This is a genomic window from Mangrovicoccus algicola (assembly GCF_014903745.1).
GTDB classification, from domain to species: domain Bacteria; phylum Pseudomonadota; class Alphaproteobacteria; order Rhodobacterales; family Rhodobacteraceae; genus Mangrovicoccus; species Mangrovicoccus algicola.
Genome location: NZ_JACVXA010000037.1, coordinates 1 through 49,067 on the forward strand (window position 1 = coordinate 1; position 49,067 = coordinate 49,067).

The 49,067-nt window shown below is 66.7% G+C and carries 37 protein-coding genes and 2 pseudogenes; 15 read left to right on the top strand and 24 right to left on the bottom strand.

The features are described 5' to 3' along the window. Positions 1–77: 77 nt before the first annotated feature. A complete protein-coding gene (locus tag ICN82_RS12485) occupies positions 78–1,277 on the bottom strand; it encodes an MFS transporter (protein ID WP_193183257.1) in 1,200 nt (399 codons plus the stop codon). A gap of 91 nt (positions 1,278–1,368) precedes the next feature. On the opposite strand from ICN82_RS12485, the gene ICN82_RS12490 reads away from it, so the two are divergent. Then, positions 1,369–2,202: an AraC family transcriptional regulator gene (locus ICN82_RS12490; protein WP_193183259.1), complete on the top strand. Its 834-nt coding sequence runs from the start codon at positions 1,369–1,371 to the stop codon at positions 2,200–2,202. Here ICN82_RS12490 and ugpC read toward each other — a convergent pair. The 4 genes from ugpC to ICN82_RS12510 form a co-directional block, all read right to left on the bottom strand. Further along, the gene (gene ugpC / locus ICN82_RS12495; RefSeq protein WP_193183261.1) at positions 2,171–3,247 is read right to left on the bottom strand and encodes a sn-glycerol-3-phosphate ABC transporter ATP-binding protein UgpC; all 1,077 of its coding nucleotides are present in this window, start codon (positions 3,245–3,247) and stop codon (positions 2,171–2,173) included. The genes ICN82_RS12490 and ugpC overlap by 32 nt on opposite strands. Further along, complete coding sequence (ugpE, locus tag ICN82_RS12500) at positions 3,247–4,089, bottom strand: sn-glycerol-3-phosphate ABC transporter permease UgpE (protein WP_193183263.1); 843 nt, start codon at positions 4,087–4,089, stop codon at positions 3,247–3,249. Before ugpE ends, ugpC begins: the two co-directional genes overlap by 1 nt. 4 nt (positions 4,090–4,093) lie before the next feature. Next, on the bottom strand, positions 4,094–5,062 hold the full coding sequence (locus tag ICN82_RS12505) for an ABC transporter permease subunit (RefSeq protein ID WP_407943761.1): 969 nt from the start codon (positions 5,060–5,062) through the stop codon (positions 4,094–4,096). 88 nt (positions 5,063–5,150) lie between these two features. Continuing rightward, entirely contained in the window at positions 5,151–6,446 is a 1,296-nt protein-coding gene (locus ICN82_RS12510; RefSeq protein ID WP_193183265.1) for an extracellular solute-binding protein, read from the bottom strand. A 364-nt stretch (positions 6,447–6,810) separates the two neighbouring features. Here ICN82_RS12510 and ICN82_RS21525 point away from each other — a divergent pair, with 364 nt between their 5' ends. Beyond that, positions 6,811–11,301 carry a M10 family metallopeptidase C-terminal domain-containing protein gene (locus tag ICN82_RS21525; protein ID WP_193183267.1) on the top strand — a complete coding sequence of 1,497 codons (4,491 nt, stop codon included), beginning with the start codon at positions 6,811–6,813 and terminating at the stop codon, positions 11,299–11,301. Between the two features lie 24 nt (positions 11,302–11,325). On the opposite strand, the gene ICN82_RS12520 is transcribed toward ICN82_RS21525, so the two are convergent. Beyond that, positions 11,326–11,928 (bottom strand): TetR/AcrR family transcriptional regulator, encoded by a 603-nt coding sequence (locus tag ICN82_RS12520; RefSeq protein WP_193183269.1) that lies wholly within the window; start codon positions 11,926–11,928, stop codon positions 11,326–11,328. Positions 11,929–12,211: 283 nt separating this feature from the next. Between ICN82_RS12520 and ICN82_RS12525 the strand changes: the two genes are divergently transcribed. From ICN82_RS12525 to ICN82_RS12560, 8 genes are all read left to right on the top strand, one after another. After that, complete coding sequence (locus ICN82_RS12525; RefSeq protein ID WP_193183271.1) at positions 12,212–13,399, top strand: efflux RND transporter periplasmic adaptor subunit; 1,188 nt, start codon at positions 12,212–12,214, stop codon at positions 13,397–13,399. 47 nt (positions 13,400–13,446) lie between these two features. After that, positions 13,447–16,557 carry an efflux RND transporter permease subunit gene (locus tag ICN82_RS12530; RefSeq protein WP_193183273.1) on the top strand — a complete coding sequence of 1,037 codons (3,111 nt, stop codon included), beginning with the start codon at positions 13,447–13,449 and terminating at the stop codon, positions 16,555–16,557. A 118-nt stretch (positions 16,558–16,675) separates the two neighbouring features. After that, the gene (locus tag ICN82_RS12535) at positions 16,676–17,698 is read left to right on the top strand and encodes a hypothetical protein (RefSeq protein WP_193183275.1); all 1,023 of its coding nucleotides are present in this window, start codon (positions 16,676–16,678) and stop codon (positions 17,696–17,698) included. A 97-nt stretch (positions 17,699–17,795) separates the two neighbouring features. After that, positions 17,796–18,287 (top strand): flagellar basal body-associated FliL family protein, encoded by a 492-nt coding sequence (locus ICN82_RS12540; protein WP_193183277.1) that lies wholly within the window; start codon positions 17,796–17,798, stop codon positions 18,285–18,287. A 5-nt stretch (positions 18,288–18,292) separates the two neighbouring features. After that, the gene (locus tag ICN82_RS12545; RefSeq protein WP_193183279.1) at positions 18,293–18,691 is read left to right on the top strand and encodes a hypothetical protein; all 399 of its coding nucleotides are present in this window, start codon (positions 18,293–18,295) and stop codon (positions 18,689–18,691) included. Continuing rightward, entirely contained in the window at positions 18,678–19,232 is a 555-nt protein-coding gene (locus tag ICN82_RS12550) for a MotE family protein (RefSeq protein ID WP_193183281.1), read from the top strand. The genes ICN82_RS12545 and ICN82_RS12550 overlap by 14 nt, the downstream gene beginning before the upstream one ends. Before the next feature lie 9 nt (positions 19,233–19,241). Then, on the top strand, positions 19,242–20,111 hold the full coding sequence (motA, locus tag ICN82_RS12555; RefSeq protein WP_193183283.1) for a flagellar motor stator protein MotA: 870 nt from the start codon (positions 19,242–19,244) through the stop codon (positions 20,109–20,111). Continuing rightward, on the top strand, positions 20,108–21,934 hold the full coding sequence (locus ICN82_RS12560; protein WP_193183285.1) for a hypothetical protein: 1,827 nt from the start codon (positions 20,108–20,110) through the stop codon (positions 21,932–21,934). Before motA ends, ICN82_RS12560 begins: the two co-directional genes overlap by 4 nt. A gap of 33 nt (positions 21,935–21,967) precedes the next feature. Here ICN82_RS12560 and ICN82_RS21325 read toward each other — a convergent pair. The 9 genes and pseudogenes from ICN82_RS21325 to ICN82_RS12600 form a co-directional block, all read right to left on the bottom strand. Continuing rightward, positions 21,968–22,629 (bottom strand): annotated as a pseudogene (locus ICN82_RS21325) (IS5 family transposase); the annotation flags it as partial. A 101-nt stretch (positions 22,630–22,730) separates the two neighbouring features. Then, positions 22,731–23,320: pseudogene (locus ICN82_RS21720) on the bottom strand (transposase); the annotation flags it as partial. Next, positions 23,290–23,637, bottom strand: coding sequence for a hypothetical protein (locus ICN82_RS21725; protein WP_407943762.1), 348 nt, complete (start codon positions 23,635–23,637; stop codon positions 23,290–23,292). The gene ICN82_RS21725 and the pseudogene ICN82_RS21720, both read right to left, overlap by 31 nt. Further along, the gene (locus ICN82_RS21730) at positions 23,634–23,867 is read right to left on the bottom strand and encodes a hypothetical protein (protein ID WP_407943763.1); all 234 of its coding nucleotides are present in this window, start codon (positions 23,865–23,867) and stop codon (positions 23,634–23,636) included. Before ICN82_RS21730 ends, ICN82_RS21725 begins: the two co-directional genes overlap by 4 nt. Positions 23,868–24,170: 303 nt before the next feature. Next, entirely contained in the window at positions 24,171–25,520 is a 1,350-nt protein-coding gene (locus ICN82_RS12580) for a TrkH family potassium uptake protein (RefSeq protein WP_193183291.1), read from the bottom strand. Further along, entirely contained in the window at positions 25,511–26,200 is a 690-nt protein-coding gene (locus tag ICN82_RS12585; protein ID WP_193183293.1) for a potassium channel family protein, read from the bottom strand. The genes ICN82_RS12580 and ICN82_RS12585 overlap by 10 nt, the downstream gene beginning before the upstream one ends. A gap of 79 nt (positions 26,201–26,279) precedes the next feature. Next, the gene (locus tag ICN82_RS12590) at positions 26,280–27,632 is read right to left on the bottom strand and encodes an efflux transporter outer membrane subunit (protein WP_193183295.1); all 1,353 of its coding nucleotides are present in this window, start codon (positions 27,630–27,632) and stop codon (positions 26,280–26,282) included. Next, positions 27,629–30,739 (bottom strand): multidrug efflux RND transporter permease subunit, encoded by a 3,111-nt coding sequence (locus ICN82_RS12595; RefSeq protein WP_193183297.1) that lies wholly within the window; start codon positions 30,737–30,739, stop codon positions 27,629–27,631. The genes ICN82_RS12590 and ICN82_RS12595 overlap by 4 nt, the downstream gene beginning before the upstream one ends. 3 nt (positions 30,740–30,742) lie before the next feature. After that, the gene (locus ICN82_RS12600) at positions 30,743–31,939 is read right to left on the bottom strand and encodes an efflux RND transporter periplasmic adaptor subunit (protein WP_226898464.1); all 1,197 of its coding nucleotides are present in this window, start codon (positions 31,937–31,939) and stop codon (positions 30,743–30,745) included. 84 nt (positions 31,940–32,023) lie between these two features. Here ICN82_RS12600 and ICN82_RS12605 point away from each other — a divergent pair, with 84 nt between their 5' ends. The 5 genes from ICN82_RS12605 (at position 32,024) to ICN82_RS12625 (ending at position 38,624) form a co-directional block, all read left to right on the top strand. Continuing rightward, the gene (locus tag ICN82_RS12605) at positions 32,024–32,605 is read left to right on the top strand and encodes a TetR/AcrR family transcriptional regulator (protein ID WP_193183301.1); all 582 of its coding nucleotides are present in this window, start codon (positions 32,024–32,026) and stop codon (positions 32,603–32,605) included. A gap of 261 nt (positions 32,606–32,866) precedes the next feature. Next, positions 32,867–33,229, top strand: a complete 363-nt coding sequence (locus tag ICN82_RS12610; RefSeq protein WP_193183303.1) for a hypothetical protein — start codon at positions 32,867–32,869, stop codon at positions 33,227–33,229. Positions 33,230–33,233: 4 nt separating this feature from the next. Further along, entirely contained in the window at positions 33,234–35,786 is a 2,553-nt protein-coding gene (locus tag ICN82_RS12615) for a rhamnan synthesis F family protein (RefSeq protein WP_193183305.1), read from the top strand. 5 nt (positions 35,787–35,791) lie between these two features. Next, positions 35,792–36,817: a polysaccharide biosynthesis protein gene (locus ICN82_RS12620; RefSeq protein ID WP_193183307.1), complete on the top strand. Its 1,026-nt coding sequence runs from the start codon at positions 35,792–35,794 to the stop codon at positions 36,815–36,817. Positions 36,818–36,827: 10 nt separating this feature from the next. Beyond that, a complete protein-coding gene (locus tag ICN82_RS12625; RefSeq protein ID WP_193183308.1) occupies positions 36,828–38,624 on the top strand; it encodes a hypothetical protein in 1,797 nt (598 codons plus the stop codon). Positions 38,625–38,824: 200 nt separating this feature from the next. On the opposite strand, the gene ICN82_RS12630 is transcribed toward ICN82_RS12625, so the two are convergent. From ICN82_RS12630 to icmH, 9 genes are all read right to left on the bottom strand, one after another. Further along, entirely contained in the window at positions 38,825–39,514 is a 690-nt protein-coding gene (locus ICN82_RS12630; RefSeq protein WP_193183309.1) for an aspartate/glutamate racemase family protein, read from the bottom strand. A 133-nt stretch (positions 39,515–39,647) separates the two neighbouring features. Next, complete coding sequence (gene flbT / locus ICN82_RS12635; RefSeq protein ID WP_193183310.1) at positions 39,648–40,049, bottom strand: flagellar biosynthesis repressor FlbT; 402 nt, start codon at positions 40,047–40,049, stop codon at positions 39,648–39,650. Next, positions 40,046–40,429: a flagellar biosynthesis regulator FlaF gene (flaF, locus tag ICN82_RS12640; RefSeq protein ID WP_330999002.1), complete on the bottom strand. Its 384-nt coding sequence runs from the start codon at positions 40,427–40,429 to the stop codon at positions 40,046–40,048. Before flaF ends, flbT begins: the two co-directional genes overlap by 4 nt. A 74-nt stretch (positions 40,430–40,503) precedes the next feature. Then, complete coding sequence (locus ICN82_RS12645) at positions 40,504–41,718, bottom strand: flagellin (protein WP_193183312.1); 1,215 nt, start codon at positions 41,716–41,718, stop codon at positions 40,504–40,506. 204 nt (positions 41,719–41,922) lie between these two features. After that, positions 41,923–42,780, bottom strand: coding sequence for a M15 family metallopeptidase (locus ICN82_RS12650; protein WP_193183313.1), 858 nt, complete (start codon positions 42,778–42,780; stop codon positions 41,923–41,925). A 3-nt stretch (positions 42,781–42,783) separates the two neighbouring features. After that, a complete protein-coding gene (locus ICN82_RS12655) occupies positions 42,784–43,500 on the bottom strand; it encodes a PP2C family protein-serine/threonine phosphatase (RefSeq protein WP_193183314.1) in 717 nt (238 codons plus the stop codon). Beyond that, a complete protein-coding gene (tagF, locus tag ICN82_RS12660; protein WP_193183316.1) occupies positions 43,481–44,188 on the bottom strand; it encodes a type VI secretion system-associated protein TagF in 708 nt (235 codons plus the stop codon). The genes ICN82_RS12655 and tagF overlap by 20 nt, the downstream gene beginning before the upstream one ends. Then, positions 44,188–47,841: a type VI secretion system membrane subunit TssM gene (tssM, locus tag ICN82_RS12665; RefSeq protein WP_193183327.1), complete on the bottom strand. Its 3,654-nt coding sequence runs from the start codon at positions 47,839–47,841 to the stop codon at positions 44,188–44,190. The genes tagF and tssM overlap by 1 nt, the downstream gene beginning before the upstream one ends. After that, positions 47,838–49,067, bottom strand: a 1,230-nt coding sequence (gene icmH, locus ICN82_RS12670; protein ID WP_193183329.1) for a type IVB secretion system protein IcmH/DotU, incomplete at its 5' end; no start/stop codon positions are given. The genes icmH and tssM, both read right to left, overlap by 4 nt.

Below are 49,067 nucleotides of genomic sequence, written 5' to 3' on the forward strand. Positions count from 1 at the left end.
CGGGCAGGCAGGATGGCCCGACGCCGCGCGGCCTGGGCCTCCGGGCGCGGCCGCGGCCGGGTCGGGCCCGCCCCGCCTCAGCCCATCTCCGCCCGTCCCGGCAGCAGCACGGTCAGCACGCCCAGAAAGGGCAGCGCCGCGCAGAGATGGAACACGAAGCCGATCCCCCGCGCATCCGCCATCAGCCCCAGCGCGGCCGCCGCGATCCCGGCCACGCCGAAAGCCGCGCCATAGAACAGCCCCGCCGCCAGCCCCACCCGGTGGGGCAGAAGCTCCTGCGCGAAGACGATGATCGCGGGCAGGGCCGAGGCCAGAACCACGCCGATCACCACCGAGGCAACCCCCGTCCAGAAAAGCGGCAGCCAGGGCAGGACCAGCGTGACCGGCAGCACGCCCAGGATCGAGATCCAGATCACCGTGCGCCGCCCGATCCGGTCGCCCACCGGCCCGCCGATCACCGTGCCGAAGGCCACGGCAGCCAGGAACAGGAACAGCATCCGCTGCGCCGCGCCGGTCTCCAGCCCGAAGCGGTCGATCAGGAAGAAGGTGTAATAGCTCGACATGGAGGCCATGTAGACCTGCTTGGAGAACAGCAGCACCAAGAGCACCCCCAGCGCCAGGCGCAGCCGTCCGCGCGGCAGGGCCGACCCCCGTGCCGCGGGCCGCCCCCGCGCCGCCAGACGCTCGCGCGCATGCCAGGCGCTGACCCGGCCCAGCACCGCCATCGCCGCCAGCGCCGCCAGCGCGAACCAGGCGACGGAGGACCGCCCCAGGGGCAGCACCACCGCCGCCGCCAGCAGCGGCCCCAGCGCCGTGCCGAAATTTCCGCCCACCTGGAAGACCGACTGCGCCAGGCCGAAGCGGCGCCCGGCTGCGGCGCGCGCGACGCGCGAGGCCTCGGGATGGAAGACCGAGGACCCGATGCCGATCATCCCCGCCCCCATGACCAGAAGCCCGTAGCGCGGCGCGAAGGCCAGCACCAGAAGCCCCGCCATGGTGGCAGCCATCGCCAGCGGCAGGGCGCGCGGGAACGGCCTGCGATCCGTGACCGCGCCCACCACCGGCTGCAACAGCGAGGCGGTCACCTGGAAGACGAAGGTCAGAAGCCCGATCTGCCAGAAATCCAGCGCGAATTCGGCCTTCAGCATCGGGTAGAGCGCCGCCAGCAGCGACTGCATCATGTCATTGAGCAGGTGGCTCGCCGCGATCGCGGCGAGGATCGCATAGGTGGTGCGCGCCGGATCGGCGGCGCGGGCATCGAGCGTGGCATCGGTCATCTGGGTCATCCTTCCGTCGGCCCCCTGACTATTGCGCTTGCCACCTGCCGTCCTTCGTGGTTCGGTCAAAGAGTTTCGCGACCGGGCCAGAATGCGCAGACAGATCCCCGCCCAATCCCTGCTGAACGACCGCATCGCGCTGGTCGAACAGGCCGCCGCGCCGCTGGTGGCGCTGGCCTCGGACTACGCGGCCGGGTCCAGCGTGGCGCCGCACAGCCATCCGCGCGACCAGCTGATGCATGCCGTCTCGGGCGTGCTGCATGTGCGCACGGCGCAGGGCAGCTGGGTGGTGCCGCCCGATTGCGCGCTGTGGATCCCGGCGGGCTGCGTGCATGCGGTGGAGATGGCCGGGCCGGTCAGCATGCGCTCGAGCTATCTGCGCCCGGGCGCCACCGGGCTGGCCGCCGACCGGCCGCGGGTCCTGGCGATGAGCGCGCTGGCCCGCGCGCTGACCGTCGAGGCCGGGCATGTCGCCGATATCGACCGCCCCGACCGCCGCGAAAGCCTGGTGATGGAGCTGCTGATCGCCGAGATCCCGCGCCTGCCGGAACAGCCGCTGGCGCTGCCCCTGCCCGCCGATCCGCGGCTGCTGCGGCTCTGCCGCGCCTTCCTGGAGACGCCCTCGGCACGCATTTCCCTGCAGGACTGGGCGGATCGCGCGGCGATGAGCCGCCGCAGCCTGACCCGGCATTTCCGCGCCGAGACCGGGCTCTCGCCCGAGCGCTGGCGCCAGCAGGCCTGCGTGCTCTGGGCGCTGCCGCGGCTGCTGGCGGGGCGGGGCGTGACCGCCATCGCGCTGGAGCTGGGCTATGACAGCCCGGCCGCCTTCGCCACGATGTTCCGCCGCCTCCTGGGGATCAGTCCGCGCGACTGGCGCGCGGGCCGGGATCCTCTCAGACCGGAAGCGGCGCCTGCGCCGCGGTGAGCCGCAACTCGCTGCGCCGCCCCGTCGCCGTATCGAAAAGATTCAGCCGCGCGGGGTCGACCGAGACCAGAACCGTCTCCGACAGGGGCGCCCCGCTGCCATCGGCGACCGAGAGCCGCTGCGCGCCGATCATGCCATGGACGATGCGCTGCGCGCCCAGCTCCTCGACATGCTCGACCCTCATCGGGATGCCCGCCGGGCCGATGCGCAGCTCCTCGGCGCGCAGCCCCAGCGTGACCGGCCCGGGGGCATTGCCGACATGGGCCAGCAGGTAGCGCTCCAGCAACAGCTGCCCGTTCTCGATCTGGGCATCCACCAGGCTCATGGCCGGGGCGCCGATGAAGGAGGCGACGAAGGTGGAGGCGGGGCGGCGATAGACCTCCAGCGGCGCGCCGATCTGTTCGATCCGCCCGCCGTTCAGCACCACCAGCCGGTCGGCCAGGGTCATGGCCTCCAGCTGGTCATGGGTGACATAGACCGAGGTCGTGCCCAGGCGTTTCTGCAGCCTGCGGATCTCCATGCGCATGGTCACGCGCAGCCGCGCGTCGAGATTGGACAGCGGTTCGTCGAAGAGGAAGGCGGCGGGCTGGCGGACGATGGCGCGGCCCATGGCGACGCGCTGGCGCTGGCCGCCCGACAGGGCGCGCGGCTTGCGGTCGAGATAGGGGCCCAGTTCCAGCATCCGGGCGGCCTCCTCCACCCGCTGGGCGATCTCGGCCTTCGGCGTCCGGCGGTTCTTCAGCCCGTAGGCCATGTTGTCGCGCACGCTCATATGCGGGTAGAGCGCGTAGTTCTGGAACACCATGGCGATGTCGCGCTCGGCCGGGTCCAGCCGGTTGACCACCCGCCCGCCGATCGCCACCTCGCCCGTGCTGATCGTCTCCAGCCCCGCGATCATCCGCAGCAGCGAGGACTTGCCGCAGCCCGAGGGGCCCACCAGCACGATGAATTCGCCATCGGCGATGTCCAGGTCGATGCCGGTCACGGCCGCCTGCTGGGCGCCGCCATAGGTCTTGCCGACGCCCTTGAGGGAAAGGTTTGCCATCACTTGTCGCTTTCGGTCAGGCCCTTGATGAACATGCGCTGGAAGATCACCACCACCGCGACGGGGGGGATCATGGCCAGCACCGCAAGGGCGAAGGCTTCGTTGTAATCGGGGATCTGGCTGCCGACCCAGACCTGCAGGATCGACTTGATCCCCCGCATGAGCGTGTAGAAACTTTCATCCGTGGTCATCAGCAGCGGCCACAGATACTGGTTCCAGCCATAGATGAACATGATGATGAAGATCGCCGCCATCATCGTCCGCGACAGCGGCACCAGCACGTCGAGGAAGAACTTCACCGGTCCCGCCCCGTCGATCCGCGCCGCCTCCAGCAATTCGTCGGGCACCGAGCGGAAGAACTGGCGGAAGAAGAACGTGCCGGTGGCCGAGGCCAGGAGCGGCAGGATCAGCCCGGTATAGGTGTTCAGCAGGTGCAGGTCCGCCATCACCTGGTAGGAGGGCATGATCCGCACTTCCAGCGGCAAGAGCAGCGTGAAGAAGATCATCCAGAACAGGATCGTGGCGAAGCGGAAGCGGAAATAGACCAGCGCATAGGCGGCCATCATCGACAGGACGATCTTGCCCACGGCGAATCCCAGCCCCATGACCAGCGAATTGCCCAGCATCAGCAACCCGGTGACATCGCCGGTGAAGCCGCCGCGATGGGTCAGCACCTTCTTGTAGGTCTCCCAGCCTTCGGTGCCGGGGGTCAGGTAGAGCCCGTTGGAATGGATGTCGACGGCGCCATGGGTCGAGGACATCAGCGCCAGCACCACCGGCAGGCACAGGAACAGCGATCCCAGGATCAGGACCAGGTGGTCGAACGGCTTGATCTTCTGCATGGGACTATCCGTAATGCACGCGGCGTTCGAGGAAGCGGAACTGCACGATCGTCAGCGCCGCGACCACCACCATCAGGATCACCGACTGCGCCGAGGATCCGCCGATGTCATTGCCTTTGAACCCGTCGAGATAGACCTTGTAGACCAGCGTCATCGGGTTGTTGGCGGGCTTGTCCTTCACGATCACGTCGATGATCGGGAAGGTGTCGAACATCGTGTAGGTGATGTTGATGACCAGCAGGAAGAAGGCCGTCGGCGCCAGGAGCGGCAGGATGATGTCGCGGAACCGGCGCCATTCCGATTTCGCGTCGATCAGCGCCGCCTCGCGCACAGAGGCGGGGACCGATTGCAGCCCCGACAGGAAGAAGATGAAATTGTATGGGATCTGTTTCCACACCGAGATGGTGATCAGCGCCACCGCCGTGTCCCAGTAGTCGATCCCCACCTTCAGGTCATAGCCGAACCAGGCCGCGACCTGCGTCAGCGGCCCCATGTGCATGTCGAAGATCATCATGCCGATCAGCCCTGCCACCGGCGGCGCGATCGCATAGACGGAAATCAGCAGGGTCCGGTAGCTTTCCGCGCCGCGGATCACCTTGTCGGCCTTCACCGCCAGCAGCAGCCCCAGCCCCAGCGACAGCGCCGTGACCACCGCGCAGAAGAAGGCGGTGAAGAGGGCGGTGTTGCGGTACTCGGTGCTGGCCAGCGCGTCGCGGTAATTCTCCGTCCCCACGAAGGTCGACCCGAAACCGAACGGGTCCTCGATATAGAAGGACGAGGTCACCGCCTGCACGGACGGCCAGTAGAAGAAGATCACCACGACCGCGATCTGCGGCAGCACGAAGAGCCACGGCGTCAGCGGCCGGTCGAACTGCACGCGCTTGGCGGGGCTGGCGGGCTCGGCGCGCCACCAGGCGGCGAGGCGTCCGGCCAGGCGGCGGTCCCTGGTGGCGGCGAGGGGAATGTCGGTCACGGGTCATGTCCTGCGGGGCAGCGCGCGGGGGCGCAAGGCAAGGGGTCCGGGCCGCGGCCCGGACCCCCGATGGTCAGAACGGATCGCCTCAGTTGGCGGTCTTGGCAAAGCGCGCCAGCAGCGCGTTGCCCTCGTCCTGGATCGTGTCGAACGCGTCCTTCACCGTCACCTCGTCGGAGAAGATGCGGTTGAACTCGCGCTCCATCACCGAGCGGATCTGCGGGTAGAAGCCCAGGCGGTAGCCCTTGGACCAGTCGCCGCCCGGCAGCATCAGCTGCTGGATGCCGACCTCGGCCACCGGCTGCTCGTCGTAATAGCCCTGCGACTTGGCCAGGTCATAGGCGGCCGTGGTGATCGGCACGTAGCCGGTATTCTGGTGATAGTAGACCTGGGTTTCCGGCGAGGTCAGGAAGGTGAAGAACTTTGCCGTGCAGGCATTCTCCGCCTCGGGCTTGCCCGCCAGCGCGAACAGCGCCGCGCCGCCGATGAAGCTTTGCGTGCCCGCGCCCTCGATCGCGTCCCAATAGGGCATGTAGACCGCGCCGAAATCGAAATCGGCCGATTTCTGCAGGCCGCCGAAGCTGCCCGAGGAGCCGATCCAGAACGCCGCCTGGCCTTCCTCGAAGGGCTTGAGGTTGTCGGCCCAGCCCGCGCCGTAGAAACCGTAATAGCCGTCATCGGCCCAGGCTTTCAGCTTGTCGAACATCATGACGGTGTTGTCGTCATTGACGATCAGCTCGGTGCCGTCGACGCCGTCATAGCCGTTGTTGTTGGTGGCGAATTGCTGGTTGTTGCGCGACTTGAAGTTCTCGACCATCATCCAGGTCAGCTGGCTGGCGGTCATCGGGATGTAGCCCGCTTCCTTCAGCTTGGGCGCGATCGCCTCGAACTCTTCCCAGGTCTCGGGCGGCTCGACCCCGGCCTCTTCCAGCGCGGCGGTGTTGTAATACATGATCGGCGCCGAGGAATTGAACGGCATGCCGATGAACTTGCCCTCGGAATCGGCGTAGAAGTTGCGCACGCCCGGGATGAAGGCATCGCGGTCGAAGGCCTCGCCCGCGCCCAGGATCAGATCCTCCGCGGCGACGGTCGCGCCCTTGGCGGCGATGATCGTGGCGGCGCCGGCATCGAAGACCTGCAGGATGTTGGGCTGCTCGCCCGCGCGGAAGGCGGCGATGCCCGAGGACAGGGCTTCCTCGTAGGTGCCCTTGGAGATCGGGGTCAGCTTGCACTCGGCCTGCGCGTCGTTGAACTGCTGGGAGATCTCGTTGATCACCTCGCCGTTGCGGCCGCCCATCCCGTGCCACCAGGTGATGTCGGTCGCGGCAAGCGCGGTGGAGGCGGTCAGCGCGAAGGCGAGCGTCGCGGTTGCGGTCTTCATCATGTCCCACGTCCTTTCAGGAACTAGCTTTGCAGGCTCCGCTACGCCTGGAGCGTGACAGTTTCATGTCCCGCTCTTGACGCTTTGGTAACTCTTTGCCCGCGCGCGCCATGGCGGCGGGTCCGCAAGGAAAGGCGCCCGCATGGCGAAAACATGGCGGCAGAATCGAATGCCGCGGCGGGAATGCGGCGGTTTCGCGGCAGGATGAATCCGGGCCTGCGGCGGCGCTCCGGCAGGGTCGGGAAAACCGTGACCGGGCGGAGCCTTCGCAATCCTAGACAGCATCGCGTTGGTTAAGCGGCGCCGCTTTCCTAGCCTGCATCGCGAACCGGACCGGCCCTCGGCCCGGAAGAAGGAGGCCCCCGCCATGTGCGATATCTGCAGTTCCGTGCGCGTCTTCACCGGCGAGTGCAGCCTCGGGGCCTCCGCGGGAAGCGGCGGCGGCGGGTCGGTCTCGGCGGGCCTGTCCGTCTATGCCCCCGCGCAGGTGGCCGACTATCTGCAAGACGGCTATTGGCAGGATAACGGCCATATCGCGCATCGCTTCGACGTCGCGGCGGGGGGCAGCCTGACGGTCAAGCTCACAGGGCTCAGCGCCAAGTACAAGGCCTTCGCCCGCGACGCGCTGGAGGCCTGGAGCGAGGTGTCCGGCATCACCTTCCTGGAAACCAGCTCGGCCTCCGCCAGCATCGTCATGGACGACGCCGTCGCCGGAAGCGCCTATGCCTCGGGCAGCTGGAGCGGCCAGGGCATCATCACGCAGATGAGCATCAATATCGGCGCCGACTGGGACGACCTGTGCGGCGACGAATACACCTATCAGACCTTCCTGCACGAGATCGGCCATGCGCTGGGGCTGGGCCATGCCGGGCGCTACAACGGGTCCGCCCAGCTGAGCGACCGGGTCTTCGCCAATGACAGCTGGCAGATGTCGGTCATGTCCTATTTCGACCAGGCGCAGAACCCGGCGGTGGATGCCGACCGCGCCTATGCCTGGACGCTGAATGCCGCCGACATCATCGCGATCCGCAACATCTATGGCGGCAATGTCGGGGTGAACGAGGGCGATTCCGTCTATGGCGCGGGCACCAACGTGACCGGAACGCTGGCGCAGCTCTCGGCGCGGCTGGCTTCGGGCTGGATGGCGACGATCTACGACACGGCCGGGACCGACACGCTGGACTTCTCCGACCTTTCCGCGGCGGCCCGGATCAACCTGATGCGCGGCGGCATTTCCGATATCGGCGGGCGCAGGGGCAACCTGGTGATCGACACCTTCTCCGATATCGAGAACGTGACCCTGGGCGCGGGCGACGACACCGTCACCGGCAACGCGCTGGACAACCTGATCCGCAGCGGCGCGGGCCATGACCTGATCCGGGCCGGGGACGGGGCGGACACGCTGATCGGCGGGGCGGGCGACGACACGCTAGAAGGCGGCGCCGGGCAGGACGTGATCCGCATCGCGCTGTCCTCGGGCAGCGCGGGCACCGACACGGTCATCGATTTCTCCGAAGGCGACCTGATCGAGGTGCTGACCGGCGGCGCCGGCGCGGCGGACTGCTTTGCCGGGCATCGCCAGGTCGGGGCCGACCTGTATCTCGATTTCCTGTCGCCGGGCGGCGCGGCGGCGTCGGTCTGCCTGACCGGCATCCAGTGGGACGCGGCGGCGCTGAGCCTCGCGGGGGACCGCATCCTCTACGGCGCGCAGGCCCCCGATCCCGACCCTGATCCGGCCCCCGACCCCGATCCGGCCCCCGACCCCGAACCCGATCCCGGGCCCGCGCCGGTGGCGGGGATCACCCTGACCGGAACGGCGCAAGGCGATACGCTGACCGGGACGGCCGGAGACGACACCATCACCGGCGGGGCGGGCGACGACATCCTCAGCGGGGCGGGCGGCAATGACCTGTTCCTGTTCGACCTGCCCGCCCCGCTGGGCGGCGGCGGTTCCACCGCCCTGCCCCAGGCGGGAACCTTCTTTGCCGACCCGGCGCAGGCCTATCTGAATTTCGAGCGCGGCCGCGGCTATGATCCGGTGGACCGCGTCTACGAACCGCGCGCGGGCCGCAGCCAGCAGGTGCTCAATATCGGCTCCACCGCCTCCACCGTGGTGGTCGATGACAGCATCGACAGCCTGCGCATTGCCGGCAGGCTGACCGACCTGCGCGACCTGTCGGAGACCGGGTTTCACGCCGCGTCCCCGGGCCAGAACATCCTCGACGGGCTTGGCCTTCACCTGGCGGCCTTCGCCGATCGCGACTCGGGCGCGCGCGACAAGGGCAGCGCCATCGCGCTCCTGGACGGCAGCGGCGCGCTTTCCGAGGGGATGAAGGTGCTGCTGTCGATCGCCGCGGGCGGCGGCGCGGTGGGCAGCGCGACGGATTACGGGCTGCGGCTGGGCAGCTTCGACATGACCGGCGCGGGGCTGCTGGAGGTGCTGGTCGACGGCCGCAACCAGACCGACATCCTGCGCTTCGAGGGCAATATCGCGCGGCTGGCCTTCGACCATGTCCGGATCGCCAATACCGGGGCCGACACGACCTTCGCCACCTATCAGGACCAGATCGACCGCATCGCCAGGCTGGTGCAGAATTTCGCCCCCGCCACGCAGTCGGACCCGTTCCGCAACGCCCTGTCGGTGACGCGCGACTATGCGGTGCTGGGGCTGAACGACGCCGCGCGTTCGATGGAGATCGACGAAACGGTCACCAGCCTGCGCCTGACCGGAAGCCTGCGCGACCTCGCGCCCGGGGCGTCCGAGGCGGCACCGGGCGCGATGATCGAGGCGGGGCTGGGCCTGCAGCTGGCCGCCGGCCTTTCCGATCGGGACGGGCCGCGCGGGGGGCAGATCCTGGAGATCCGCGCGGCGGATGGCAGCCTGTCCGAGGAGTTCCGCGCCGTGCTGTCCATCGCCGATGCCGGAGGGGCCGTGAACGGCGCGGCCGATCTCAATCTCCGGCTGGGCGCCTGGCAGCCCGGCGACAGCCGCCTGTCGGTCTATGTCGATGGCAGGACGACCACCGACATCGTGACGCTGACCGGCGGGCTGGCCGCCGAGGCGCTGGCCTATCTGGGCTCGGCCGCCAATGACCTGGAGGCCCTGTTTCCGGATCCGGACGCGGCCCCCGGCGCCCCGGCCTCGCCCGAGGCGGCGCTCTACAAGAATTACGATCTCGGCCGCGGCTATGACCCGACCCTGCGCGTTGTGGACTCCGGCCGCCCGCAGCAGAGCCTGAACCTTGCGGCTCAGGCGACGACGGTGGTGCTGGGCGAGGAGGTGACCAAGCTGCGTCTCGCGGGGCGGCTGACCGATACCGCCGATCCGGAGGGATTTGCCGGGCGCAGCCTGGCGGAGAACATCGCCGAAGGCTTCGGCATCCATGTCGCCGCGATGGCGGACATGACCAGCGGCGCGCGCGACAAGGCCCGCGCCCTGCGGGTGACCGAGGCCGATGGCAGCCTGACGACCGAGATGAAGGCGCTTCTGGCCATCGCCCGAGACGGCGGCGAGATCGGCAGCGTCACCGATACCGGCCTGCGGCTGGGTGCCTCGGACCTGTCGGGGACCGGATGGCTGGAGATCCTGGTCGACGGCACGCGGCAGACGGATGTGCTGCGCCTGGAAGGCGCGCTCGCACGGCAGGCGGCGGAGGTCCTGTCGGGGGATACCGCCGCAATCCTGGAGGAGCTGCAGGCGGAACACGACGCGCTGGCGGCAGTTTTCCGCGACTTTGCCCCCGGCGGGCTGACCGATCCGTTCCGCCAGCGCCAGGAGATCACCCGCGAAACCGTCTCTGTGTCGCTCGCGGACGCGGCGCGGACCTACATCTTCGGCGACAGCGTCCAGAAGATCGTGCTGCGCGGCCAGCTGACCGATCTGCGCGACACCTCCGCCGGGGGTTTCGCCGGGCAGGACCTGGCGGCGAATATCGAGGATGGCTGGGGGCTGCACGCGGTCGCGCGGCTGCTGGACCCGGTGCGGCGGGCCAGCGAACTCAACGAAATCGCCATACGCGACGACAGCGGTGCTCTGTCCATCGAGTTGAAGGCGCTCTTGGCGATCGCGAAGGCCGGGGGCGACAGGGGCGGCGACGCGGATTACGGGCTGCGCCTGCAGGTCCCCGAGGACGAGCCCGGCACCCTGTGGCTGATGATCGACGGCACCCGGGCGACCGACCTGCTGAAGCTGACCGGCGGGCTGGGGGCGGCGGCGCTGGATTTCGTGGCCTCGGCGGAATGCACGCCGGAGGCCGTGCTGGGCGTCACCCCCGGGCTGCAGGACGGCACGGGCGCCCTGCCCGACCCCGCGCGGCTGCTGGATCCGGTCACCGGCCATGACGTGGACGGGCTGCAACCCGGTTTCGGCCGCGACCAGATCCGCGATTTCGGCGCCGGGGACCGCATCGAGGTGACGACCTCCGACGGCGAGGCCACCCCGCTGGAGATCGTCCATTCGGAGCGGGACACGATCCTGAAATTCGGCCTCGCGCGCAACAGCGAGATCACCCTGAAGGGCTATGCGCTGGACCCCTCGGAGATTTCCTGGGACGGCACGACCTGCATCATCGCCGCTGCACCGGCTGCCCCCGAGGGCGCCGCGGCGGATGTCTTCGACTTCGCAACCGGCAGCACCGGCTTCGGGCGCCAGCACCTGTCCCACCTGGCGCAGGGCGACATCATCACCGTGGCCGCGGAGGAAACCGAGTTCCTGGGCCTGCGCCTGTCCGGGGGCAACTCCGTCCTGCGCTTCGCCGAGGAAACGGGCGCGTGGAAATCGGAACTGGTGCTGTGGCGCACGGAGCTGCGGGAGGACCAGCTGAGCTGGGGCGAGGAGGGGCTGGGCGTGGTGATCTGACCGGACCCGCGGGGCCGCGGCCGGTCAGGAGACCGCGTCGGCCTGCCTGCGCCGGGCGCCGGTGCGGCCGAGCCCTCCGAGCGCGATATCCAGCGCGGCATGGAACCGGCGGCGACGATCCTCCAGCGACTGCTCCGCCCCGGGCTCCATGAGCTGCACCACGAGGTTCTGGTGAATCATGTCCAGCAGGATCGCCGCCGCCAGCCCGGTATCCACCTGCCGGATCTCGCCGTCGCGGATGGCGCGGTCCATCTCCGTCTGGACGATCCCCATCGCGCGCTGGCGCAGTTTCTGCATGAACTCGCGGGCCATTTCCGGCCGGGCCGGCGCCTCGGCGATGATGCAGCGGAAAATCTCGAGCGGCAGCGCGGTCGGGCATTCCTCCCGCGGCTCCAGGATCAGCGTCATGCGCTCGGCGAAGGGCAGCCGGACGGCCTCGGGCGGAAGGTCGCGGATGAACTGGCACCCGACCTTGTCGAAATAGGCGGCGAACAGGGCGCCGCGATCGGCGAAAATCTCGTAGAGGGTGCGCTTGGACATGCCCGCCCGGCGCGCCACCGCCGCCATGGTCAGGCTGGCGGCGCCGCCCTCCCGATAGGCCAGGTCGAGCGCCTCCAGGACAAGCATGCGCCGCGCCTCATGGTCCAGCGCCGCAGGCCGACCCCGCCGCCTCATCCCGCATTTCGCCTCTCCCACCGGCATCCGATCCCCTCCGTCACGCAATCACATGCGCCTCCGCGTTGCTTCACCCTGCCCGTTTCATCGCCCTCACGACAACGTGACACGCCCCCGGACCGTTTCCGGGCCCGTGCCGGGCTTGCCAAGCGGCAATCTTCACATTTATGAAACCCCGTAGTTTCGTAATTCAAGTCCCGGAGCCGCGCAAGGTTCCCCACGCGGAGTGACGTCAATGTGTTCCACCCGAATTTTCCGCGGGCTGTCTGCCCTTGCGCTTGCCCTGGGCGCGCTGGCCCAGCCGGTCGCGGCGCAGCAGGGCGAGCAGCCGCCGAGTCCCGTGACCGTGGTCACGCTGGAGCCGCAGACCGTCACGCTGACCTCCACCCTGCCCGGGCGCGTGGTGGCCTCGGCCATCGCCGAGGTGCGCCCGCAGGTCGCCGGGATCATCACCGAACGGCATTTCGCCGAAGGCAGCCATGTCGAGCAGGGCGACCTGCTCTACAGCATCGACCCGGCGACTTACGAGGCGGCGGTCAAGCAGGCGCGGGCCTCGGTCGCGGCGGCGGAGGCCTCGCTGAACGCCACCAAGCGCGACGAGGCGCGGGTCAGCGAGCTTCTCGACCGCCGCGTCGGCACGCAGCAATCGGTGGATGACGCGCGCACCGCCCGCGAACAGGCGGAGGCGCAGCTTCTCGTGGCGCAGGCACAGCTGGCCTCGGCCCAGATCGAACTTGACCGCACCTCCATCCATGCAAGGCTCTCGGGCGAGATCGGCCGGTCCGAGGTCTCTTCCGGCGCGCTGGTGACGACCGGGCAGACCACCGCGCTGGCCGTGATCCGCCAGATCGACACGGTTTATGTCGACGTGACCCAGTCGGCCGCGGATGTCCTGCGCTGGCGCCGTCGCGGCGATGCCACCCTGCCCGGCGTCGCCGACCAGACCGTCCAGCTGCGCCTCGCCGACGGCACGGTCTACGAACAGACCGGCACGCTGACCGCGGCGGAGCCCCATGTCGACGAACAGACCGGCGTCGTCGTGCTGCGCCTGACATTCGACAACCCCGACATGCTGCTGCTGCCGGGGATGTACGTGCAGGTGGAAATGCCGACCGCGACCGTGCCCGACGTGTTCCTGGTGCCGCAGGAAGGCGTGTCGCGCGACCGCCGCGGCCGCCCCATGGCCATGGTCGTGACGGCCGAGAATGTCGTGGAAACGCGCGAACTGGAGATCCTGCAGGATCGCGGCAACAGCTGGATCGTCGAGACCGGGCTGGAAGCCGGGGACCGGGTGATCGTCGCCGGGCTGCAGAAAGCCACCCCCGGCGCCACCGTCGCCCCGCAGGAACGCGAGGCAGAGGCAGAGGCCGGGGCAGAAACCGATGCAGAGGCAGGGGCCCCCGCAGGGGCGGCCGCCGAGTGAGCCGGGCGATCCGCCCGTCCTGATCCCCAGTTTCCCGGAGTACCTCCATGGCCCGCTTCTTCATCGATCGCCCGATCTTCGCCTGGGTGATCTCGATCATCATCATGGGGATCGGCTTTCTGTCGATCGTGACCCTCCCCATTTCGCAATATCCGCAGATCGCGCCGCCTTCGGTCCAGATCAACGCCACCTATCCCGGCGCCTCGGCCGAGACCGTCGCCAATACCGTCACCCAGGTCATCGAGCAGCAGATGACCGGGCTGGACGGCATGCGCTACATGGCCTCCTCCTCCACCTCGGCGGGCAGCGCGCAGCTGACGCTGACCTTCGAGACCGGCACCGATCCGGACATCGCGCAGGTGCAGGTGCAGAACAAGCTCAGCCAGGCGACGTCGCTGCTGCCCGAGGCCGTGCAGCGCCAGGGCGTGACGGTGGAGAAAAGCTCGGCGGGGTTCCTGATGGTGGTGGGCCTCGTCTCGCCCGACGGCACCTTCGAGCAGGCCGACCTGTCGGATTACCTCGTCTCCAACCTGCTCGATGATCTCAGCCGGGTCGAGGGCGTGGGTAATGTCCAGGTCTTCGGCGGGCAATACGCGATGCGCATCTGGCTGGATCCGGCCAAACTGGCCGCCTATGAGCTGACCCCCTCGGACGTGGTCGCGGCCGTGTCGGAGGAGAATGCCCAGATCTCGGCCGGGGCCTTCGGCACCCGCCCCGCCCCCGACGGCCAGATGCTGAATGCCACGATCACGGCGCAGTCGCTGCTGTCGACGCCGGAGGATTTCCGCCAGATCGTGCTGCGCGCCGAAACCGATGGCGGGCTGGTGCTGCTGGACGATGTCGCGACGGTGGAGATCGGCGCGGAAAGCTACGCCACCATCGCGCGCTACAACCGCGGCCCCGCTTCCGGCCTCGCCGTCAGCCTTGCCCCCGGCGCCAACGCGCTGGACACCGCGACGCTGGTGAAGGAGCGCGTCGAGGAATTCGCCCGCTTCTTCCCCGAGGGGATGGAATACGTCATCCCCTACGACACCACGCCCTTCGTGAAGATCTCGATCAAGGAGGTGGTCAAGACGCTGATCGAGGCGATCGCCCTGGTGTTCTTCGTGATGCTGCTGTTCCTGCAGAACCTGCGCGCGACGATCATCCCGACGCTGGCGGTGCCGGTCGTTCTTCTGGGCACGTTCGGGGTGATGGCGGCTCTGGGATTCTCGATCAACACGCTGACCATGCTGGCCATGGTGCTGGCGATCGGCCTCTTGGTCGATGACGCGATCGTCGTCGTAGAGAATGTCGAACGCATCATGCATGAGGAGGGGCTGCCGCCCAAGGAGGCGACGCGCAAGTCGATGGACCAGATCACCGGCGCGCTGATCGGCATCGCCATGGTGCTGTCGGCGGTGTTCGTGCCGATGGCCTTCTTCGGCGGATCGACCGGCGTCATCTACCAGCAGTTCTCGGTCACGATCGTGTCGGCCATGGCGCTGTCGGTGCTGGTCGCGCTGACCCTGACGCCCGCGCTCTGCGCCACCATCCTGAAGAACACCCCCCACAAGAAGCGCGGCTTCTTCGGGCTGTTCAACCGCAACTTCGACCGCCTGAACCACGGCTACGGCAATTTCGTCGGCTATCTGGTGCGCGGCATCTGGCGCGTGATGATCGTCTATGCGCTGATCGGCGCGGCCGTGGTGGTGATGTATCAGCGCACGCCCACGGCCTTCCTTCCCGACGAGGACCAGGGCCTGATGTTCGCGCTGGTCCAGGCACCGACCGGCGCCACCGCCGAGCGCACGCTCGACGTGATCGAGCAGGTGGAAACCTATTTCCTCGAGCGCGAATCCGAGAATGTGGAGGCGGTGTTCGGCGTCGTCGGCTTCTCCTTCATGGGATCGGGGCAGAACATGGGCCTGGCCTTCATCCGCCTGAAGGACTGGGAGGAACGGACGCGTCCGGACCAGAGCGTCCAGGCGATTGCCGGGCGCGCCTTCCCGGCCATGATGGGCCTTCAGGACGCCATGGTCTTCCCGGTCGTGCCGCCCTCGGTGATCGAGCTGGGCAATGCCACGGGCTTCGACTTCTACCTGCAGGCGCGCGGCGGGCAGACGCATGAGCAGCTCCTGGAGGCGCGCAACCAGCTTCTCGGCATGGCCGCGCAGAGCCCGATCCTGACGCAGGTCCGGCCCTCGGGCCTGGAGGACGCGGCGCAGTTCAACCTGGATATCGACTGGCGCAAGGCCGGGGCGATGGGGGTCTCGGCCACCGATGTCGGCAACCTGCTGAACATCGCCTGGGCGGGCAGCTACGTGAACGACTTCATCGACAATGGCCGCATCAAGAAGGTCTATGTCCAGGGCCAGCCCGACTCGCGCGCAACGCCCTCGGATATCGACCAGTGGCGGGTGCGCAACGCCTCGGGCGGGCTCGTGCCCTTCTCCAACTTCGCCGAAGGCAGCTGGACCTACGGGCCGCAGGGCGTCGTGCGCTACAACGGCGTGCCCTCGATGCAGATCCAGGGCGAACCCGTGCCCGGCGTCTCCTCCGGCGAGGCCATGGCCGAGATCGAGAGGCTGGCCGCGCAGCTGCCCGACGGCTATGACGTCGCCTGGACCGGCCTGTCGCTGGAAGAGGTGGAGGCCGGCAACCAGACGACCCTGCTCTACGCGCTGTCGCTGGCCGCGGTCTTCCTGTCGCTGGCGGCGCTCTATGAAAGCTGGGCGATCCCCTTCGCGGTGATCCTGGCCATGCCGATCGGGATCTTCGGGGCCTTCGCCGCCGCCATCCTGGGCGGGTTCGACAATGGCGTGTTCTTCCAGGTGGGCCTGCTGACGGTGATCGGCCTGACCGGCAAGAACGCGATCATGATCGTGGAATTCGCCCGGGAACGCTACGAGGCGGGCGAGGATCTGTTCGAGGCGGTGCGCGAGGCCGCGCGGCAGCGGTTCCGGCCCATCATCATGACCTCGATGGCCTTCTCGCTGGGCGTGCTGCCGCTGGTCCTGTCCTCCGGGGCAGGCTCCGGCGGGCGCCAGGCGATCGGCTCGGGCGTCCTCGGCGGCACGATCTCGGCGACGGTGCTGGGCGTGCTCTTCGTGCCGGTCTTCTTCGTGATCGTCGCGCGGATGACCCGCCGCCGCAAGGCCGCCGCTCCGGCGACCTGACCGGGCAACCGGATGGCGGGGCGATCTGGCGCCTTGCCTCCCGCGCCAGCCGTGCTCCTATGGACCGGCCCCGTCCGCGAAACGCCGGGCGGGGCCGGTCCATGTCAGGGAGGCGGAAATGACGGGAACCCCGGAAATCGAGGCGATTTTCCATATCGGGATGGGCAAGACCGGCACCTCCGCGCTGCAGGCCGCGTTGCGCGACAGCGGCGCGGAACTGGCGGCCGACTCCGCGCGCTACCTGGGCATGTGGACGGAATTCCTGGATCCGGATTTTGCCGGGCTTGAGGGGTTCATGCGCTTCGCGAGGCAGACCCCGGCGCGGCATGCGGAGCTGGCCGGACGGATGGCCGCGATCCTGCAGGAGGCCGCCGCCCGCGACGGCATAGGCCGCGTCGTGCTGTCCAACGAGGCCTATCTGCCGCTTTTCCGGGAATTGCAGCCCTTCTTCGCGGCGCTCTCGGCGCAGCTGCGCATCAGCGTGATCGCCTATGCAAGACCGCTGGGCAGCTGGCTGCCCTCGGCCTGCGCGCAATGGGGGGTGCTGCACAAGACCAATGCCGGGCCCGTCGAGACGCTTGAACAGGCCGGAAGGCGCCTGGTCTCGCAATATGCCCGCTTTCCCGACTGGCACGCCCTGCTGGGCGACAGGATGACGGTGCGCCCCTACCGGACCGGAACCGACATCGTCGAGGATTTCGCGGCTCTGACCGGACTGACGCTGAAAGGATCGGACCAGAGGCGGCAGGCCCGCCGTCCGGAGGCAGAGCAGATCCTGCGCGCCGCCTTCAACAACCGCGTGCCGGGGCCCTGCCTCCCGGGGCTCTACGAGGACATGATGGCCGCGCCGCGCACGGGGAGCCTGCCCCCCAGCCTCTCGGGCAAGTTCCGGTTTCTCTTCGACTATCCGCAGCTGGAGAAGGTCCGCACCGGCGCCGCCCCGCTGATGCGCGACATCGGCAGCCGGTTCGGCATCGACCTTCTCGACGACCCCGTTCCGGACCCGCCCGAACTTCGCCCGGGCGCGCTCAGCGACGCGGTCCTGGGCAGCCTGGTCGACATCGTCGCGGCCCAGTCGCTCCGGATCCGCGCGCTGGAGGACCGCCTGGCCGCCCTGGAGGCCCCTTCGCCGGAGCCGTGACCTCCTGTGCGGGGGCGGCGTTCTACGGGGGCATTTAATGTTTGCTTAGGCCTGCCGGTCTAGCATCGGGGCTGTCCCTTCACAGCCGAGCCCCGCCATGGACGAAACGCCCGAAGACAGCCCGCCGAAGAAGAAAAGCCTCGTGATGCCCGCCATCGCGCTGGCTGCCGTGCTGGGCGCGGGCAGCTTCGGCGCCTCCTTGCTGATGCTCGGCACGCCGCCCGCGCCCGCGACGGAGGACCATGCCGCGCAGTCCGGGGAAGAGGCCGGCGCGACCGATGCGGGAACCGAGACGGAATTCCTGCCGATGGAACCATTGCTGATCTCCCTGGGCCCCCGGACCGGAAACAAGCAGCTGCGATTCGAGGGATATCTGGAAATCCCCGTCGCAAGCCGGGAAACCGTGCAGGGCGGCATGCCGCGGGTCATGGACGTGCTGAACACCTATCTGCGCTCGGTCGAGCCGCAGGAGCTCAGCGAGCCGACGGCGCTCCTGAAATTCCGGCTGCAGATGCTGCGGCGCGTGCAGCTCGTGCTGGGCGAGGAAGTCGTCTACGACCTGCTGATTTCGAAATTCCTGATAGGATGACCATGTTGAGCATCGCCGAAATCTCTCTTTCCCTTGGCATACTGATCCTGCTGGCGATCAATGCCAGGGTCATGCTGAAGCTCCGCCGTCTCACCCAGATCGAGACCGGGATGGGCGCGCGCATCGCCTTCCTGAACGTCCAGGCAGAAGAGCTGCGTCGCGACCTGGCGATGATCGGGGCAAAGGCCAAGGCGGCACAGCAAACCATGGGGGCCTCGATCACGCGGGCGGAGACGGTGGAACGTCGGCTGGAGACCAGGATCGCCGCGCTGCAGCTGGCCGAACGCCCGGAAATGGCCGGCCGCCCGCATGAGTTGTCCCGCGCGGATCAACCGGAATTCGTCCGTTTCGCGCATGTCGATCGCTCCAATCCGCGGGAGGCCCGGAATCATGAAGCGGGTTAGCGTCGATCTGGTCGCGGGCGGGCTTGGCGCCGCGCTGCTGACGGCCTCCCTCACCCTCATGCTCACTTCCGCCACGGCGCAGGTGGACTACCGCCAGGAGGCGGAACGGCTCTACGCGGATGAAATCCGCCAGATGGAGAACGCCGCAGAGATCGACGCGCTGCTGGAAGACCTGAAGGCGGCGCGCGACAGGGTCGCCGAACAACAAGCCGCGCTTGAGGAGCGCACCGCCCTGCTGCAGGAGCAGGAGACCGCCATCGACGCCAAGCTGGAAGAACTGAAGGAAGCCGAGGACCGGCTTCAGCGCATGCTGGGCATCGCCAAGCAGGCAGCCGAGGCAGATATCGCCAAGATGTTGACCCTCTATGAGAGCATGCGTCCCAAGGAAGCTGCCCGGATCTTCGAGATGATGGATCCTTCCCTTGCCTCCGGGTTCATCACCCGCATGGATCCGGCACAGGCGTCGCAGATCCTCGCCCTGCTGCCTTCGGAAACCTCCTACGCCATATCCGCCATCATCGCCGGCAAGAATGCCAGATAGGAACAGCCCGTGATCGCAATCATCGGCATTGTCGTCATTTTCGCAATGGTCTTCGGCGGCTACATGCTGGCCGGCGGAAAAATGGGTTTGATCATCAAGGCGCTCCCCTTCGAGATGATGATGATCGGGGGAGCCGCCATCGGCGCCTTCCTCATCTCGAATGATGGCGCCGCCGCAAAACACACGCTGGCGGATATCAAGAAAGTGTTTTCAGGTCCGAAATGGAAATCCGACCATTACCAGGAACTGCTGTGCCTGCTTTTCGAAATCCTTCGGCTGGCGCGGCAAAACCCTGTCGCACTGGAGGAACATATCGAAAACCCAAGCGAATCAAGTATTTTTTCAAAATATCCACAAATCGTGAAAGACAAGAATGCGATCGAACTCATCTGCGACACCATGCGTGCTGCCTCGATGAACTACGATGACCCCCATCAGGTCGAGGAAATCCTTGAAAAGAGGATATCCGCCCTGGAGGAGCATGCTCAGCACTCCTCCCATGCCTTGCAGATGGTGGCGGATGGCCTGCCCGCCCTTGGTATCGTGGCTGCGGTTCTGGGGGTCATCAAGACCATGGGATCAATCGACCAGCCTCCGGAAATTCTCGGGAAAATGATTGGCGGCGCGCTGGTGGGTACGTTTCTGGGGGTTTTTCTTGCCTATGGCTTTGTCGGCCCCTTCGCGACGCGGGTCAAGGCCGTGATGGAAGACGAGGCATTCTTCTATAAGATCATTCGCGAGGTGTTGATTGCCAACCTGTACAGGCATTCCACGAACATCTGCATAGAGGTCGGCCGTCAAAACATACCCGGATCACTCCGCCCGGATTTCTCCGCACTGGAAGAAGCCCTGAAATCCACCAAGCAGGCCGCTGAATGAAAGCGAAACTGCTCCCTACAACTATCGTTCTTCTTCTCTCTGGATCGACCTGCTGGTCGCAACCTTTGATGCTCGTGGCCTCCCAAGATGGACGCCAGGCGCTTCTATACCATGCTGAAAATGTGAATCTTTCACCTCATCTCGACTCCGAAGAATTCATCATACCGCTAAACTCCGAAACAAGGCCAGAAGACCTGCTTGCCTTCCAATCCGCAGCTGCCAGCATTCCAAACATCAAAGTATCAATTTCTCAGCAGGAAATTTTATTTGAACCTACCTGCCATTGCTCACTCTCACTATCCAAGATTAGCAAACACATATCAAATATCTCCATCACCCTCACTGCAACCCTGCCAGAGCCAAGAGAGAACGACACAAAACACACAATAAAAGAGCATTTAATATACAGGCCAACCCGCTCCGATATATTGCCGATGCACGAAAAAATCACGGATCCAGAAACTTACGGCAAGGCTAACAGTGACCTCGGACTTCCATCAAACTCTATAAATATCGCAGATATCGGATATGGGGTGAGACAGGTTTTAAAATCCGTATCGACTGAAGAAAGCTCTCTATCCCCTTCAGGAGGCACAAATCTCGAATTGAACATCCCTGACAGCGTCAGCAAGAATGGGACTCTGGAACAGTACATCACCTCCCGTGGCCCTGGAAACAGCCCGTTATCCACAAACGATACATCATGCGGAACAATTCGGGAGAAAAGAATTCTTTCACTGACACCGCATTCAAGTAATGAATTATTTTTTGAATCTCCTCTTCCAGCATTTTCTGCACTGCAAGAAAATCTAGATTACTCCCCAGATGGCTTAACAGACATGGCTATCTACCTACTCGGCAACATGCTGCTTGACGAAGTGGAATCTCTCAAAGATCAATTTTTCGAACATCTTCCAACGATTTTGATATCTGACATCAAAGCAATACTGTCCGAAGAAGAAAATACATCACTCAATGTCCTCCCCAAGCTTTCCCTCTGCAACTCGCAGGCCCAATATCTTTTAAAAATAACATCAAAAGAAGGCCCCATCAGCCATGAAGATGTTTCTGCGGATATGGTGATGTATATTCAAAAACTTCCAGATAAAATTGGAAGCAAACTAACACAACTGCTACTCGACCGACTTGAAAAAAATAACATTAAACTCATTGAAGCGTTAGAAGATATACACAATAGAAAATCGACCGCCAACACTCTGGAGCCGGATACCGATTTGGCATTCGGGGTCTGGAGCGCAGGGACGCAAAAAAGTGAGAACACCCCCACTCAGGCCCAAGCGAAAAAAAATCTTGAAGAATTCACGTGGTCAAAAACCAGATTAGACGCCGAAGGAATATTGAGAGTCACCCCGACAACGACGCAGGATATGGAATTCCACAATTCTATTATAGACGGATTTCAAAACGATAGAAATTGGGAAGGCGCCCTCAAGTATATCAATCAATTAAATCAATCCAGCCAATCCAACGGAGATGACATTAGCGCAATTTCCGAAAAGTTTTGGGCGGAATTTTTGGCAACAGCGTCACCAGGAGATCTTCTAGCCGTCGCCAAAAGTATTAACCTAGATGAAGCGATAAAATTAGCGCCTGAAACCGTCAAATCAGAAGTGCTTCACATCCTTCGAAAGTCGAAACAGGATACATTTTCTAACTTGCGGAGAACACCTGCACCACCAACCGTTTTGTTGCCGCCCGAAATTGAAGAGACAGAAACTCATTCTGTAGAACCTCCAACAGTTTGGCAAGAATTCGAATCGATCTTGTCAGACAGTCGAGAGCTTCGGAAACGGGTCGAGTAATTTTGAGGAACGGCCTTGTTGGTTAATTTTACGTCAGGCAGCTCTGCTCCTTTTCCCGCTGGCCTCAGGGCCGGCTTTGATCTTGGCTCTCCCAAGGATCGAACAGCGGTTCATGATGGCGATGCGGATCTGGATCTCGGCGGTCTGGCGGTCGGGGTCTCGTGACATGATCCGGTCGCCAAGGAGCTTGAGGCGGTTCACCTGGGCCTCAACCCGACTTCGGGCGTGATAGCCGGTCCATTTCTTCCAGATTGAGCGGCCCAGACATCGCGTCGCTCGCAAGATTTCGTTTCGTGGGATCGCGGCGGGGCCGTCAGGCTTCAAGGCTCGGCCATTGCGACGGATCGGTATGATCGGTTCTGACAAATGCTATGCTAGAGGATCGCGGCATGACAGCGGTGGCTGTCAAAGGTTCCATCGGCCGTGACTGTTTCGATCTGTTCTCCCGTCGGGATCTGCGGCAGCAGCTCCGGCAGGACCGGTCTGTCGCCGTGCCTGCTCGAGGTGAATTCGACCGTGCAAATATCGCCAGTGGCAATGGCCATCGCAAGATGCACCTTGCGCCATTTGCGTCTGCGCGTCGGACCATGCTTGCGCGAAAGCCATTCGCCGTCGCCGCGGAAACGAATGCCGGTGCACTCCATCGGGAGGTTCAGACGCTGACCGGAGCGCCGATACGGGATCTGCACCCGGATCCAAGAGGTGGTCCCGGTTTTTCAACCAGTTTACCGCCGGACTAAGCTATAGCGCGGGTCTCAGTTCAGGCGGCGATCTTCAGGTTCGGGCTCCGGGGTCCATAGGCCTCGTCCGGCCTCAGCAGCCCGTGCGATGAATGCGGGCGTCTTTCGTTATGGTAGCTGATCCAAAAGCCGGCCCCGGTGCGGGTCTCCGAGCCGGTCCCGAAGGCGTTCAGGGAGACGCACTCGTATTTCAGCGAGCGCCACGGACGCTTGATCATCCGGTTGTCGATCCAGCGCCCCGGCCGTCCATCGAGATCCTCGCCTCCGTATCCAGCAGCACGCCGGTGAAGCCGGTGCTGGTGAAGTGCGATCCTTGATCGGAGTTGAATATCTCCGGCGTGCCGCATTTCGCCAGCGCCTCCTTCAGTGCCTCGGCGCAGAGTTCGAGCGTCCAGCGATTGATCCGGGGGATCAATCGTCGCGAAATGCGCATCCATGCGGTTGAAAAGCCGCCAGCCCGGCACCTTCCGGCTGTGCCGGTCCATGACGGTCACGAGGTAGAGGAATGAGCCATCGAGGCGCCACCGGTCCGAGCCCGATGGCGAATGCGCCGCATTGGAATATACGTAATGCCTGCACATCAGACCTGGTTCGGCCGGATGATGGGCAAGTCTCTCAGAAGATAAGGATATATCTTGTGCGCCGGGTGTTTCCTGCTGGTCTTCGCCTCCCGGAAGATCGGCACCAGCCGCATTCGCCGCCTGTCGCGATGCCGCCCGCATTTATGCCCTTCCCTTCGCATGTGGCGGGCCATCCGCTGACCGGCAGGGCATTGCGCAGCAATGTCCCGGGAGGCTGGCGCGCGCCGTAGCACGGGGTTTCCGGGAACTGGCGGTCGATGATCGCCATGAAGGCGAGGGTCTCCGCGCTTTCGCCGCGCGGCTGGTAGTCGAGGTTCGATCGGGCCAGCGACAGCAGGCTGCGCTGCCGCCGCACGCTGAGGCCGGGATGATCCTTCTTCACCGCGATCGAACTCCAGTGCCGGGAATGAGACTCGAGGCCTCCGACATCGAAGCAGCGACCGTGGCCCCCGCGGGGCCGCGAAAGCGCTGCGGAGCATCCCGCTCGATCACCAGATGGCCGATCCTGGCGTGCAGCTTCTCGATCTCGGCAGCCAATATCAGCGGCTCGGATGCCGCCCGAGCGCCGATCGCCATGTTGTCGATCGCCCTCCGTTTCCAGCCGCTGATCATGGTGGGATGGACATCGTTGAACGGCTCTCTCGGACCGATGGCAGTCGCCGTTCAACTCTATGCCTTCTCGGCCGTCGCCGGTTCCTCGCGGATGGCCTCGAGGGCCACCTTCGCCTTGACCCCTGCTGAAGAGCGTTTCCGGTTCGCCATCTCGGGTCAATCTTCGTCAGGCGCTGCAGCTTGCCGCCCGGTCCGAAATCCCGCGAACGCATCTGGCTCAGCGGGCCGCACAGCACCTGGCGAATAGAATAACTTCAAGACGCGGAGGTTTCGAGGGCGCGCGTCGCGCAGCGCCGTGCGCCGCTAGCCCAGATAGACGCGCCCACGTGGATAGCGCAGCCGCGGCTGCCCGCGGGTCGCCAGGAAGAAACCCAGGGTCAGCGGGCCGACCCGGCCGAGGAACATCAATATCATCACCACGATCCGGCCCAATCCGTCGAGATCGCCGGTCGCGCCGCGCGACAGGCCGACGGTACCGAAGGCCGAGACCACCTCGAAGGCGAGATCGGCCAGTTCTCCGTCATGGGAAATGGAAATCACGAAGAGGGCGGTCATCATCGTGATGGCGGAGACGGTCGCCAGCGCCATCACCTTGAAGACGTCCTCGGGACCGAAGCTTCGCCCGAAGGCCCGCATCACCGTTTCGCGGCGGAAAAAGGCGACGGTGGCGATCAGAAGCACGCAGACCGTGGTCACCTTGATCCCCCCGGCCGTGGAGGTGGACCCGCCGCCGATCACCATCAGCGCCATGGTCAACAGCATGGTACTGTCATGCAGCTGACCCGTATCAACCGTGTTGAACCCCGCCGTGCGGGGGCTGACCGCCTGGAACCAGGCCGCGCCGATCCGCGCCAGGGGATGCTCCAATCCACCCAGCGTACCGGGATTGCTCCATTCCAGAAGCGCGAACAGCCCCCAGGCCAGCAGCACCAGCACGAGCGTGCCCGACAGCATGAGCTTGGAATGCAGGGTCAGGCGCTGCCACCGCCTCTGCTCGGCCAGATCGCCCAGGACGATGAAGCCCAGCCCCCCCGACAGGATCAGCAGCGGTATGACGAGATTGACGACCGGATCGGCCACGTAGCGCATCAGGCTGTCGGGAAACAGCGCGAAACCCGCGTTGTTGAAGGCCGAGACGCTGTGAAACAGCGCCATCCACAATCCCCGGGCCGGGCCGAATTCCGGAACGAAGACAAAGCCCAGCAAAAGCGTGCCGACCAGTTCGGAAATGGCGGCCACCCAGAAGACAAGCCAGACGATCGTGCCCAGCTCGCCATAGGAGGACTGGTTCAGTTCCTCGCGCAGCAGCATCTTGTGCGGAAGCCCGACGGGCACGCCCAGGACCACCAGGAGAAGCACGGCGAAGGCCATCAGGCCCAGCCCCCCGAGCTGGATCAGGAGCAGGATCACCATCTGGCCCGCGACCGTGAACACCGAACCGGTATCGACCACGGCCAGTCCGGTCACGGTCACCGCGGAAACCGAGGTGAAGATCGCATCGGCCCAGTTCAGCGACCCGTCGTGACACAGGGGCAGTTTCAGCAGCAATGCGCCGGACAGGATGAAGCACAGGTAAAGGGTCGCGAGCGTCGCAGGCGGCGACTGGGTCAGCCTTCGCGACAGCGCCGGAACGCTGTGGCGGTTCAGGGCCATGGCAGGCTCGCGGCAAAGCTGCGCAGGTCGGCGCGACGGCCCAGGAGGATCAGAAGATCATCCTTGCGCAGCGTGCAGGCCTGTCCGTCGAATCCCAGGAATTCCGTGCCGCGCATCGCCCCCACGCAGCGCAGGTCGTAATCGGCATGTTTCAGCGCGCTCAGCGCCACGCCGTCGAGCTTCTCGGGCACCTTGAAATTCACAACGTGGAACCCGTTGCCGAGGCTGACATAGTCGCGGACGATCGGGTTATGCAGGACTTGGGCGATATGCTGGCCGACCTCGACCTCGGGATGGATGATGCGATCCACCTTCAGCTTCGACAGGATCCGGTGATGGGTCTTGGAGGACGCCTTCGCCCAGACCCTGGGAACCCCCATGGTCTTGAGATTGATCGCCGCGATGATGCTGGATTCGAGATCCTCGCCCATGGCCACCAGCGCGGTCTCGCAATCGCCGATCCCCGCCTCGCGCAGGGCCTCGTCGTCGCGCACGTCGATGATCACCGCGCGGCTCAGCTCGTCCGCGATGGCCGAGACCCGCGCCTCGTCCTGGTCGACACCGATGACATAGTTCCCGAAGCGCATCAGCTCGCGCGCCACGGTGGTTCCGAAAAGGCCGAGCCCGAGTACGGCAAAAGTGCCGGTCTTGCGCCCGCCGGATGGCCTCAGAAGCGCCATGTCCGTCCTCTCACATGTCCTGGGGACAAGCGCTACTGCGGCGCGGCCGCCGGGGCAAGAGCCGCGACCGCTGCGAGGATCAGCCGCTGCCGCCGACGGCGGCGCCCGCCCCGGTGGCGATCTTCAGCGTCGCCCAGGCCTGCGCGGCGTCATTGACCGCCGAAGCCGCGCTGATGCGCGCCGAGGCGGTGTTGCGGTCGGTATCGAGAAGGTCGAGCAGCGTGATCGCGCCGTTGCGGTAATTCTCCTGCGCCAGATCAAGCGCACGTTCGTAATCCCGGGCCGCCTGGCCCAGGGCCGCGGCGCGCTGGCGATAGCGCAGCAGGTTCGACCGCGCCACCTGCACATCCTCCACCGCCTCGGTGACAGAGGCGCGCCAGGCGATTTCCGCCTGTTTCGCGGCCGAGATCCGGGCGTCGCGGGTCGCGCGCAACGCACCCTGGTTGAACACCGGCAGGGACAGGTAGGGGCCGAAGGACCAGCTGTCGACGCCCGAGGCCCGGCCGACCGAGCCGGTCAGCGACAGCGACGGATACAGATCGGCCTCCGCCACGCCGACCTCGGCCACCGCCGAGGCCAGGTCGGATTCGGCGCTGCGCACATCGGGACGGTTGCGCAGCAGATCGGCGGGCACCCCGGTTCTTTCGCCTGCGGGGGTGCGCAATTGGGGCGCGCCCTTCTGCATCTGCGACATCAGCGGCGCGGCAGATTCGTTCAGGAGGCTGGCGATCGCGTAGGTGTTGGATTCGAACAGCGCCATGTATTGCGGCACCGCCGCGCGGGCATTGGATAGCAGCGCCTCCGCCTCGGCCACCTCGTATTCCGTCGCCGCCCCGGCCTGGAACTGGGTGCGGGTGATTTCCACCGTCTCTTCGCGGGCGGAAATCGTGTCGCGCGCCAGGGCCAGCGCCTCCTGGTAGTAGCGGGCATTGGAATAGGCGGCGATCAGCTCGGCCAACCAGGCCAGGCGCGTGGTTTCCACCTCGGCCCGGGCCGCGGCCAGCGAGGCGGCGGCGCTTTCGCGGTCGCGCCGGATTCCGCCGAAGAGGTCGATCACGAAAGACGCGCCCAGTTCCGCGGTGTCGACCGTCTGGATGCCGTCGATCGCCTCGCCCCCCTGCCGGGTCCGCGATCCGTCAAGCGACCCGGACGCGGCGGCATTGACGCCGGTGGCGCGCAGGTTGGCCTCCGCCTCGCGGATCGCCTCGGTGGCCGCCATCACGTCGAGGTTCTGCGCCAGCCCGCGGGAGACCAGCGCGCTCAGCATCGGGTCGCGATACGCCCCCCACCAGGCTTCCTGCGCGACCTGGCCGATGCCTTGGGCATCGCCATCGGCGAAGCGGGTGGCCAGCGCGGCTTCTGGGCGCTGGTAATCCGGGCCGACGGCACAGCCCGCCACGGCCAGAAGGACAAGGACCGATACATATCTCACTGGGAAACCTCCTGGGGACGGCGGCGCAGCATGGCCACGCCCTTCAGCACGGCGACATAGAAGACGGGGACCATGACGATCCCGATCACGGCGGAGAAAAGGATGCCGCCCAGCATCCCCGTGCCGATGGATTTCTGGGCATTGGCCCCCGCGCCCGAGGCCAGCACCAGCGGCAGGATGCCGAAGCCGAAGGCCAGCGAGGTCATCAGGATCGGCCGCAGCCTCTGGCGCGCGGCGGTCACCGTCGATTCCAGCAGCGCGCCGCCCTGCTTGCGCAGCGTTTCGGCGAATTCGACGATGAGGATGGCGTTGCGCGCGGCGAGCCCGATCGTGGTCAGCAGCCCGACCTTGAAATAGACGTCGTTCGACTGGCCGAAGATCCAGGTGAAGACCAGCGCGCCGAGGATGCCGACCGGCACCGACAGCATGACCGCGAAAGGCACCGTCCAGCTTTCGTAAAGCGCCGCGAGGCAAAGGAAAACGACGAGGGCCGAGAGCGTGTAGAGGATCGGCTCCTGGTTGCCCGACAGCCTTTCCTGGTAGCTGAGCCCCGTCCAGGCGGAGCCGTAGCCGCCGTCGAGGCCGGCGGTCAGCTCTTCCATGACATTCATCGCGTCGCCGGAACTGACACCCGCCGCGGGCGATCCCGAGATCTCCAGCGCGCGCGTGCCGCCATAGCGGGCGAGATTGGGCATTTCCGTATCCCAGCTGCGCGAGATCACCGCCGCCAGCGGCACCATCTCGTCGCCGTCGTTTCGGATATGCCAGCGGTCGATATCCTCCGGCTGCATCCGCCAGGCGGCGCCACCCTGCACGATGACCTCGCGCAGGTCGTTGCCCAGCGGGAAGTCGTTGACATAGGATCCCGCGAAGACCGTGGCCAGCAGGCTGTTGATATCCGACAGCGACACGCCAAGCGCCTCTGCCTTCTGCTGGTCGATGGTCAGTTTCAGCGTCGGCGTGGCATTGTCGTCATTGCCGCGCAGCGAAACCACGCGCCCGTCCGCCGTCGCATCCGCGACCAGCTGGTCGGCAGCCGCCTTCAGCGCCTCCTGGCCATTGCCGCGCTGATCGACCAGGTACATCGAGAAGCCCGAGGTGTTGCCCATGCCGGGAATGGCCGGGGGCTGCAGGAAGAAGACCTGGCCCAGGCGGCTGTTGAGGAACCGTCCATTGGCGGCATTCATCACATCCGCCGCGCCGATGCCGGGGCGGTCCTCGTAGGGCTTGAGCTTGACGAACATCATGGCGTTGTTCTGGCCCGAGCCCCCGAAGGAGAAGCCCACCGCGGCAAAGACCGCATCCACCGCATCGGCCTGTTCGGTCAGCATGTAGCGTTCCAGCTGGGCGACGGCATCTTCGGTCTGCTGGGCCGTGGCGCTGTCGGGCAGCGTGATCATCGCCATCAGCACCCCCTGATCCTCGGTCGGAAGGAAGGAGGAGGGCACGCGTTCGTAAACCGCCCAGGCGCCCCATCCTGCCGCCGCCAGCAGGATCAGCATGCGGAAGGGCCGCCGCCCCAGCCGCGCCACCGCCCCGCCATAGCCGCCGGTGAGCCGGTCCAGCCCGGCATTGAACCATCGCAGCGGCGCGAATTTCGGCGCCCCGTGGGACGGTTTCAGCAAGGACGCGCACATGGCCGGGGTCAGGATCAGCGCCACGAAAAGCGACAGCACCATGGCCGAGATGATCGTGACCGAGAACTGCCGGTAGATCACCCCGGTGGAACCGGACATGAAGGCCATGGGCAGGAACACCGCCGACAGGACCATGACGATGCCCACCAGCGCCGAGGAGATTTCGCCCATCGACTTCTCGGTGGCCTCGACCGGGCCAAGCCCCTCTTCCTCCATCACCCGCTCGACATTCTCCACCACGACGATGGCATCGTCGACCAGCAGGCCGATGGCCAGGACCAGCGCGAACATGCTGAGCGTGTTGATCGACATGCCGAAGGCGGCAAGCACGCCGAACGTGCCCAGCAGGACGACCGGCACGGCGATGGTCGGGATGATCGTCGCGCGCCAGCTCTGCAGGAACAGCAGGATCACCAGGAACACCAGGGCGATCGCCTCGAAGAGCGTGTGATAGACTTGGGCGATCGACTCCTCGACGAAGGGCGAGGTGTCATAGGGATACTCGATCGTGACGCCGCCGGGCAGCGACCCGGCCAGCCCGTCGAGCACCGCGCGCACCCGTTCGGCCGTCTCGACCGCATTCGCCCCGGTGGCGAGGTTCACGCCGAACCCGGCCGCGGGCTGCCCGTCATAGCGGCTCGAGGCGCCGTAATCCTCCTGGCCCAGCTCCACCGTGGCGACATCGGCCAGATAGACGGCCGATCCGTCCTCGTTGGTCTTCAGCAGGATGCGCTGGAAATCCTCGATCGAGCCCAGCTGTGACTGCGCCGAGAGCGAAACGGTGAATTGCTGGCCCTTCGTCACCGGCTGGTCGCCCAGATTGCCGACCGTCACATTGGTGTTCTGTTCGCTCACCGCCGAGGTGACGTCGGCCGGGGTCAGCTGGTACTGGAACAGCCGGTCGGGATTGAGCCAGATGCGCATCGCATAGGGCGACCCGAAGGAATTGATCGACCCGACCCCCTCGGTGCGCTGCACCGGATCCTCGATGGTGGAACTGAGGATGTCGCCCAGCTCCAGCGAGGAATAGCGCCCGTCCGCCGAGACCAGCGCCCCCACCAGCAGGATCGAGGAGGTGGAGCGCGTGACGCTGACCCCCTGCGACGTGACCGAGCTCGGCAGGGAGGACTGCACCAGCTGCAGCTTGTTCTGCACCTGCACCTGCGCCATGTCCGGATCGACGCTGTCATCGAAGGTCAGCGACACGCGGGCCGAGCCCTCCGAGGAGCTGGAGGTCATGTAGATCAGCCCGTCGAGGCCGGTCATGCCGTCCTCGATGACGGTTGTCACCGAGTTCTCCACGGTCTCCGCGGAGGCCCCGGTATAGCTGGCGCTGATGCGCACGGTGGTGGGCGCGATCTCGGGATATTGCGAGATCGGCAGCGAGACGAGGCCGAAACCGCCTGCCAGCATCACGACGATGGCGAGAACCCAGGCGAAGACCGGGCGATGGATGAAGAAACTGGCCATGGATCAGTCTTCCGCCGCCGCATCGGCATCCGCGGCGCTGCCGTCATCGCCCTCCGCCGCCGGGGCGGCATCGCGGGTCACGCCGTCCTCGTCGATCGTGACCGCGACGGGCCGGACCTCCTGGCCGTCCTGCAGGGATTTCAGCCCGTCGACGATCAGCCGGTCGCCATCCTCCAGCCCCTCGGTGACGATCCAGGCATTGTCATGGCTGCCCTCGTCGCGCAGCGTCACCTGCTGCGCGGTGCCGTCTTCGGCCGCGAGATAGACGGTCAGCAATCCGGAATTGTCACGGCTCGCGGCGCGTTGCGGCACCAGAAAGGCGCGGATCGTGCCGATGGTGATATCGCCGCGAAGGAACATGCCGGGCAGGATCACGTGATCGGGATTCTCGAAGGAGAACCGCATGCTGAACGTGCCGGTCGTGGTGGAAACGGTATTTCCCGGCGTCACCAGCGTGCCGCTGCCGTGATAGACGGTACCGTTTTCCAGCGTCAGGGTCGCGGCAAGATCGCCGTTCATGGTCAGCTGGCCAGATTCGATCTGCTGGCGCACGGACAGCCTGCGCGCGGAGGGCTCCACCATGTCGACATAGATCGGATCGGTCCGCACGATCGTGGTCAGCGCATCGGACTGCGCGGCCGAGACAAGATTGCCGACCGAGGTCGCCGCCACCTCCGCGCGCCCGTCGATCGGGCTGGTGATCGTCGTCCATCCCAGCTGCGTGCGCGAGAAATCCAGCGCCGCCTGCGCCGCATCCAGCGTCGCGCGGGCCTCCGCCAGCGCGGCACGGGCGCTTTCCACCTCCGCCTCGGTATACCCGCGTCCGGCGAGCTGCTGCGCCCGGTTGTAATCGGATTCCGCCACCGGCAGATTGGCCTCGGCCGTGGCCAGCTCCGCCTCATCGGCCGCGACCTGCGCGCGATAGCTGGCATCATCTATGCGGAACAGCGGGTCGCCCACATTCAGCGGACGGCCGGGACTGTACAGGATCTCCTCGATCACGCCGTCCACGCGCGGGCGCACCTCCACCGATTGATAGGCCACGGCCCGGCCCGGGATGGTCACGACCCGCGGCACGTCCTGCCGGGACAGCGTGACGACCCCGACCTCCGCCGGCGGCGCGTCGCCCTGAGGCTGCTGCTGTGCCGCCGCCCCGGTCGCGCCCAGGGCCAGCACAAGGGCGGCTGCCGCCTTACGCATCGAAATTCTCATACCTGTCACCCTTGACGAGTCCCGTTAAAATGCCCTTAGTGCAAATTCTGCACAATCTGCAACAAGAGCGTGATGACAGTTCCGTTAAGAGAGAGGCGACGCCGCGAGACCGCGCGCGAGATCCAGCTGGCAACCCTGCGGCTGGCGGCGGAACGCGGGCTTGAACGCGTGACGACGGAGGCCATTGCCGAGGCTGTGGGCATCAGCCCGCGGACGTTCTTCAACTACTATACGAACAAGGAATCCGCTTCCGTCGGCCATCCGCCGGGTTTTTCCGAGGAGGATTGCCGAAACCTGCGCGACGGAACCGGGACTGTCGGCGACGATCTCAAGAAGTTCCTCGACGCCCATGCCAAGCATCTGGGCTGGTCCGAGGAGGTGATCCGCCACCTGGGACCCGTCATGACCGAAAGCGGCAAGGTCCGCGCGATCCTCGACCAGCACATGCGCGACCTGACTGCGGATCTGGCCGCCTGCCTGCAGGCCAGGCCGCCGGGCATGGCACCGGAGATCGCCCAGGAACTGGCGGGCTGGGCGCTTCAGGGCATGGGGTCGGCTGTGGGCGAGTGGCTGGCCGGTACGCATCCCAGCCTTCCCGCGGCGCTGGATGCGCTGTGGCCCATCCGGATTGCCGCGCTGCGGAAACTTCTGTGACAGCAGGCTAGGCCGGTTTCCCGGACGGCAAGGGGGGTGCGCTGATTCATCCACCTAATTTGTTGGACCGGCCGCGGCGGCTTGACTAATACTTTCCTTAGTCGACGCGTATGATCACCGCCCTGTATCTGGACTTGGTAGTAAACTGTTGAAATGCTGATTCTTTCCCCGAGGATAACCGGATCCCCTCAAGTTTCTGAAAAGATTAGGGATCTTTGGCCCGATCTGTCGCCCTGCCTGCTTTTCGATGCCTCCGGCGAGATGCATGACCGCCAGGCGGATGCCGATGTCGCGGTGGTGGATTACCTTCAGGTTCCCGGCAGCGCGGCCGAGCTTTTCTGTTCGGCCATCCGGTTCCTGCGCTACCGGCTGGGCCGCCGGATCGAGCCTCTGGTCATGGCCTTCGACGAGAGCGTGATCGAGGCCCGGGCCGCAGATACGTTGCCGGTCGCGAACACGCCGGTCAGCACCGGTTTCGATGACGAGGACCGCCTGATCTGGCTTCAGATCGACGAGATCACGGCCTCCGGCCCGTTGCTGCCGGTCTTTGCCGATACGATCCGCTGCGAAGGGCTGACCGACCGGCAATTCGCGGATCTGCTGTCTTCCGGCTTCGAGGGGTAGGACCATGCTGGACGAAATCTGGCGCAAATATGCCGCCATGGCGAACGTTCTCGATCATCGGCCGGACTTCCGCTATGACCCCGAGATATACGCCGCCCTGCGCCCGGACCTGGGCAGCGACCCCGAAGCGCTGCTCCGGCACTATCGCAGCCGCGAGGGCGCCGAGGACCGGCTTGCCACCTTCTACGACATCCACCATGCCCAGCAGCCCGCCATCGATGTCGCGCTGCAGGCGCTGGTCACCGAACCGGATCTCCTTGCGGCGATCGAGGCGGGCGAGCCCGACGCGCACAAGCTCGCCTGCGAACTGATCCAGCTGGGCGAGCCGGTGGATGCGCTGGTCTCGAACTTCTCGATGAAGGGCTACCTCAAGTGGCATCCCGACATCGTCGCCGCGGGCATGGATCCGCTGCATCACTACCTGCGCTACGGGTTTCACGAAAAGGGGCGGCGCACGCTGGCCGATGTGCGGCGCAACCACAAGACCGGCAAGAAACCCTTCCGCCGGGACCTGCCGACCTGCATGATCGCCGTGCATGAAATGTCGCGCACCGGCGCGCCGATCGTCGGGCGCGACCTGCTGCGCGAGGCGGCCAAGGACTACAATGTCGTGATCGCCGCGTTGCGCGGCGGCGAGCTGATGGACCAGTTCCTGGAACATGCCTGCGAGGTGGTGATCTCGCCGCATCCGCAGATCGACTTCCCCTATCTTTCCGGCCCGGCCTTCGAGAGCATCGAATTCGCCATCCTCAATTCGGTGGAATGCGCGCTTTTCGTGGCGCCGCTGGTCTCGCGCGACATCCCCTTCACCGCATACCTGCATGAATTCGCGGATTATTCCTTCCCTGTCTGGACCTCGACCCTGATCGGGCTGTTTGCCGATCTGGTCATCTATTCCTCCGAGATCGTCCGGGATTCCTGGGCCGGACGGCTGAAGGACATCGAATTCGACATGACGCGCGACACCGTGATCGTGCCGCAGCGCCCCGATGTCTTCGGACGCGTCGACCAGGCGGATTTTCTCCGCGCCCGGCGCAACCTGTCCGAGATCCTGGGGCGCGACCTGAGCAAGGTGCGCCTGGTCTGCGGGGCTGGCCATATCCAGTGGCGCAAGGGCACCGACATCTTCGTGATGGCCGCCCAGATCGCCGCCGCGCGAGACCCCGACACCGTGTTCCTGTGGATCGGCGACGGCCAGAACATCGAGGATATCGGCTTCGGCGTCTGGTTCGATTTCCACCTGCGCCAGGCCGGGGCCGACCGCCCGGGGGGCAACCTGTTCTTCCTGCCTGCGGGCCCGCATTACTTCGACGTGCTCAAGGCCTCCGACGCGATGTTCCTGTCCTCGCGCCTGGACCCGCTGCCCAATGTGGTCTTCGATGCGACGCTGCGCGGCTGCCGCGTCGTGACCTTCGAGAACGCGACCGGCTTCTCCGATGACCTCTACAAGACATCCGGCCACTACACCGAGGTCGAATACGGCAACCCCGCCGCCGCGGTGGATGCGCTGACGGCGCTGCCGCGCAAGGAGACCTCGCCCGAGCCGGTGCCCCAGGTGATCATGCCCAAGCTGTTCGGGGCGATCCGCGACGCGCTCGAGGAACGGCTGGGCGCGCAGACCTATTTCGTCAGCGGCGCGACCGAGATCGACCTGCCGATCCTCTATACCAAGGATGAAGACGACCGGGCGCTGCGGGTCCGCGAACGCCAGAAGATCCTTCGCTATGGCCGCAGGATGCTGTGGCGCGACCCGCGCGAGGCGGCGCAGGTCCTGGCCGCCTCCGACAACTGGATCCACAAGGAATGCCGGATCGTGCCCTATGCGCCGGCCGGGCCCGAGGAGGTTCCCCCCTTCTCGATGCATATCCACGCCTATTACACCGACGAGATCGCCGAGGATCTGAAACGCCATGTCGCCTATCGCCATGCGCGGCGCATCGTCGTCACCACCGACACCGCCCAGAAGGGCCGCGAGATCACCGAGATCATGCAGGCCGAGGGGCTGACCCCCGAGATCCGGCTCGTGTCCAATCGCGGCCGGGACATCCTGCCCTTCATGGAGCTGTTCTCCTCGCCCGAGGACTATCCCGAGGACGAGGTCTGGTGTCACATCCACCAGAAGAAATCGCTGACCTCGGCGACGGGCGGCGACATCTGGCGGCGCTTCCTGATGCGCATCCTGCTGGGGGACTCGCAGACGCTCTCCTCGGCGCTGGCCGAGATCGGCGAGGCGGGGGCCGGCCTGGTCGCCCCGTTCGAGCCGCATTTCGTCGCCTGGAACGCCTCGCGGCGGCTGATCTCGAAATTCGACGGCAAGCTGCCCGGGCCCCTGCCGCCCAACCCGCTGGTCTTCCCGGTGGGCAACATGTTCTGGGTGCGTCGCCCCGTAATCGACGAAATGAATGCGCTCTTCGGACCGGACTATCCCTGGCCCAACGAGCCGATCGCCAATGACGGCACCGAATTCCACATGATCGAACGGCTCTGGCCCGCCGTCACCGCAAAGCAGGGCCTGAAGGCGATCTTCGTGAGCAAGCCGGACGAGCAGAGGATTTGAAGACCATGGAAGTCATCTTTCACATCGGGATGGGAAAAACCGGAACCTCGTCGATCCAGCAGGTCCTGGGCGCCAACCAGGAGGAGCTGGCGAAGATCGGCGTCCAATATCTGGGGCTCTGGTTCAACCTGCTCGATCCCGAATTCGCCGGCTATGCCGGGCAGGACAGGTTCTTCGCCTCCTCGCCGGAGCAGATGAAGACCCATGCCGAGAACTACCATCTCGCGCTGAAGGCGCTCTCCGAGAAGACCGGGAATGACAGGTTCATCATTTCCAATGAATCGATGTACGGATACGTCACCCAATTCTCGCCGTTTCTTCAGGAATTGAAGAAGAAATGCACGGTCAAGCTGGTGATCTATGCCCGTGATCCGTATAGCTGGCTGCCCTCCGCCTATAACCAGTGGGCGCTGTATCACAAGACCATGCCCGGGCCGGTGCCCAGCTATCAGAAGGCGACGCCCGCCATGCTGGCCACCTATTCGGGGCTGCGGCTATGGGCGAAGGATCACCTGGACATCATCGAACTGCGCCATCTGAAACGCGGGATGGACGTGGTTTCGGATTTCTCCGACCTTCTGTCGCTTTTCCTGCCGCCGCCGGAAAAGAACACGCTGGAGCGCAAGGACCCCGCCGAGAACGCGATCCGCGCGGTGTTCAACGAAACCGTGGGCGGTCCCGTTCTGCCGACGGAATTCGACAGGATCACCGGTAATGTCGAATTGTCGGCCTCGCCCGATCTGGAGAAACTCGTCTCCGACATGTTTGATTACGGGGCGACCAGCGACATGGTCGCGGGGCAAAGCGCGCTTTTCGACGAGATCAGCAGCATATACGGCGTGGATATCCGCCAGGACAAGCAGAAGGAACATGCCGCGCCGGATGTGGAGGCCTTCCGCAATCGCGTGCTCGAACATCTGATGACCCTCACGCTGCAGCAGGCGCGACGGGTCACCGAACTGGAAACCACCGTCCGCCAGCTGCGGCGGCAGGTTGCAAAGCTGAACCAAACCACCGCCAAGTCTGCCTGAGGAGTATTTCATGGCGACGGCAACTGCAAAAAGGCGCACATCCCGGTCCAAGTCGCGCGTGTCCGGAACCAGCAGGAAAGTCATCTTCGTTCTGGGAAGTGGCCCGGAGGCGCAGGCCACCCTGTCCGGCGTGCTGACCCGGCTGGGGGCGAAAGAGGCCGAAGCCCCGTTCCCGCAGGGCGAGGCGCAGGCGGAAACGGGGCTCGAGCCGCCGCCGCCCGTCCAGGAGGACGGGCCTCCCGTCGCGCCGCTGGCCGATGCGCTCGGCACGGCTCTCGGAAAATCCAGGATCGCCCTCGTCGCGGTGCCCCGTGCCGCCGCGCTTCTGCCGGCGATGCTCAGCGCGGCCGAGACCTGCGGCCGCACGCCTCTGCTGGCCGTGGCCCTGGGCGCCGGGGACGGAGACCAGCTGGATGCGGTCCTGCGGATCGAGCAACTCAGCCGCGGCGTGCCGCGCGTGTTCGTGCCCGTCGATGCCCTGGGCGGCCGTCTCCCCGACATGGTCGCGCAGATCGGGCGCCGTTTCGATCTGCGCTGGCCGAAATCGGCCAAGAGCGCGGCCCCGCAGATTGCCGCATTCCTGGCCGAACGACGCCCGGCTGGCGAAGGCGATCCCGCTTCCATGCCCTCCGGATACGCGCGGGCATTGGACATTTTCGAACAGTGGCTGGAACATGGTGAAGAGTTTGCGACCGTGAACGAGTTGACCGCCATCCGGCCCGAGCCGGAAACAGACCTGACCCCGCCTGCAGAAATCACGCCAGAGCTAGTGACGGACGGCGCGGCCGAGGCCTTGCAGCAGAAGCTTGCCGAGCTGGAAGCCGAGCTGGCGCGCAGCCGCGCCGCGGAGGCCGAGGCCCGCAGCGAGGCCCGCGCCCATGCGGAGGAGGCCCGCCTTCACGCCGAGGAGGCTTCCGCGCTGCGGGGCAAGGCGGCGGCCGAGGCGGCCGCAAGCCAGGAGACGATGCAGGCGCTTCACGCCGAAATCGAAAAGCTTGAAATGCGCTATGCGGAAACCCGGGATGCGAAACAGGCCGCGCTGGACGAGGCGGCCACCCTGCGCAGCGCACTGGCCCAGAGGGAGCATGAACGCGACGATCTGCGGCGCGAGCTGTCAGGCGATGCCGAACATCGGCAGGAGCTGGAGCAGAAGCTTGCCGAAGCCCTGAGGAATGCCGAGCGGGCCGAGGAGAAGCTGGCGCGGACCTCCCGGCTGCTGACGGGAATGTCCCGCGATGCCGCGGCACAGCTGAAACGGCGACTTGCCCAGGCGCAGAACCCCGCACCGGATCCGACGGTTGCGCTGGCTGCCCGGCTTGAGGAACGGGACCGGCAGATCGATACCGCCCGGGAAGAGCTGTCGCAGGTCACGCGCGAACTCGAGCGGCTGCGGGAAGATGCGGAGCTTGGCCAGGGCGAACGCAATCAGCTGAAATCGACCCTGCGCCGCCGGGAGACCGAACTCGTCGAGCAGATCGCGCAACGCCGCGCCCTGCAGGCCGAGCTGGCCGCCGCCCAGGGAGAAGCGGACCGCATCCGCTCCCAGATTGCCGCAGGCCAGGACGAGCAGGCGCATCTGTCCGAAGCGCTGGACAAGGCCAGGGACGAGATCGAGCAGGTCAAGGCACGGATGGCCGCCGAGATGGAAAACCTCGAGCGCAGACGGGCCGAACAGCATGCCCATGCCGAGGAACAGCGGCTGATGCTGGAAAACTGGATCCATGAAATGGAGGCAAGCACGTCCTGGCGCGCCACGCGTCCGCTGCGTTCCATCATTTCGGCATTGCGCCCGCCGCCAAAGGAGTAGGACGGGATCATCCCGTCACCCCTGCGAACCGCCGGGCTGATCGATGCGATGCCTCGGCTCTGGTTGATGCGCGGGGGATTGCCCTGCGCCGCCAAGATCCCGGCCTGCCGGGACATGCCCGGATCACGCGAAGAAATGCCGCCCCCTGATCCGGGCCGCTTTCGTCAGCACGGTCCTTCAATCGCGCAGGTCCCGGTTCCTCAGGCGCATTTGCCGACCAGCATCGGCATCGCGTCGAGTATGGACAGAACCGGGCGGCCGGTCTCGCGCCTGAGCGCCGCGGCATAGGGCGGAAGGCTCCCATGCTCCAGAAGGAAGGCGCCGGTCTCGGGCGCGCGGTCCAGGAGGCGTCCGGCAGCGGCCAGGACGGCCGCCTCTATCGCGGCAGGATCTATGTCGGCCCGCCAGTCCGCGCCATTGCACAGGAAGGTCCGGGCAAAGGCGGGCTCCGTCTCCAGCGCCTCAATCCGGACCTGATCGGGAGAAATGTCGGCCGCGGCCAGGGTGGCCGGCCCCGGGAAGCCGCTCCGTCCCGTCAGGATGCCCACCGGACGCCCTCCGCCAAGCTGCCGCGCCGTATGCACCATGCTCAGTGGCGAGAGAAGGACCGGAACCGGGACGGCCGCGGCGATCTCCTGCTGGGCCGTCGCGAGAAACCCGCAGGAGGAGGTGATCGCGACCGCGCCTTCCGCCGCAAGTTCCTGCGCAGCCTTCAGAAAAGCCGCGGTCAGGGCCGGATCCGCCCGCCCCTGCGCATCCGTCAGCGCATGGTCGCCAGCAGGGATTTCGCGGAGCCGCGCCGGGAGGGGGTAACTGTCGCTATTGCTTGCATCACCGGGGATCCGTGGAAACCGGTCCGCCAGGCTCAGTACGCCGATGAAACGGGGCATGAATTTATCTATCGCTCCAATGAAATATCCCGATATTTGTATCTTGCGAGGGGATATTCAAACAAGAAAATAATTTCCGATCCCAATCCTTCGCCAGCATCCCCCCACATCCCGCCGGGATCTGCCCTGCAAATCAGCACGAGCCCATCATCAGCCTCTCCTCCCGCGGCAGCAGCGCCCGCAGAGCCTTCAGGGCCTGATAGTAATTCATCTGCTGCAGGACCTGCGTCACCTGGTTCAGAAGGTTCCGGCTGTCAGGGTCGAGAAAGACCTGGCTCAGCTGCTCGACCCCGCGCAGGATCTGCGGCTGGACCTCCTCGGGGCAGGCATCGCCGGACAGAACCAGCTGGGCCAGATAGCAGACCCGGCGCACCGGCGTATTGGCCTCGTCGGGATGGATCGCATCCCGCAGCCTCAGGATATTGGCATTGGGGGTGATGATGTTGATCCGGCTTCGGCGTTCCCCGTTCTCGATCACCGCCCCGTTTATCAGGATACGTTCCCTAGGACCGAGTTTCAGCACCAAGCCTGTCATGACGTCTTTTCCTGTCCTCTCAGTCCCCGCATGATCGCCGTATTGATGTCGATCAGCGCGGCAGGTTCCGCGCGCCCCTTCAGCACGCTGCTGGTATAGGTTTGCACGAACTCGTTCAGGTAAAGTATCCGGGAGCGGATTTCATCGGGAAGTTCGTTTTCCGGACTTGCGACATCCAGCGCCAGCATCGTCCAGAAGCGGCGGTTGTCGTGAAGCGCCCCGACAAGGGATGGGAACTCCGCCCGCCCGAGCCCCGCCGCCGTCTTTATCCTGCGGGTTATCCGCCCGAATACTTCGTACTCGACCCCGCGCGGCGTCCGGATGGACTGCGTCTGGGTCATATATGCCTTCTGGGCAAGCTGATGCGCGTTCAAAGCCAATTCCTACCAAGCCAGCCTTCATTCACTCGCGTTTCGAAACCGGGGGTGCCGGATGCCGGCACCCCCGTCATGACTTAGCGGAACAATGCTAACACATTCTGTGGCGCCTGGTTGGCGATGGAAAGCGCCTGGATGCCAAGCTGCTGCTGGACCTGAAGGGCCTGCAGCCGCGCCGAAGCCTCTTCCATATCCGCATCCACCATGGCCCCGATGCCTGCACGCATCGAATCCGTCAGCTTGGACACGAAACTGGACTGGGTCGCGATCTGCGATCCGTCCGAGCCGAAGGAGGCCGCCGCGTCGATCGCCGTGGAGATCAGCGATTCCAGGGTCACCATCTGCGCGGCAAGCGTCCCCGCATTGGTCGCGTCGATCGTTGCCAGCTGACCCAGCCCGCCGGAGCCGGCATTCTGGAACTGACCCGTCACCGACAGATCGACCGAACCGGTATTGGAGAAGGCAAGTTCGCCGACATTCGCGCTGTCATAGGCCACCGACAGCCCCGCGATGCCGAAGCCTTCGATCTGGGCCTTCAGATTGGTCGCGGCGATATCGGCCGGGGTGTTGCCCGCGGCAAGATCCGTCGCGCTGAAGGTATAGCTGGCCGTGTAGCTGCCGATGTTGATCGACACGCTGTCCCCGGCCGCATAGGTGCCGGGATCGTTGATCACGATCTCGTCCGCGCCCGCGGTATTGTCCAGCGACATCACGAACGTGTCCCCTGCCGCCGAGACGACGCTGGCCGTCCCCGCGGTGAAGGCGGTATTCGCGGTATACCCTCCGGAATTCAGATCCTGGCCGGAGACCGAGATATAGGAGGCGGTGACCGCACCGGCGCTGTCGCGGTCGATGGAGGACAGGACATTCGTCGTCGCGGTGGAGCCGTCCACCAGGTTCAGCCCGTTGAACTGGGCCGCGCCGACGACCGAGGAGATCTGTTCCTTCAGCGCCGTGATGTCGTTGTTGAGCTTGGTGCGGTCGACGTTGTCGCCCTGGGCGGCGACCAGCTTCTCCTTGATCTGGCCGAGGAGGTCCGTGATGGTTTCGGCTGCCGTCTGGGCGACCGCGACGGTGGACTCGCCCAGCGACAGGCTGTCCGAGATCGCCTTGAACCCGTTCACATCCGATTCCATCACCTTGGAAATGGCCCAGATCGCCGAGTTGTCCTTGGCCGTCGAGATGCTCTTGCCGGTCGCGATTTCGCCCTGGGTCCTCTCGAGACCCATATTGATGCTCTTCAGGGTCTGAAGTGCCACCATCGAGCTGGTGTTCGTGAGAATGCTAGACATTTTTCCCTCAATCTTTGGCACCTTTGGCGCCGTTGACCCAACTTCCTTTCGGAAACCCACGCCTTCTGCGACTGCATGCGGCTGTCTTCCGCGCATGCGCCACCCCCAGGGATGCAGGGCTCAGGGATAGGGATCGCGCCCTAACAAAAACATAACCGCGGCGGGGGCAGTGTTTCGCATTTGACCGGACCGGCATGCCGGGGATCAGATCAGCCCTTCCTCCCGCCAGGCCAGCAGCTGCTGGCGGCTGACCTCGAAATGCATGCTGTCTTCGCGCCGGAACCCGGCCCCCCAGACCCAGCCTTCCTCGTGGAAGTAGTCCGCGATCAGGATCAGCCCCAGCTGCGTGCGCCCGTCGGCGAAATTGTCCAGCTGTCCGGCGATGTTGAGATCCACCGCCAGCCCGAAGGCATGGGTGGAGACCCGCCCGATCGTGCCGCGGATCTGGCGCACGCAGAGCGACCCGGAGGAGGCGATCAGCCCGTAGAGATCGGGATCCGACGCCTCGATCCGGGCAAAGACACGGCGCAGGCTCTGGATCGCCGGGTCCAGCATCCGCACCCGGATCGGGCCGACCTCCTCCAGGCGCAGCCGGTCGCGCAGGGCCGGGTTGGTCATCTCCTCGCAATCGTCGCTCAGCCGCTCGCGCGGCCGGCCGAGGAAATCCACCAGGAAGGACGGGGTTGCGACCGTGATGCCCTTGTTGACGTTCAGCCGGTCGGCGATCAGCACGACCCGCGCATAGGCATCGAGGATCGGGTTCGGGCCCTCCCGCCCGAACCCGGCCGTCCCCGGCGGAAGCGGCGCCGCCGGAAGGGCGGGCGCGGCGGGGCGGGCGCGGCTTTCCTCCAGCTGGCGCAGCCGGTCCTCCAGCGCATCGATGCGCTCCTGCTGGCTCTCGATCTGGAACCGCATCCGCTCGATGTCGATCCGCGCGCCGCTGTCGATGGTGCCGCCGCCGGGCGCGCCGCCGCCGCGCGGCAGATGCGGCAGCAGCAGCAGCCCCGCCAGCCCGAGGGCCAGCACCAGGATCGCGCCGATCAGGATCGGAACCACGCGCATCGCCTACCCCGCCACCTCGACCACGATGGCCGAGACATTGTCGCTGCCTCCCGCCGCCAGCGCGCGCGCCACCAGCGCGTCGGCGGCGTGTTCCAGCGGCGCGGCGCCGAGGATCCCGGCCAGTTCGGGCCCGCCGACATGCCGGGTCAGCCCGTCGCTGCACAGCAGGAACCGCTCGCCGGGCGCCAGGCGGCCGCGGATCTTGTCCAGATCCAGCGCCGCGCCGACGCCGACGGCCCGCGTGATGACATTGGCATGGGGCAGCTGTTCGGCCTCCTCCCAGCTCAGCCCGCCCGCGGCGACCAGTTCGGCCACCATGGAATGATCGGTGCTGAGCATGTCCAGCTGTCCCGCCCGGAAACTGTAGAGCCGGCTGTCCCCGGCCCAGAAGGCCGCGAAATGGTCCTCGGACAGGATCAGCGCCACCACCGTCGCGCCGATCGGACCGCGGGCGCGGCGGTCGCTCTCGGCCAGAATGCACTCATGGGCGGACAGGATCGCGTCGCGCAGCCCCGCCATCATCCCGGCGGGCGCCAGGTCGACGGGCAGCGCCGCGATGGCGTCCGTGACCGCGCGGCTTGCGAAATCGCCGCCCTCATGCCCGCCCATCCCGTCGGCCACGGCCCAGATCCGGTGCGCGGGCAGCGCCAGGATCGCATCCTCGTTCAGCTTGCGCACGCAGCCCACATGGGTGGCCGCGCTATGCCTGAAGACCGTCATGCCGCGCCTCCCCCTGGCCTGCCGGATCCGCGTCCCGCCCCGCCGCGAACAGCCGGGCGGCCGTCTCTGCCCGCGGCATCCCCGGCAGCAGCCACAGACGGGCGCGCCCATCCGCGCCGATGCAGGACCAGTAGCCGGGGGACGGGTCCTGACGCAAGGTCAGAGCGCAGGCCAGCCCCGCGGCCAGGTCGTCCTGCCGCGCCGCCGCGACCTCCGCCCCGACGCCATGCGCCAGCTGCAGACCGGCCGGAGCCGCCGGGGCCGGGAGGCCTGCCAGCCGCGCCTCCAGCGCAGCGCGGTCCGCATCGTCCCCCAGCATGTCCAGCGCCGCCGCCTCCAGGGCCGCGAAAGGGGTGCCGTCGCCCAAATGCACCGCCGGCAGGAGCGCCCGCGGGCCCTGCAGCACCGTCATCAGCGCCAGCGGAAAGCGCCGCCCCACGCGGTCGATCGAGGGCATCAGCACCCCCGTCACCGCCTGGTCCCAGACCAGTCCCGCAGGCAGGGTGAACCGCCATATCGGCGCCGACATGTAGGCCGCGTCCCATCCCGGACCCAGCTCTGCCGCGGCCTCCTCCATCGCCGCGGCAAGCCAGCCGTCCCAGGCCCGCACCAGCCCCGGCGGCAGGCCGAAGCGCAGGAAATCCCCCAGCGCCGGGATCTTGCCGCAGGCCCCCCATCCCCCCGCCATCAGAAGCTCTGCGGGCAGGAGAAGCGGCCGAGGCTCGGCAGCGCGAAGGGATTGGCCAGCGATCCCGCCTGGATCTCGAAGATCGCCAGCCGCCCGCCGATATTGAAGGTCACGCGGGTCCGGTCCGCCGCGGTCGTGCCGCTCAGCACGCCCTGGTCCAGCAGCCGGAACAGCGCCCAGGGGCCGGTCTGCACCAGGTCGTTGACCGAGTTGCGTTTCGGCCGCTCCAGCACCACCTGGCTCAGCCCGACGGTCCCGGGCCAGGAAATGGCGGCCGGGCGCGGGCTGTCGCCCTGGGAAAAGGCGACGCCCTGCCCGTCGATCTCCCAGGCGACGCTGCGCGCCTCGGGATCCAGCGCCTGCGGGGTCAGCTGGAACCGGATCTGCGGCTGCGCGGTGCCGCCGCCGAAAAACGCCTCGCGGATCGCCGCGGCGTGCTGCAGCTCCAGCAGCACCGCATCCGAGATGCCCAGATCCTCGCCATTGACCGTCTTCCAGCTCCAGGGATTGGTGGCGGTATCTACGAAGGGGGCAAGCGTTTCGGTGAAGAAGCCGTCGATCAGGCCGCCGGGGGCGAAGAGCCGGGCAAAATCCTGCAGCGGCACATCGGTGCGGGCCCCGCGGGTGAAGGGATAGGTGTTACCCGTCACCTGGCGGCAGACCGGCAGGACCTCGGCCTGCCACTTGGCGCTGATCGCGGCGCGCGTGCCACCGGCCGCGACCCCGCCCGAGCCGACCGCGATCTGGGCCGCCCAGCGTTTCATCGGCCCGTCCAGCCGCCCGGCGGCGGCCCGGAAATCCGCCAGCGCGCGGCTGTTGCCCGCCAGGTCGGACACCCCGCCCGCGATGCTCAGCCGGTTGAGATCGTCATAGACCGCCCCCAGCAGAGCGATCAGCCCGTCGAGTTCCGAGGACTGGCCGTCCGGCGCGGCGACCAGTGCATGCAGCCAGGCGAATTCCTCCTGGACATAGCTGCCCGGCGGCGGCGGGGCGCCGTCCGGCCCTGGCGGCCGGGTCTTCTGCACCTCCTCGAGAAAGATGCGGCTGTCGGTGCCCAGCCGCAAGGCGGCGGCGCGCCCGGCCACCCGTTCGGCGGCGGCGCCCGCCGCCTCCAGCGCCGCCGCGACCGCGGGCTGCGCCGCGGGCAGGGGCTCGGCCAGCCGCGTCTCGGCCGCTACGGCGGTCAGGATGTTGACGATGGGCGAGGACGGACCGGACAGGATCTGCGTCACCTCCACGGCCCGCGACAGGGTCTCGATCGGGACGATGTCAATATCCGCCAGAAGCTGGTCATAGGCCAGCTTGTAATCGCCGAAATACTGGTCGAGCACGTCGCGCGACAGCGCCACCAGCGCCGCCTCCGACTGGCTCTCCTCGGCGGTGGCGCCCAGCACCCAGCTTTCCGCCTGCACCCGCGCGGCAACATTCACCGCCTCGCCGAGGACCACCTCGTGGAACCCGCGGCGGGTGAAGATGCCCGGCACCGGATCGTTCAGCGCCCGCCCCGAGGGCCGGATCATCGCCGCCGCGATCCGCGGTCCGCCGATATCGGTCAGCCGGAACCCCGGCAGCGCGCGCGCCGCCTCGCTGGCCAGGATGCCGCTATAGACCCGCGCCGCCAGCGGCAGTTCGGTCAGCACGCCCTGCACCTGCGCGACGAGGTCGCTGTTGAGGTCGATCCGGTCCATCGGCTGGGACAGGAGCGCGTCGAGATGGCGCGCCAGCGCCGCGCGCTCCGCCTCGAAGGAGGCGCCGGGGAAGGCGCGCTGCCAGTCATCGCCCAGCCAGGCGCGGACATGTTCGCGGTCCATAGGCCCCAGCTGCCCCAGCATCAGGTAGGTCTTGAGCGCATCATAGAGGAAATCCGGATCATTGACCGACCGCGCCATCTGCCGTTCCAGCCCCAGCAGGATCCGCGGCAGGAAATGCCGGTTGAGCGCCGCGCGATAGGCCAGCCGCCCCTGATTGCCGAGCGCATATCCCTGGTACAGCCCCCAGCCCAGCCCGGCAGGCACCGGCGCGGCCGTGTCCTGCCCCGGCAAGCCCTCGGCCAGCGCCAGCACGGGCAGCACCGGCAGCAGGTCGCTGTCGCCCACCGGGCCCTGCGGCAGCCCCTCGGCGAGACAGCCCGCGGCCTGCGCCATCGCCGCCGCCTCCGCCGGGACGGCACCCGCCCCCGCGCCCTCGATGCAGCCGCGATAGGCCGCGATGCGGGTGGCGGTCTCCTCCAGCAGCGCGCGGTTGCCCAGGTAGCTGCGCGCCCACAGCGTCCCCAGCCCCGCCGCCACCAGGACCGCCGCCGCCACGGCCAGCCCGCGGCTCCAGCGATAGCGCCGCTCGGCGCGGTCATCGGCGCTGACCAGCCCGGCCTCGGGGAAGATCACGTCGCGGAAAAGCCCCGTCAGGAAATAGGACCGACCCGCCCCCTGCCCCGAGCCGACCGCCTGCCGCCCGATGCCGAAGCTCTGCGCCATGCCCTGCATCAGCCGGTCGATCGGCGTGCCTTCCTGCGTGCCGGAGGTGAAATAGACCCCGCGCAGCATCTGGCGGTGCTCGTAGCTGTTTTCCCGGAACAGCTCGTCGAGGAAATCCCCCGCCAGCGGCTTCAGCGAGGCGACCTGCGCCGGAAAGGCCGCGACAAGGGCGCGGCGGCCCGGATCGGGCTCGCCCTGCAGACGGCCGATCAGCTGCGCGTTCAGCCGCTCCACCAGCGCGTCGAATTCGCCCGCGACGCGCTCGGCCGCCGGGGTCTTGTCGCGCGGATCGGCCAGCGGCAGCGTCGCGCCCCAGACCTGTGCCAGCGCCTCGCGGCCCAGCCCCTCGAAGCTCTCGGCGAAGCCCGCGATCAGGTCGGCCTTGGTGAAGAGCACATAGACCGGGAAGCGGATGCCGAGATTGCTGCGCAATTCATGCAGCCGGCGGCGGATCGCCTGGGCATGGGCGCGGCGGCTGGTCTCGTCCTGGTTGGCCAGATCGGCAAGGCTGACCGCCACCAATGCGCCATTGACCGGCTGGCGGGGGCGCTGGCGCTTCAGCATCGCCAGGAATCCCAGCCAGGCCGCGTTGTCCGAGGCCGCGTCGCTGTCCTGGGTGGTATAGCGCCCGGCCGTGTCGATCAGCACCGCCTGGTCGGTGAACCACCAGTCGCAGTTGCGCGTGCCGCCCACCCCCGCCAGCGCCGCCTTGCCGAATTCATCCTCCAGCGGGAAGTTCAGCCGCGAATTGGCGATGGCGGTGGTCTTGCCCGCGCCGGGCGGGCCGATGATCACGTACCAGGGCAGGTCATAGAGCCGCTTGCGCCCGCCCTTTGCGCCGCGCAGCACCTTCAGCGCGCGCCGCAGCTTGCCCTGCATCTCGGCCAGGTCCTCGGCAGCATAGCCGTCGGGCGCGGCCGGGGTCTCGGGGATCGCGGTGACCTCCTCGACGATGGCGGTCTCGCGCTTCTGGCGCAGCAGGACCATCACCAGGATCGCCAGCAGCACCGCCAGCCACAGCAGCGCCAGCCCCGTCAGCCGTCCCGTCACCGTCGTCAGCGGCCGCGCCTCGGCGATGGCCAGCAGCGGCCCGACCGTCCAGATCGCCGCCGAGAAGACCAGCGCCACCAGGATCAGCAGCCCCGGCCCGGAGCCGAGCGCGCGCAGGATCGGTTTCATGGGGAAGTCCCTCCGCTCAGGATGGCATCGCGCAGCAGGATGATCTCGATGCGCCGGTTCTGCGCCTTGCCCGCGCGCGTGGCATTGTCGGCGATGGGCTCGGCATCCGAACGCCCCTCGGCGCTCAGCCGCGCGGGATCGTCCACCAGCCCCGCCAGCCGCGCCCGCACCGCCTCCGCGCGCGCCAGCGACAGCGCCATGTTGTCGGGAAACCGCGCGGTGCGGATCGGATCGCTGTCGGAATGCCCGGCGATCAGCACCGGGCCCTGCGTGCTGTCGTCCAGCGCCTGCGCCACCGCCGCCAGCGGCGCCTCGAATTGCGGCTCCAGCCGGTCGGAGGCAGAGGCGAACATGTTCGCCCCCGCAAAGCGCACGGTGATCGTGTTGGCATCCTGGAAGACGCTGACCAGCCCCGCCGCGATCGCCTCGGTCAGGAAGCCCTGCACCTGTTCCAGCTGCCGCGTGTCATCGGGCAGCGGCAGCGCCGCGGGGGCGGGGCGGTCCAGCTGAACCACCCCCGGCGGGTCCAGCACGGCCAGCTGCCCGGCAATCCCGCGGCTCGACAGCGACAGCAGGTAGCCCAGCGTCAGGAACCCCGCCAGCAGAACCGCCACCAGCCCCCCGGCCGCGATCCAGACCGGTTTCCATGCCGAAAGCGGGCGGTGGGGCCGCTGCAGCCCGCTCCAATGCGGCGACAGGTCGGGATCTGGCAGGCCGCGCTGCGTGGCGATGATCCGCGCCAGGCCCAGGCGGATCTCAGCATGGCGGTCGCGTCCCGACGGCTCCACCCGCAGCCGCCCCTCGAAGCCGAGCGCGAGGCAGAGATACAGGAATTCCAGCAGGTGCAGGTTCTTCCCGGGCTCCTGCTCCAGCCGCGCCAGAAGGTCGTAGAACCGGTCGCCGCCCACCGTCTCGCGGTGGAAGCTGGCGACCAGGCTCTGCTGCGCCCAGGAGGACTCCGCCGCCCAGGGCGTGTTCAGCACCACGTCATCCAGCGTCGCGCAGATCGCGTAGCGCGCCACGCGCACGGTCTTCTGGTCGACCCCGGATTGGACCGCCTCCTCCTCGAAGGCGCGGATCTGCGCGGTGACGGCGCGGCGCAGCGCATCCGGATCGGGGTGCTGGGCGCGGTTGCGGATCCGCCCGGCCAGCGCGAAGAGCCCCGCGGCGGCGGCCGCAACCGGGTTCGGCCCGGTCCGCGCGACGCGCCCGGCCGCATCGGGCGG

Coding starts and splice junctions, on each gene's coding strand:
- ICN82_RS12485 (WP_193183257.1), bottom strand. CDS start 1,277: ATGACCGATGCCACGCTCGATGCCCGCGCCGCCGATCCGGCGCGCACC.
- ICN82_RS12490 (WP_193183259.1), top strand. CDS start 1,369: ATGCGCAGACAGATCCCCGCCCAATCCCTGCTGAACGACCGCATCGCG.
- ugpC (WP_193183261.1), bottom strand. CDS start 3,247: ATGGCAAACCTTTCCCTCAAGGGCGTCGGCAAGACCTATGGCGGCGCC.
- ugpE (WP_193183263.1), bottom strand. CDS start 4,089: ATGCAGAAGATCAAGCCGTTCGACCACCTGGTCCTGATCCTGGGATCG.
- ICN82_RS12510 (WP_193183265.1), bottom strand. CDS start 6,446: ATGATGAAGACCGCAACCGCGACGCTCGCCTTCGCGCTGACCGCCTCC.
- ICN82_RS21525 (WP_193183267.1), top strand. CDS start 6,811: ATGTGCGATATCTGCAGTTCCGTGCGCGTCTTCACCGGCGAGTGCAGC.
- ICN82_RS12520 (WP_193183269.1), bottom strand. CDS start 11,928: ATGCTTGTCCTGGAGGCGCTCGACCTGGCCTATCGGGAGGGCGGCGCC.
- ICN82_RS12525 (WP_193183271.1), top strand. CDS start 12,212: ATGTGTTCCACCCGAATTTTCCGCGGGCTGTCTGCCCTTGCGCTTGCC.
- ICN82_RS12530 (WP_193183273.1), top strand. CDS start 13,447: ATGGCCCGCTTCTTCATCGATCGCCCGATCTTCGCCTGGGTGATCTCG.
- ICN82_RS12535 (WP_193183275.1), top strand. CDS start 16,676: ATGACGGGAACCCCGGAAATCGAGGCGATTTTCCATATCGGGATGGGC.
- ICN82_RS12540 (WP_193183277.1), top strand. CDS start 17,796: ATGGACGAAACGCCCGAAGACAGCCCGCCGAAGAAGAAAAGCCTCGTG.
- ICN82_RS12550 (WP_193183281.1), top strand. CDS start 18,678: ATGAAGCGGGTTAGCGTCGATCTGGTCGCGGGCGGGCTTGGCGCCGCG.
- ICN82_RS12560 (WP_193183285.1), top strand. CDS start 20,108: ATGAAAGCGAAACTGCTCCCTACAACTATCGTTCTTCTTCTCTCTGGA.
- ICN82_RS21730 (WP_407943763.1), bottom strand. CDS start 23,867: ATGATCAGCGGCTGGAAACGGAGGGCGATCGACAACATGGCGATCGGC.
- ICN82_RS12580 (WP_193183291.1), bottom strand. CDS start 25,520: ATGGCCCTGAACCGCCACAGCGTTCCGGCGCTGTCGCGAAGGCTGACC.
- ICN82_RS12585 (WP_193183293.1), bottom strand. CDS start 26,200: ATGGCGCTTCTGAGGCCATCCGGCGGGCGCAAGACCGGCACTTTTGCC.
- ICN82_RS12595 (WP_193183297.1), bottom strand. CDS start 30,739: ATGGCCAGTTTCTTCATCCATCGCCCGGTCTTCGCCTGGGTTCTCGCC.
- ICN82_RS12600 (WP_226898464.1), bottom strand. CDS start 31,939: ATGCGTAAGGCGGCAGCCGCCCTTGTGCTGGCCCTGGGCGCGACCGGG.
- ICN82_RS12605 (WP_193183301.1), top strand. CDS start 32,024: ATGACAGTTCCGTTAAGAGAGAGGCGACGCCGCGAGACCGCGCGCGAG.
- ICN82_RS12610 (WP_193183303.1), top strand. CDS start 32,867: ATGCATGACCGCCAGGCGGATGCCGATGTCGCGGTGGTGGATTACCTT.
- ICN82_RS12615 (WP_193183305.1), top strand. CDS start 33,234: ATGCTGGACGAAATCTGGCGCAAATATGCCGCCATGGCGAACGTTCTC.
- ICN82_RS12620 (WP_193183307.1), top strand. CDS start 35,792: ATGGAAGTCATCTTTCACATCGGGATGGGAAAAACCGGAACCTCGTCG.
- ICN82_RS12625 (WP_193183308.1), top strand. CDS start 36,828: ATGGCGACGGCAACTGCAAAAAGGCGCACATCCCGGTCCAAGTCGCGC.
- ICN82_RS12630 (WP_193183309.1), bottom strand. CDS start 39,514: ATGCCCCGTTTCATCGGCGTACTGAGCCTGGCGGACCGGTTTCCACGG.
- flbT (WP_193183310.1), bottom strand. CDS start 40,049: ATGACAGGCTTGGTGCTGAAACTCGGTCCTAGGGAACGTATCCTGATA.
- ICN82_RS12645 (WP_193183312.1), bottom strand. CDS start 41,718: ATGTCTAGCATTCTCACGAACACCAGCTCGATGGTGGCACTTCAGACC.
- ICN82_RS12650 (WP_193183313.1), bottom strand. CDS start 42,780: ATGCGCGTGGTTCCGATCCTGATCGGCGCGATCCTGGTGCTGGCCCTC.
- ICN82_RS12655 (WP_193183314.1), bottom strand. CDS start 43,500: ATGACGGTCTTCAGGCATAGCGCGGCCACCCATGTGGGCTGCGTGCGC.
- tagF (WP_193183316.1), bottom strand. CDS start 44,188: ATGGCGGGGGGATGGGGGGCCTGCGGCAAGATCCCGGCGCTGGGGGAT.
- tssM (WP_193183327.1), bottom strand. CDS start 47,841: ATGAAACCGATCCTGCGCGCGCTCGGCTCCGGGCCGGGGCTGCTGATC.